Here is a 57,671-nt window from a genome sequence, read left to right as displayed (position 1 = left end):
GCGACGGGCTTTTACCGCATTCGCCAGCTGACGCAGGATGGCGTCGGTATCTTCCCAGCCGATGCAGGCATCCGTCACGCTCTTGCCATAGACCAGCGGCTCGCTGCCTTCGAGGTTCTGGTTACCCTCAACCAGATGGCTTTCGAGCATTACGCCAATCACCGCCTTCTCACCGCCGGCAATCTGCTGGCAGACGTCTGCCCCCACTTCCATCTGCTTTTTGAACTGCTTGCTCGAATTCGCGTGGCTGAAGTCGATCATCACCTGAGGTGGCAGCCCGGCTTTTTCCAGCCCGACCTTCACTTCTGCGACATGTTTTGCGCTGTAGTTAGGCTCTTTACCGCCGCGCAGAATGATATGGCAGTCACCGTTACCGCTGGTGTTAACAATGGCAGAGTGACCCCATTTGGTCACCGACAGGAAGCAGTGTGGTGCCCCTGCCGCATTGATGGCATCAATCGCGACTTTGATGGTGCCATCGGTACCGTTTTTAAACCCGACCGGGCAAGAGAGGCCGGACGCCAGTTCACGGTAAACCTGAGACTCAGTCGTACGTGCGCCAATGGCGCCCCAGCTCATCAGATCTGCCAGATATTGTGGCGTAATCATATCCAGGAACTCACCGGCGGCTGGAAGGCCACTGTCGTTAATCTCCAGCAGCAGCTTGCGCGCAATACGCAGGCCGTCGTTAATCTGGAAGCTGTTGTCCATATGTGGATCGTTAATCAGCCCTTTCCAGCCAACGGTGGTGCGCGGCTTTTCAAAGTACACGCGCATCACAATCTCCAGCTCATCTTTAAGCTCTTCGCGTAGCTGGAGCAGTCTTGCGGCATACTCTTTTGCCGCGGCAGGATCGTGGATAGAGCACGGGCCAATCACCACCAGAAGACGATCGTCATTACCTTTCAGGATCTTGTGGATCGCTTTACGAGCATGAGAAACCGTGTTTGCGGCATTTTCAGTGGCGGGGAATTTCTCAAGGAGTGCTACAGGAGGTAATAACTCATTGATCTCTTTAATGCGTAAATCGTCGTTCTGATAATTCATCTTCTTTCCAGCTCTGCCATATCTTTAGTAATGAAAGCAATCCTTTCAATCTATCTTGTCGACCAGGAAGTGTAAACACGGTTTTACACTTCACGCAGATAATTCCTGGAATTCGCCTAAAAATCGCCACAAAATAGCGAAAAACGAGATCTAACCTATGCTTTTTAACTGTAACAACCATTTTTACTTGCTTAAACGCGATTCCCTACTGACGTAAGTCCGTCTGGCGGGATCTTTCGCCTCTGAAAAAGATGCACTGTTGGAGAATGTTATCCAGCGTAACGACAAGAACAGGAGCACCATGATGAAAATGACGAAACTGGCAACCCTCTTCCTGACGGCAACCCTCACCCTGGCAAGCGGCAGCGTTCTTGCGGCCGAAACGGGCTCATCGGGTAACGGCGATGCTAACGCGGCTGCGTCAGCAGGCCAGGTGGCCCCTGATGCCAAGCAGAACGTCGCCCCGAACAATGTCGATAATAGTCAGATTAATAATGGAAACACCAATACCGGTGGCACGATGCTGCACCCTAATGGTACCGACTCCGGCACCATGAATCATGACAATATGAGCAAGGATGAGGTTCACAAAAACACGATGTGTAAAGACGGCCGTTGCCCGGACGCGAATGACAAAGTGGGCGATGATGCCAATACCAAAACGGATGGTACTACCCAGTAACCGGTTGGTGATTTAAGGATAAAAGGAGAGCCCAGGCTCTCCTTTCTTTTTGAGTAACCTATTAAAAACGCTACACTAAAAACGATAACGAATCAGGAAAGATAACATGGCACACACACATTCCCACGCTTCCGGCGACGACAACGCTAAACGACTGCTGTTGGCCTTCGGCGTCACCGCAACCTTCATGATTATTGAGGTCATCGGTGGTCTGGTCTCCGGCTCTCTGGCACTGCTGGCTGACGCCGGGCATATGCTTACGGATGCAGCGGCGCTGCTTTTCGCCTTGCTGGCCGTGCAGTTTGCCCGTCGCCCCCCCAATGCACGCCATACGTTCGGCTGGCTGAGGCTGACGACCCTTGCCGCGTTTGTTAACGCGATTGCGCTGGTGGTCATTACCATTCTTATCGTCTGGGAGGCGATTCAGCGCTTCAGACACCCTCAGCCAGTTGCCGGGACGACAATGATGGTGATTGCCGTGGCGGGACTGCTTGCCAATATCCTGGCATTCTGGATTTTGCATCGTGGCAGTGAGGAAAAAAACCTCAACGTGCGAGCGGCGGCCTTGCACGTGCTGGGGGATTTGCTGGGCTCCGTGGGGGCTATTGTGGCCGCACTGGTGATCCTCTACACCGGCTGGACGCCTGTCGACCCGATTCTTTCTGTACTGGTCTCGTGTCTGGTTTTACGCAGCGCCTGGCGGCTATTGAAGGAGAGCGTCAATGAGTTGCTGGAGGGGGCGCCCGCCTCTGTGGATATCGCCGAGTTGAAACGGAATCTGCACCGTTCAGTTCCTGAAGTACGTAACGTCCACCACGTACACGTCTGGCTGGTGGGCGAGAAACCGGTTATGACGTTACATGTGCAGGTTATTCCACCTCATGACCACGATGCGCTACTCGAACGCATCCAGCACATTCTTGAACATCACTATGAAATTGGTCACGCGACCATCCAGATGGAGTACCAGCCCTGTAACGGGCCGGATTGCCACCTGAATGAGGCGCAGTCCGGCCATTCACATCATCACCACCATTAACTGGACAGCGCGTGTGAGCCTCGCTCACGCGCGCTGTTAATCCACATCCGGCTTCCGTTCAGGGCAATGAAGGTCAGGAGCAGATATTCCAGCGACATCGCATAGACGCCCTGCAGGGCGAAAACCACCACGCTGATGACATTGATGATGACCCACAGCAGCCAGTTCTCAACGTATTTACGGGTCATCAGGATCATCGCCGCAATCGACAACACCATCATGCAGGAATCCCAGAACGGGAAAGCATCCGGCTGAAGCTCCGGCATCGTCACATGCAAACCGATGCCGGACATAACCGCCACAGCAATGCGGGTCAGGAAAGCAAATACCGGGTTAATGTAGACTGTCATTAAACCAATGGCGACCACACAGGCGACAAACCAGGCGATGGCTTTCGGCAAGGGTAACCAGCGGATCTGCAGCTCGGCTTCCTGCTGACTGTTCTGCCGCGACCATGCGTACCACCCATAGATATTGGCCGCAAAAAAGAACAGCTGCAAAAGCAGGCTGGCGTACAGCTGGATCTGGAAGAAGATAATCGCAAACAGTGTGACGTTAATTAACCCGAACGCGTAATTGCTGATCTTCTCCAGGCTTGCGAGCCAGATACAGAGCAATCCCGCCAGCGTGCCAACGGCCTCAATCCATGACAGGTCATAGCCACCTGCACCAATCGGTATATGAACCAGAATGTTTTGTGTGCTAAAAAAATCCATCTTTTCCCCGGGACGTAGTGAATTAAGTACGTAGTGTAGCTGCAAAATCCAGCATGCGGTTAAGTGGAACTAACGCGCCTTCACGCAGGGCGGCATCCACATGGATTTCATGCGCCGCACCGCCAGTTTCTAACCCTTCAGCAATCGCTTTCAGGCCGTTCATCGCCATCCACGGACAGTGCGCACAGCTGCGGCACGTGGCCCCCTCACCTGCGGTAGGCGCTTCGAGAAGCTCTTTCTCCGGCACGGCCTGTTGCATCTTGTAGAAGATTCCGCGATCGGTCGCCACGATAAGCTGCTTGTGAGGCAACGTTCTGGCAGCGTTAATAAGCTGGCTGGTGGAGCCCACGGCATCGGCCATGTCGACAATCGACTGCGGAGATTCAGGGTGAACAAGGATAGCGGCGTCAGGATAAAGGGCCTTCATGCGGGCCAGCGCCTGCGTCTTGAACTCGTCATGAACGATACAGGCCCCCTGCCAGCAGAGCACGTCTGCCCCGGTCTGCTTCTGGACATAATTGCCGAGATGGCGGTCAGGTGCCCAGATAATCTTCTCGCCCAGACTGTCCAGATGTTCAATCAGTTCAACGGCGATGCTCGATGTAACAACCCAGTCTGCGCGCGCTTTCACTGCTGCCGACGTATTGGCGTAAACCACCACGGTACGGTCAGGATGGGCGTCACAGAAGGCCGAGAACTCGTCAATCGGACAGCCGAGATCGAGTGAACACTCGGCGTTTAGGGTCGGCATCAGGATGGTTTTTTCAGGGCTGAGGATTTTTGCCGTTTCCCCCATAAAACGCACCCCCGCAACCAGTAGCGTGGAAGCAGGATGTTTTGCACCAAAGCGCGCCATCTCCAGAGAATCAGAAATACAGCCTCCGGTCTCTTCCGCCAGCTGCTGGATTTCCGGATCGGTGTAGTAATGTGCCACCATCACTGCATCTCGCTCTTTGAGAAGACGCTTGATTTTCTCACGGTAGAACTGCTTTTCATCCATGCTCAGCGGAACAGGCTTCGGCGGGAAGGGATAGATTGCGGCTTCAGGATCAAACATCACGCTCATTATGGCTTCTCGTTTTACTGGCTTAACAATATTGCCTTTCTTTTGCCTGACATAGCAAAACTTGCGGCAATTGTGTTTTGTATACTAAACAAGATAGCGAATCTGGAGTGAAAAGTCACCGGGAATAGATCTGAGGAGCATTTGTTGTTTCGCAGATAGCAAAAAAGCGCCTTTAGGGCGCTTTTTAACATTGGTGGGTCGTGCAGGATTCGAACCTGCGACCAATTGATTAAAAGTCAACTGCTCTACCAACTGAGCTAACGACCCCTTGCGGGATTTTTCTTCGAAGTGGTGGGTCGTGCAGGATTCGAACCTGCGACCAATTGATTAAAAGTCAACTGCTCTACCAACTGAGCTAACGACCCATTCGGGTGCTGACTTCGAAGATTTTACTCGGTTCCACGTTTGAAGTGGTGGGTCGTGCAGGATTCGAACCTGCGACCAATTGATTAAAAGTCAACTGCTCTACCAACTGAGCTAACGACCCGAGTGGTGGGTGATGACGGGCTCGAACCGCCGACCCCCTCCGTGTAAAGGAGATGCTCTACCAACTGAGCTAATCACCCACTCTGTACTGCCGGAACTGCTTTAAGTGGTGGGTCGTGCAGGATTCGAACCTGCGACCAATTGATTAAAAGTCAACTGCTCTACCAACTGAGCTAACGACCCACTTTTATGCTGCTTTCACGTTGTTTGATATCCCGTGGCAACGGCGGCATATATTACTGATTTAAGAATTCTGCGCAACAAAAATTTCGATGAAGATCACTTAACTGCTTAGTAATCATGCTGCACGACCAGAAATAACGCGATTTCTGGTCATGCGATAATCATCCCATCGAACTCAGACGTTTTTGCGCCTGTTTGGCCCCTTCCGTGCCCGGGAATTTTGCGACCACCTGCTGATAAACCGCTTTGGCTTTCGCAGTGTCACCTTTGTCCTGCATGATCACGCCGACCTTAAACATCGCATCAGGCGCTTTTGGCGATTTTGGGTAATTTTTCACCACTGAAGCGAAATAAAACGCCGCATCGTCCTTTTTACCCTTGTTGTAATTCAACTGACCCAGCCAGTAATTTGCGTTTGGCTGGTAAGTGGAATCCGGGTACTTCTTAACGAAGTTCTGAAACGCAACGATAGCGTCATCCTGGCGCGATTTATCCTGTACCAGTGCAATAGCCGCGTTGTAATCCGTATTCGCGTCACCGCTCTGCACAGGCGCACCTGTCGAGGCAGAAGCATCGGCTGCAGGTGCTGGCGCGTCTGTCGTCGCCCCACTTTGATCGCCCGCTGCTGGTTGCGCTGCTGCCCCACCGCTGCTCAGGCTATCAATCTGCAGCAAGATCTGCTTCTGCCGTTCCACAACCTGGTTAAGCTGATACTGGCTCTCCTGAATCTGACCACGAAGGGAGTCAATATCGTTTTGGTTATCGGAAAGTTGTTGCTGGAGTTGGGTTAAAAGCTGACTGTGAGCGTTAGAAATACGCTCGAGTTGAGTGACCCGGTCTTCTACCGAGCCTGAGCCGACACTACTGATTGGTGCCTGAGCAAAAGCGGCCCAGGGGGCCGCTATTCCAACCAGTAACGACAGACTCAACAGATGATGTCTGAAGTTACTGCTCATGCAATTCTCTTAGTAAACCAGTACGGCACGACGGTTTTTGGCGTAAGCCGCTTCGTCATGACCCAGTACTGCAGGTTTTTCTTTACCGTAAGAAACGATGGAGATCTGGTCAGCAGAAACGCCTTTACCCTGCAGGTACATTTTAACAGCGTTAGCACGACGTTCACCCAGGGAGATGTTGTACTCTGGAGTACCACGTTCGTCCGCGTGACCTTCTACGGTGACTTTGTAAGACGGGTTGCTACGCAGGAAGTTAGCGTGAGCATCCAGCATCGCAGCGAAGTCAGAACGGATGTCGTATTTATCCAGATCGAAGTAAACGATGTTGTTCTGCTGCAGCTGCTGCATCTGAAGACGCGCTTGCTCTTCAGAAGACATGTTGCCATTGCCGTTAGCGTCCATACCGGTGCCGGCACCCATCATGCCTTCGCCGCTCTGGTCATTGCTGGCGTTCTTGTTAGAAGAACACGCTGCGATTGCCATTACAGGCAGAGCGATCATCAGCCCCTTCAGCACTTTGTTCAGTTGCATTTCTATGATTCCTTTAGTAATCAATTAATTATTATTTACAGATACGGCGACCAGGCAGGTGATTTTACCTGACCATCAGTTGCCGGAATACGCGCTTTGAAACGCCCATCTGTAGAAACCAGATTCAGCACAGATCCCATCCCCTGAGAAGAGCTGTAGATTACCATAGTGCCGTTAGGTGCCAGACTTGGCGTTTCATCCAGGAACGTTGACGACAGAACTTGGACGCCACCCGCTACCAGATCTTGTTTGGCAATGTGCTGCTGCCCACCGTTGGAGCTGACCATTACCATAAATTTGCCGTCGCTGCTCACGTCTGCGTTCTGGTTCTGAGAGCCTTCCCAGGTGATACGCTGCGGAGCACCGCCGTTGATATTCACTTTATAGATTTGTGGACGGCCTGCCTGGTCAGAGGTAAACGCCAGGTTCTGGCTATCCGGGAACCATGATGGTTCGGTGTTATTGCTGCGACCATCCGTCACCTGACGGATCTGACCAGAACCAATGTCCATCACGTACAGGTTCAGGCTACCGGTTTTAGACAGCGCAAAGGCCAGCTTAGAGCCGTCCGGCGAGAACGAAGGTGCACCGTTGTGACGCGGGAACGACGCCACCTGACGAACAGCACCGTTAGCCAGCGTCTGGATAACCAGCGCAGAACGACCGCTTTCGAAGGTCACGTAGGCCAGTTTAGATCCGTCCGGAGACCAGGCTGGAGACATCAGCGGCTGAGAAGAGCGTTTCACCAGGAACTGGTTGTAGCCGTCGTAGTCAGATACGCGGAGCTCATACGGGAACTGGCCGCCGTTGGTCTGTACCACATAGGCGATACGGGTACGGAACGCGCCTTTAATACCGGTCAGTTTTTCGAATACCGCATCGCTGGCAGCGTGAGCCGCATAGCGCAGGTACTGTTTAGTGACCTTGTAAGAGTTCTGAGCCAGAACGGTACCCGGTGCACCGCCGGTATCCACCAGCTGCCAGGCCACGTTGTAAGAGCCGTCCGGGTTAGGGGTAACCTGACCGACAACCACGGCATCAATGCCCAGTGCAGACCACGCAGCAGGCTGAACTTCCTGCGCGCTACCCGGCTGCTGAGGCAGACGAGAACGATCTAACGGGTTGAATTTACCGCTGTTACGCAGGTCAGCTGCCACGATGCCGCCGGCATCTTCAGGCGCCGCGCCAGGGCCAGCCCACTGGAATGGAACTACACCGATTGGGCGTGCCGAGTCCACCCCCTGGGTGATCTCGATACGTACTTCTGCGTGCAGTACAGCTGCCCACAGCATTAAGAAACTAAATGCTACACGTAATGCCTGCTTCATCATATCTCCCTTATCTGGGTAACCTTACCCACGATAATTTAGCAGAATGTTAACAAACCCAAATAGACAAAACTACCGAACCCTGTGACTAAACATGGTCTATTTTTCCCCGTTTGCACGGGGAAAATGTAACTTAAGGTTTGAAGTCCAGCGGTGCATTTTTAAAGACTTCATAGACTGCCTGAGACGGTGGTTTAGGCATCTTCGCCTGACGTGCTGCAGCCAGTGCTGCAGTACATAAAGCGGGATCCCCACCTTCAGACTTAATATCAAGAAGCATGCCGTCCGGCGCCAGTTTTATACGCAGCGTACACGTTTTACCAGTATAGGAAGACGCATCATAGAATCGGCTTTCGATAGCGGATTTAATCTGCGCAGCATAGCCATTGATTTCAGCCCCTGTCGCACCGTTACTCTTAGTGTTACCACTTCCTGTCGGTGCTGCGTTGTTTCCTTTCGCCCCACCGCCTGTTTTCGGCGCATTCTTACCAGAACTGAGATCGCCCAGCAGATCGTCAACGCCCGCAGCGGCAGCGGCTTTCTCCGCAGCAGCGGCCTTTTTCGCAGCGGCTTTTTCAGCAGCCGCTTTCTTATCGGCAGCGGCCTTCTCAGCAGCCGCTTTCTTCTCCGCAGCCGCTTTTTCAGCAGCAGCGGCTTTTTCTGCGGCCGCTTTCTCGGCAGCAGCGGCTTTCTTCGCCGCCTCGGCAGCCGCTTTCTTCTCGGCTTCCTGAGCGGCTTTTTTCGCGGCTTCTGCTTCCGCTTTCTTCTGAGCATCAGCAGCGGCTTTCTTCGCGGCTTCCGCTTCCGCTTTCTTCTGAGCATCAGCGGCGGCTTTCTTCGCGGCTTCCGCTTCCGCTTTCTTCTGGGCGTCGGCAGCGGCTTTCTTCGCCGCTTCTGCCGCTAATTTCGCCTGGGCATCAGCCTGTGCTTTGGCATCCGCTGCGGCTTTTGCTGCCGCCTCTTCCGCCTGCTTTTGCTGTTCCTGGGCTTTCTTCGCGGCCTCTTCGGCTTGCTTCTGCTGTTGTGCCTGCTCTTTCGCGGCTTCCTGCGCCTGCAAACGTTCTTTCTCAAGCTGCTTCAGACGTTCCTGCTCGGCGGCCTGCTTTTCGCGCAGTTCTTCCGCTTGCTGTTGCGCCTGTTTTTCTCGCTGCTCTTCAGCCCGTTTTGCGCTCGCCTGCTGCTGTTGCTGACGATTATAGTTTTGCACGACCGCACCGGGATCCACCATTACGGCGTCAATGGAAGATCCTCCACCACCGCCCGCTGATGCATCAATATGCTCGTCGAACGAACTCCAGATCAGCCCTGCAAAAAGGATCACATGCAGCACTGCGGAGACGATTATCGCTCGCTTAAGCTTGTCGTTCTGTTCGGTTGCCTTTGACACTATCGGTTCCCAAAAACTACGCGGATGATCAAATAGGCTGAGTCATTAAGCCAACCGACTTAACACCCGCACTATGTAGCAAGTTCAGCGCTTTAATAATTTCATCGTAAGGCACGTCTTTCGCCCCACCGATTAAGAAGACCGTTTTCGGATTTGACTCCAGGCGTCGTTGCGCTTCAGCAATCACCTGCTCCGGCGGTAGCTGATCCATACGATCTTTCTCTACCACGACGCTGTATTGCCCTACGCCGGAAACCTCAATGATGACCGGAGGATCGTCATTGGTGCTTACCGCCTGTGATTCTGTCGCATCCGGCAGATCAACTTCCACGCTCTGGGTAATGATGGGCGCTGTTGCCATAAAGATCAGCAGCAACACCAGCAGTACGTCCAGCAGCGGAACGATATTGATTTCGGACTTGAGCTCGCGACGACCTCGTCCACGCGATCTGGCCATGGTTTACCCCTTGTTGCTCTCGGTGCTGGTAAACGCCTGACGGTGCAGAATCGCGGTGAACTCTTCCATGAAGTTGTCGTAGTTCAGTTCCAGTTTATTCACGCGCTGGTTCAGACGGTTGTAAGCCATCACCGCCGGGATTGCCGCAAACAGACCGATAGCGGTCGCAATCAGTGCTTCTGCAATACCCGGTGCAACCATCTGCAACGTCGCCTGCTTCACTGCGCCCAGCGCGATGAAGGCGTGCATAATCCCCCACACCGTACCAAACAGGCCGATATACGGGCTGATGGAACCCACCGTTCCCAGGAAAGGAATGTGCGTTTCGAGATTTTCCAGTTCGCGGTTCATGGAGATACGCATCGCACGTGACGCCCCTTCCACTACCGCTTCAGGCGCATGACTGTTCGCGCGGTGCAGACGGGCAAACTCTTTGAATCCGCTGTAGAAAATTTGTTCGGAGCCAGCGAGGCTATCGCGACGACCCTGACTTTCCTGATACAGACGGGACAGTTCGATACCCGACCAGAACTTGTCTTCAAACGCTTCCGCTTCACGGCCAGCCGCATTGAGAATACGCGTTCTCTGGATGATGATGGCCCAGGATGCGATTGAAAAACCAATCAAAATCAGCATGATAAGTTTAACCAGAAGGCTTGCCTTCAGGAACAAATCAAGGATATTCATGTCAGTCACTGCTTAAACTCCGCGACAATAGACTTAGGAAGCGCACGAGGCTTCATTATGGTTGGATCAACACAGACAATCAGTACTTCAGCTGAGTTCAGTACGGTGTTCTCTGCATTGACTATCCGCTGCGTGAAAACCAGTGAGGTTCCGCGCATTGATGTAATTTCAGTTTGGACTTCGAGCATATCGTCGAGTCTGGCAGGCGCAAAATACTCAAGCGTCATCTTGCGTACCACGAAGGCAACTCGCTCAGCCAACAGCACCTGTTGACTAAAGTGATGATGGCGCAGCATCTCTGTGCGTGCCCGTTCATAAAAAGCAACGTAGCTGGCGTGGTAAACCACACCACCGGCATCGGTATCTTCGTAATAGACACGAACCGGCCATCGAAACAGCGTTGTATTCACTTTACATCCCGGTAATGCAACAAAAGTTAGAGCTTTTAAACTTCGCTACTATACGCGCGGGAAAGATGGTTTGGAATGGGAGAAAGTAAACGGAGAGTAAATTTTTATGGGCTCGGGTAAGCCCATATGGTTAACGGACATTTCTTATTCAGAAGAAGAAGAAAATCAATCCAGCAAGCAGCACAAGATCGGCGATAAGCGGACAGAAAATACCCTGCCAGTGAATCGCTTTCGGACGAAAGCCCACGCCGTGAATCACGCCTGCGCACACCGCCCACATGATGAGAAAGCCGTGCCAGATCTCAAGCTCGCTGGTCTTCGCTGCAAAACGCGAAGGGTCCCAGAAGATACACCCTGCCAGCAGTAATGCCATCACTAAAGAAAGCGCCCGTAGCGGGCGCTTATCCATTACCGCATATAACGTTGCGATAATATTCATTAGTGTTTTTCTTCACCCGCTTTAGTCGCTTCAACGTGCTCAAGCGCCAGGGCAGTGATGACACCAAAAGCACAGGCAAGAAGCGTCCCTAAAATCCATGCGAAATACCACATATTCAGCTCCTTACTTAGTACATAGAGTGGGTGTTGCTTTCGATATGTTCTTTAGTGATACGACCGAACATTTTCCAGTAACACCAGATGGTGTAGGCCAGAACAATCGGAACGAACACGCAAGCAACATAAGTCATTAAGTTCAGCGTCATATGGCTGGAGGTTGCATCCCACATAGTCAGGCTAGCATTCAGCATGGTGCTGGATGGCATCACGAATGGGAACATAGCGATACCTGCAGTCAGGATGATGCACGCCAGCGTCAGTGAAGAGAAGACGAACGCCAGAGCACCTTTTTCCAGACGAGACGTCAGTACTGTCAGCAGCGGCAGCAACACACCCAGCGCCGGAATAGCCCACAGCACAGGCATCGTGTTGAAGTTCACCAGCCATGCACCGGCCTCACGCGCCACTTCTTTGGTCAGCGGGTTAGACGGTGCGACGTGGTTAATGGCAGAGGTCACCACGTAACCATCAATACCGTATACCACCCAGACACCTGCCAGCGCGAAGCAGATCAGCGTTATCAGCGCGGCAACCTGAGCCGTCGCACGAGAACGCAGGTGCAGCTCACCAACAGTACGCATCTGCAGGTAGGTTGCGCCCTGGGTGATGATCATCGCCACACTGACTACGCCTGCCAGCAGACCAAACGGATTCAGCAGCTGGAAGAAGTTACCGGTGTAGTACAGACGCATGTACTCGTCCATGTGGAACGGTACACCCTGCAGCAGGTTACCGAATGCCACACCAATCACCAGCGGTGGAACGAAGCTACCAATGAAGATGCCCAAGTCCCACATGTTACGCCAGCGGGTGTCTTCAATCTTGGAACGGTAGTCGAAACCTACCGGACGGAAGAATAAAGACGCCAGTACCAGAATCATCGCCACGTAGAAACCGGAGAACGCAGCCGCGTAGACCATCGGCCAGGCAGCAAACAGCGCGCCGCCTGCGGTGATCAGCCACACCTGGTTACCGTCCCAGTGCGGGGCGATGGAGTTGATCATGATTCGACGCTCGGTGTCATTACGACCGAGGAAACGGGTGAGCATCCCCACCCCCATGTCGAAACCATCCGTGACAGCAAAACCGATCAGCAGAACACCGATCAACAGCCACCAGATAAAACGCAATACTTCATAATCGATCATTTGATGACTCCTGTCTTAGCGTGCCGGCTGAGTAGTCACACCGGACTGCTCGTAGTGATAGCGACCGGTTTTCAGGCTGCTTGGGCCAAGGCGCGCGAACTTGAACATCAGGAACAGTTCAGCCACCAGGAACAGGGTGTACAGACCACAGATCAGCAGCATTGAGAAGATCAGATCGCCTGCTGTCAGCGAGGAGTTGGCCACCGCCGTTGGCAGCACCTCACCAATCGCCCATGGCTGACGGCCATATTCCGCAACAAACCAGCCGGACTCAATAGCGATCCACGGCAGCGGGATAGCATACAGCGCCGTACGCAGCAGCCATTTTTTCTCGCCGATGCGGTTACGAATCACAGACCAGAAGGACGCCGCAATGATCAGCAGCATGATGATGCCGCAGCCCACCATGATACGGAAGGCAAAGTAGAGTGGCGCTACGCGTGGAATAGAGTCTTTGGTTGCCATCTGGATCTGCGCTTCCGTCGCGTCGGAGACGTTCGGGGTATAGCGTTTCAGCAGCAGACCGTAGCCCAGATCTTTCTTCACGTCGTTGAACTGGTCACGAACGGCCTGGTCGGTAGAACCGGCACGCAGCTGTTCCAGCAGAGCGTAGGCTTTCATACCGTTACGGATACGGCCTTCGTGCTGCTCCATCAGTTCTTTCAGACCCGTCACCTGTTTATCAACAGAACGGGTAGCGATGATACCGAGCGCGTAAGGAATTTGAATGGCGAAGCGGTTTTCCTGCGCATCCTGGTCCGGAATACCGAACAGGGTAAAGGCAGCAGGAGCCGGTTGGGTTTCCCATTCAGCTTCGATTGCGGCAAGTTTGGTTTTCTGCACATCACCCATCTCGTAACCGGATTCATCACCCAGAACGATAACGGAGAGGATTGCAGCCATACCGAAGCTTGCAGCGATAGCAAAGGAACGCTTGGCAAAGGCGAAGTCACGACCACGCAGCATGTAGTAGGAACTGATGCCCAGGATGAACATCGCGCCGCACACATAGCCAGATGCCACGGTGTGTACGAATTTAACCTGTGCGACCGGGTTCAGCACCAGCTCGGCAAAGCTGACCATCTCCATACGCATGGTTTCGAAGTTGAAATCAGACGCAATCGGGTTCTGCATCCAGCCGTTTGCCACCAGGATCCACAGCGCGGACAGGTTAGACCCTAATGCCACCAGCCAGGTCACCGCCATATGCTGGACTTTGCCCAGACGGTCCCAGCCGAAGAAGAACAGACCTACAAAGGTGGATTCGAGGAAGAAGGCCATCAGACCTTCAATGGCCAGCGGCGCACCGAAGATATCCCCTACATAGTGGGAATAATATGACCAGTTAGTCCCGAACTGGAACTCCATGGTCAAACCGGTAGCCACGCCCAGTGCGAAGTTGATACCAAACAACTTGCCCCAGAACTTGGTCATATCTTTATAAATCTGTTTGCCGGAGAGAACGTATACCGTTTCCATGATGGCCAGCAGGAACGCCATACCGAGCGTCAGCGGCACAAACAGGAAGTGGTACATCGCGGTCAAGGCAAACTGTAAGCGCGACAGTTCGACTACGTCTAACATTATGACTCCTTGCTCATCGCATGAAGACTCCGAGAGTGAACCCCGTTAGCAACGGATCCACACGCATGCCCCAATACAAAGTTATCTGCTCCCCTTCTTCGTTGCCTATTCTCTACAACAGGAAAAAGCAGTGATGAAAGGTTACAAATACGTTAATAAAAAACTCAAATTGATCCCGCAAATATAATACGCTGCAAAACCCTTACAATAAACAGGTTTTTATTGAATCACATTTACGTTTTTCGACGGCGATCAATATATAGCAAAATTACCACTTTTCAGCCATTTTGATCGGGCACAATTTAGCGCTTTTTGATGCTTTTTTCCAAGCATTAAACATTGATTTAAATCAAAAATAATGAGGTATGTTAATTGTGTTTTGATGTGGTGAACATAGTAAAAACCATGTTAAAGATATGTATATGAAATGCAATTAAGGTTATCGAGTAGAAAGATTGATATAAACAGAAGTGATTTTTATTAACTCAGATGTGGAAGAATGAATGATTAATCCAGGACATAAATTTTAGTGCGTTTTTTGTTTTTTTCCACTCGTTCTCTTTGAAGCAAATAAACAACAATTATTTTACTTTTCCAGTCCTGCAAATTAACACCCATTCGTGACTATTTCATGTCGTCCCGTGCGCAATAAAAAAGGCCGCTTTACAGCGGCCAACCATGTCGAAACGGACATTTTTTTATTTCAACGCGCCCTTTTCAGGGCGCAGAGAGGACTTACTTAATGATGGATTTCAGTGCTTCGCCGATATCCGCCAGGCTGCGAACGGTCTTCACGCCTGCGGCTTCCAGCGCTGCGAATTTCTCATCAGCCGTACCTTTACCACCGGCGATAATCGCGCCTGCGTGACCCATACGCTTACCTTTCGGCGCCGTCACACCCGCGATATAACCGACGACTGGCTTGGTTACGTGTTCTTTGATGTAAGCAGCCGCTTCTTCTTCCGCGCTACCCCCGATCTCACCGATCATAACGATCGCTTCGGTCTGTGGATCTTCCTGGAACAGCTTCAGGATATCGATGAAGTTAGAGCCTGGGATTGGGTCACCGCCGATGCCCACACAGGTGGACTGGCCGAAGCCGTAGTCGGTGGTCTGCTTAACCGCTTCATAGGTCAGCGTACCGGAACGGGAGACGATGCCCACTTTGCCCGGCTTGTGAATGTGACCTGGCATGATGCCGATTTTGCATTCGCCTGGGGTGATCACGCCCGGGCAGTTCGGGCCGATCATACGCACGCCCGCTTCGTCCAGCTTCACTTTCACGGTCAGCATATCCAGTGTCGGGATACCTTCAGTGATGGTGATGATCAGTTTGATGCCTGCGTCGATCGCTTCCAGAATGGAGTCTTTGCAGAACGGTGCCGGTACGTAGATAACAGTCGCGGTTGCGCCCGTCGCTTCTACGGCTTCACGCACGGTGTTGAACACCGGCAGGCCCAGGTGTGTGGTGCCCCCTTTACCTGGGGTTACGCCGCCAACCATCTGCGTACCGTAGGCAATCGCCTGTTCGGAGTGGAAAGTCCCCTGGCTACCGGTGAAGCCCTGGCAGATAACCTTGGTATCTTTATTAATTAAAACTGACATTATTTCCCCTCCACTGCGGCAACAACCTGCTGAGCTGCATCCGTCAGACTTTTCGCTGCAATAATATTCAGGCCGCTGTCAGCCAGTTTTTTCGCGCCGAGTTCAGCGTTGTTACCTTCCAGACGCACAACAACCGGAACGTTAACGCCCACTTCTTCCACCGCGCCGATGATACCGTCTGCGATCAGGTCGCAACGTACGATACCGCCGAAGATGTTCACCAGAACAGCTTTCACGTTGTCGTCAGAGAGAATGATTTTGAACGCTTCGGTTACGCGCTCTTTGGTTGCGCCACCGCCCACGTCGAGGAAGTTCGCTGGCTCGCCGCCGTGCAGCTTAACGATGTCCATGGTACCCATTGCCAGGCCCGCACCGTTAACCATGCAGCCGATGTTGCCATCCAGTGCCACGTAGTTCAGTTCCCACTGTGCAGCCTGCGCTTCACGAGGGTCTTCCTGGGACTGGTCGCGCATTTCACGCAGATCCGGCTGGCGGAACAGAGCATTGCCGTCAGCACCCAGTTTGCCATCAAGGCAGATCAGATCGCCCTGAGTGGTGATCACCAGCGGGTTAATCTCGATCAGCGCCAGATCGCGCTCCAGGAAGATGGTCGCCAGCCCCATGAAGATCTTGGTGAACTGCTGAACCAGCTTGCCTTCCAGACCCAGTTTGAACGCCAGCTCACGGCCCTGGTAAGGCATTGGACCTGCCAGTGGATCGATAGCCACTTTGTGGATCAGGTGTGGCGTCTCTTCTGCCACTTTTTCGATTTCCACGCCGCCTTCGGTAGACGCCATGAACACCACGCGACGTGAGCTACGGTCAACCACCGCGCCCAGATACAGCTCTTTCGCGATGTCGGTTGCCGCTTCAACCAGGATCTGGTTGACTGGCTGGCCGTTCGCATCTGTCTGGTAAGTGACCAGACGCTTGCCGAGCCAATGTTCAGCAAATGCACGAATTTCTTCTTTGCTCTTAACAACCTTCACACCGCCCGCTTTACCACGGCCACCAGCGTGAACCTGACATTTAACTACCCACGGGCCGGAACCGATTTTAGATGCGGCTTCTTCTGCTTCACGCGGGGTAGTACAGGCATAACCCACCGGAGCCGGTAAGCCATACCGGGCAAACAGCTGTTTGGCCTGATATTCATGTAAGTTCATGTGTTCTATCCATCCTTCAGGGTAATCGTTATCTTCAAACCTGCAGGCCGGCGCAAGGCGTATCCGGCCTACAGGGCAGGTGATGCTAAAAGGGACTAGACGTCCAGCAGCAGACGCGTTGGATCTTCCAGCAGCTCTTTAATCGCTACCAGGAAGCCTACGGACTCGCGGCCGTCGATCAGGCGGTGATCGTAAGAGAGCGCCAGATACATCATTGGCAGGATCTCCACTTTACCGTCTACCGCCATCGGACGGTCTTTAATGGCATGCATACCCAGGATCGCGCTCTGCGGCGGGTTGATGATCGGGGTAGACATCAGCGAGCCAAATACGCCGCCGTTGGTAATGGTGAAGTTACCGCCGGTCAGGTCGTCTACGGTCAGCTTGCCGTCGCGGCCTTTCACGGCCAGCTCTTTAATATTTTTCTCGATGTCAGCCATACCCAGGGTATCCACATCACGCAGAACCGGGGTCACCAGGCCACGTGGGGTAGATACCGCCATGCTGACGTCGAAATAGTTGTGGTAAACCACGTCATCACCATCGATGGACGCGTTCACTTCCGGGTAGCGTTTCAGCGCTTCAACAACCGCTTTCACGTAGAAGGACATAAAGCCCAGACGGATACCGTGACGTTTTTCAAACGCGTCACCGTACTGCTTACGCAGGTCCATGATTGGCTTCATGTTCACTTCGTTGAAGGTGGTCAGCATCGCGGTGGAGTTTTTCGCTTCCAGCAGACGCTCTGCCACACGCTTACGCAGGCGAGTCATTGGTACACGTTTTTCACTGCGCGCACCCAGAGCAGGCTGTGCTGCTGGTGCTGCCACAGGGGCTTTCGCTTCTGCCTGAGCAGGCGCTTTCGCCAGGTGTTTGTCGATGTCTTCACGGGTCAGACGACCGCCTACACCGGTACCTTTGATGGCTGCCGGGTCAAGGCTGTGTTCAGCCAGCAGGCGACGGATCGCCGGGCTGAGCGCATCGTTGGTCTGTTCTTCCAGAGAAGCCTGCTGGCGCTGAGCCGGCGTAGAGGCTTTCTCTTCAGACTTCGCGCTGGACTCTTTGCCCGCACTGTTGCCTTCACGCAGGCGACCCAGGATCTGGCGAGAGGTTACGGTGGTGCCTTCGTCTTCCAGCACCGCGTCCAGAACGCCATCCGCCGAAGCCGGTACTTCCAGTACCACTTTGTCAGTTTCGATTTCTACCAGCACTTCATCGCGCTTAACGGCATCGCCTGGTTTTTTGTGCCAGGTAGCGACGGTCGCATCTGCTACAGATTCAGGCAGGTCGGGAACAAGAATATCTACGCTACTCATTATGTATCCTTTAATTAATCGACGTTCAGCGCGTCATTGACCAGATCTTGTTGCTGCTTCTGGTGAACGGACATATACCCTACCGCCGGAGAGGCGGAGGCCGGGCGACCTGCATAACGCAGGGCAGACCCAAATGGAATCACTTCACGGAAATGATGCTGACTGCAGTACCATGCGCCCTGGTTGAGCGGCTCTTCCTGGCACCAGACAAAATCATGCACGTGAGCATACGGTTTCAGCGCTTCCTGCACCGCCTGGTGCGGGAATGGATAAAGCTGTTCGATACGCACGATGGCGACATCTTTCTGATCGTTCTTACGGCGCTGTTCCAGCAGGTCGTAATAAACCTTACCAGAACACATCACCACACGCTTCACAGCCTGCGGATCCAGTTCGTCAATCTCACCGATGGCTGGCAGGAAGGTGCCGTTCGCCAGTTCTTCCAGGCTCGACACCGCCAGTGGGTGACGCAGCAGGGATTTTGGTGACATGACCACCAGCGGACGACGCATACCGCGCAGCGCCTGACGACGCAGCATGTGGTAAACCTGCGCCGGGGTAGAAGGTACGCAGACCTGCATGTTCTGCTCTGCGCAGAGCTGCAGATAACGTTCCAGACGCGCGGAGGAGTGCTCCGGACCCTGGCCTTCGTAACCGTGCGGCAGCAGCATTACCAGGCCACACATACGGCCCCATTTCTGCTCGCCGGAAGAGATGAACTGGTCGATAACCACCTGCGCACCGTTGGCGAAGTCACCGAACTGCGCTTCCCAGATGGTCAGAGTGCGTGGTTCCGCAGTGGCGTAACCGTATTCGAAGGCCAGCACCGCTTCTTCAGACAGCACGGAGTCCCAGACCTTGAACTGGCCCTGACCATTGTGCACGTGCTGCAGCGGGGTGTAGGTTGAACCGTTGGACTGGTTGTGAACTACCGCGTGACGGTGGAAGAAGGTGCCACGGCCCGCATCTTCACCGGACAGACGAACAGGAATACCTTCGTCAACCAGCGTCGCGTAAGCCAGCGTTTCCGCGCCGCCCCAGTCGAAGAGCTTCTCACCTGCCGCCATAGACTGACGGTCAGCATAAATTTTCGCTACGCGAGACTGCATCTCGATGGCGTCCGGCACGGTGCTAATGCGTTTAGCCAGCTCCTGCAGGCGCTTCATCTCGACCTTGTTCGGGTAACTCTCATCCCACTCGTGGTTGAGGTACGGCGACCAGGTAAAGGAGTGCATGTTCATCGGACGCAGCTCTTTCACCACGCACTCACCCGCATCCAGCGCGTCGCGGTAGAGGTTGACCATCTCGGTCGCATCTTCCAGCGTCGCCACTTTTTCGCCTTCCAGCTTATCAGCGTAGATTTTGCGCGGGGTTGGGTGTTTTTTGATTTTCTGGTACATCAGCGGCTGCGTTGCACTTGGCTCGTCGGCTTCGTTGTGGCCGTGACGGCGGTAGCAGAACAGGTCGATGAACACATCGCGTTTGAAGGTGTTACGGAAGTCCAGCGCCAGACGGGTCACGAAGGCGACCGCTTCCGGGTCATCCGCGTTAACGTGGAAGATTGGCGCCTGTACCATCTTGCCGATGTCGGTGCAGTAAGGGGTTGAACGCGCATCCAGTGGGTTAGAGGTCGTGAAGCCCACCTGGTTGTTGATGACGATACGAACGGTACCGCCCACTTCATAACCACGCGCTTTCGACATGTTCAGGGTTTCCTGAACCACGCCCTGCCCGGTGACCGCCGCATCACCGTGAATGGTGATTGGCAGCACTTTGTTGCTGCTTGGCTCGTCCAGACGATCCAGACGCGCACGCACGGAACCGATAACCACCGGGCTGACGATCTCCAGGTGCGACGGGTTAAACGCCAGCGCCAGGTGAACCAGTCCGCCTTCGGTTTCGATATCCGACGAGAAGCCCATGTGGTACTTCACGTCACCGGTGCCGAGATGTTCTTTATGTTTGCCCGCGAATTCGTCGAACAGGTCCTGCGGTTTTTTACCCAGCACGTTGACCAGCACATTCAGACGACCACGGTGCGCCATGCCCAGTACCACTTCACGGGTACCGCTCTTGCCTGCGTGACGAATCAGCTCTTTCAGCATTGGCACTAACGCATCGCCGCCTTCCAGCGAGAAGCGTTTTGCGCCAGGGAATTTCGCGCCCAGATAGCGCTCAAGACCTTCCGCTGCCGTCAGTTCGTTGAGGAAGCGTTTTTTCTCTTCAGCAGAGAACGTCGCATGGCCCGCCACGGACTCAATGCGCTGCTGGATCCAGCGTTTCTCTTCTGTCGAGGTGATATGCATGTATTCCGCGCCGATGGAGCCGCAGTAGGTTTGCTTGAGGGCGTCAATCAGATCGCCCAGCTTCATCGTGTCTTTACCGATGGCAAAAGAACCTACGTTAAAGCTTTCCTGGAAATCGGCCTCGGTCAGATCGTGATACGCCGGATCGAGATCCGCCACACGGTCTTGTTTCCACAGTCCCAGCGGATCGAGATTCGCATGCTGGTGACCACGGAAGCGATAAGCGTTAATAAGCTGCAGGACTTTAACCTGCTTCGCATTGGTGTCAGGGTCGGAAATCGCAGAAGAGTAACGTGAGGCATCCTTCGCCAGACGACGGAAATAATCACGTGTTTTGGAATGGAATTGATCCGGTTTGACTCCCGTGCCAGGCAACTGCTGGAACATGGAACGCCAGTTTGCGTCCACTGAGTCAGGATCGGTTAAGAAGTCTTCATAGAGCTGTTCTATCCAGCTCTGGTTGGCACCAGAGAGGTAAGAAGAGTCCAGCCAGGCTTTCATTGCGCCGTTCTGCATCGTGATCCCTTAAGCATTTTTATGCTTACTTTCGCCGTAGAAACTACCACGCACACCGCGTGTACGTGCCGGGGTTCACCTGCGAGCTCTTTTCATTTGGCCCGCGAAGGAACCTTTAGAAACTGTCTTAAGGGTTTCCCCTCACCCCGACCCTCTCCCAAAGGGAGAGGGGGAAGGTCGTCGGCAGTTTTTAAAGATTTCCTGCAATTATCCCCTCTCCCTTTGGGAGAGGGTTAGGGTGAGGGGAACAGCGCTCCCCTCTCACTACTTACGCACTGCGCTGCAGCAGCATCGACTTAATATGGCCGATGGCGCGCGTCGGGTTCAGCCCCTTCGGACACACACTGACGCAGTTCATGATGCTATGGCAGCGGAATACGCTGAAAGCGTCACTTAAACCTTCCAGACGGCTATCGGTTTCGGTGTCGCGGCTATCAATCAGGAAGCGATAGGCAGCCAGCAGACCGGCCGGACCGATAAACTTATCCGGGTTCCACCAGAACGACGGGCACGACGTTGAACAACATGCACAGAGAATACACTCGTACAACCCATCGAGTTTTTCACGCTGCTCAGGCGACTGTAAGTGCTCACGAGCGGGTGGATTTTGCCCATTATTCAATAAGTAAGGCTTAATCTTCTCATATTGTGCATAGAATTGCCCCATGTCTACCACCAAATCACGCACGACCGGCAGGCCTGGCAGAGGACGGATAACAATTTTCTGCCCCGGACGCTGCAGCGCGGAAATTGGCGTGATGCAGGCCAGACCATTTTTGCCGTTCATGTTCACACCGTCAGAGCCACACACCCCTTCACGGCAGGAGCGACGGAACGACAGTGTCGGATCTTTTTCTTTCAGCTGGATTAACGCATCCAGCAGCATCATGTCACGCCCTTCTTCCGCTTCCAGCGTGTAATCCTGCATGCGCGGAGCGTCATCTACATCCGGGTTATAACGATAAACTGAGAATTCGAGTTTCATTGTCCTGTCTCCGCATTAGTAAGTACGAATCTTCGGCGGGAACGCCGGACGCAGTTTCGGTTCCATGTTCACCTGACGGCGCGTCATGGTTTCCGACTCTGGCAGATACAGGGAATGGCACAGCCAGTTTTCATCGTCACGATCCGGGAAGTCGAAGCGGCTATGCGCGCCACGGCTTTCGGTACGGAAGTTGGCCGACATCGCGGTCGCGAACGCGGTTTCCATCAGGTTATCCAGCTCCAGACACTCAACGCGCTGGGTGTTGAACTCGCTGGAAGTGTCATCCAGACGGGCGTTTTTCAGGCGCTCGCGGATCGCTTTCAGCTGCTCAAGACCTTTGGCCATCGCATCACCTTCACGGAATACCGAGAAGTTGTGCTGCATGCATTCCTGCAGCGCTTTGCGGATTTCCACCGGATCTTCACCGTTACGGTTACCGTTCCAGCGGTTGAGGCGCTCAAGCGACGCATCAATTTCGTCGTCAGTGGCGTCACGCAGCGCGCCCTGTTCGGCAATGGATTCCTGCAGGTGCAGACCCACCGCACGACCAAACACCACCAGGTCCAGCAGAGAGTTACCACCCAGACGGTTGGCTCCGTGTACGGATACGCAGGCAATTTCGCCTACCGCGAACAGGCCTGGGATCACCACATCTTCACCCTGCTCGTTCACGGTCAATGCCTGACCGGTCACTTTGGTCGGAATACCGCCCATCATGTAGTGGCAGGTCGGGATAACCGGAATCGGCTCTTTCACCGGATCGACGTGGGCGAAGGTACGGGACAGCTCCAGAATGCCCGGCAGACGGGATTCCAGCACCTCTTTACCCAGGTGGTCGAGTTTCAGTTTGGCGTGTGGACCCCATGGACCATCACAGCCGCGACCTTCACGGATTTCGATCATGATGGAACGCGCCACCACGTCACGACCCGCCAGGTCTTTCGCATTCGGGGCATAACGTTCCATGAAACGTTCGCCGTGTTTGTTCAGCAGGTAACCGCCTTCACCACGGCAGCCTTCTGTCACCAGAACGCCCGCACCGGCGATACCGGTTGGGTGGAACTGCCACATCTCCATATCCTGCACCGGCACGCCAGCGCGGATAGCCATCCCAACACCGTCACCGGTATTGATGTGGGCGTTGGTGGTGGACTGATAAATACGCCCTGCACCGCCGGTCGCCAGCACGGTGGCGCGCGCTTTGAAGTAGACCACTTCACCGGTTTCAATGCACAGCGCAGTACAACCGACAATCGCGCCGTCGGCGTTTTTCACCAGATCCAGCGCATACCACTCGGAGAAGATGGTGGTGTGGTTTTTCAGGTTCTGCTGATACAGAGTATGCAGCAGCGCGTGACCGGTACGGTCAGCCGCTGCTGCGGTACGTGCCGCCTGCTCGCCGCCGAAGTTTTTCGACTGGCCGCCAAACGGACGCTGATAGATGGTGCCATTTTCCAGACGGGAGAACGGCAGACCCATATGATCCAGCTCCAGAATCGCTTCCGGGCCAGTCTTACACATATATTCGATGGCATCCTGGTCGCCGATATAGTCGGAACCTTTTACCGTGTCGTACATGTGCCATTCCCAGTTATCTTCATGGGAGTTACCCAGCGCAACGGTAATACCGCCCTGCGCAGATACCGTGTGGGAACGGGTCGGGAATACTTTAGAGAGCAGCGCACAGGTCTGGCCGCTCTGGGAAATTTGCAGCGCGGCGCGCATACCTGCGCCACCCGCACCAATCACAACAGCATCAAATTCTCTGACTGGCAGTTTCATTACACACCCCACACCACAACGAATCCATAAATAACGTAAACCACCAGTGCAACGACAATGGCCAGCTGCAGAGGAAGGCGAATCGCCAGCGGTTTAACGTAATCGGTCAACACCTGCCACATGCCAATCCAGGCATGAATAAGAATGGAGAACAGCGCCAGCAGGGTGAACACTTTGGTGAAGGCCGATCCGAAGAACCCACTCCAGATTTCCCACGTCAGCGTGCCGCTGGTCGCGAAGAAACCGATCATATAGATGATGTAAAGGGTGAGAACGATGGCGGTAGCACGGACCAGAATGAAGTCATGTACGCCGTTGCGTCCTAATGCGGAGGCGTTGCTTACCATACGAGAACTCCTGCGAGAAGTGAAAGCACGACAGTAATCACAAATGAAATGTTAGCGGAGCGTTTCCCGGCTTCGAAAGTCTCTTCCAGGTAACCAAAGTCCATCAGCATATGGCGAACACCCACCACAACGTGGTACGCCAGTGCGGTCAGAATGCCCCACATGATGAATTTCACGAAGAAGCTGTTCATGATGGCCGAGGCCTGGAGGAATCCTTCAGGAGAAGAGAGGCTGGTGCCCAGTAACCACAGCAGAATGCCTACCGCCACAAACGTAATCACACCCGATACACGGTGCAGAATGGACGCTATTGCTGTTACGGGGAACCGGATCGTTTTGAGATCCAGATTGACAGGTCTTTGTTTTTTCACATTTCTTATCATGAATAACGCCCACATGCTGTTCTTATTGTTTCCTTCCTCCGGACTGCGATGCGGGTCAGACAGCGTTCCTTTTCTATAACTGCGCGTCATGCAAAACATTGCTTCCAAATGCTAAAACGACACGTTACAACGCTGGGTGGCTCGGGATTGCAGGGTGTTCCGGAGACCTGGCGGCAGTATAGGCCGTTCACAAAATCATTACAATTAACCTACATACAGTTTGTCGGGTTTTCTCTGGAACAGTGATCAGGGTCACGATAACAACATCTTTTTAAATTTTAATCATCTGATTTGACAAATGTTAAACAATATTGTTACAAACGTCATCAGAAAAGGCATATAATGCGCAAAAGTTATGAGGTCTCACTTTCACCTGAGAATTAGTTATGTAACAGTGTGATGGTATTGACCGAAGTTATCAGGACAGTTATTAGTGGTATACAGGTTTGAATAATTCGGACTGCAAAAACGCTGATTTGCTGTTGTTTCACTGATATTTCATTCGTTTACCTGCAAGGCGCCATAGCTCTGTACCCTGGTTTCTCCTCGCGAGCTGAGCGGTAAGCCAAATAACAATCTGGTAACGGTGATTAACAGCTGAATGCAAATCCGGTGAACCGCAGTCTTAAGCATAAGGCGCTAAGGAGACCGTAAATGGCTGATACAAAGGCAAAGCTCACCCTAAATGGTGACACTGCTATTGAACTGGATGTGCTAAAAGGCACGCTCGGTCAGGATGTTATTGATATCCGTACGCTGGGTTCCAAAGGGGTGTTCACCTTTGACCCTGGATTTACCTCTACCGCATCTTGCGAATCCAAAATCACCTTCATTGACGGTGACGAAGGTATCCTGCTCCATCGCGGCTTCCCCATCGATCAGTTAGCCACCGAATCCAACTATCTGGAAGTGTGCTACATCCTGCTGAACGGCGAAAAACCGACGCAGGCACAATACGATGAATTCAAAACCACCGTGACCCGTCACACCATGATCCATGAACAGATTACCCGTCTGTTCCATGCGTTCCGTCGTGACTCTCACCCGATGGCGGTGATGTGCGGGATCACCGGTGCGCTGGCGGCGTTCTACCATGATTCACTGGACGTGAATAACCCACGTCACCGTGATATCGCGGCGTTCCGCCTGCTGTCCAAAATGCCAACCATGGCGGCAATGTGTTACAAATACTCTATCGGCCAGCCGTTTGTGTATCCACGTAACGACCTCTCCTATGCCGGTAACTTCCTGCGCATGATGTTCTCCACACCGTGCGAAGAGTACGAAGTAAACCCGGTGCTGGAACGCGCGATGGACCGTATTCTGATCCTGCACGCTGACCACGAACAGAACGCTTCGACGTCCACCGTCCGTACCGCAGGCTCTTCAGGCGCGAACCCGTTCGCCTGTATCGCTGCGGGCATCGCCTCCCTGTGGGGACCGGCGCACGGCGGCGCGAACGAAGCCGCACTGAAGATGCTGGAAGAGATCAGCACCGTTGAGCACATTCCTGAATTCGTGCGCCGCGCGAAAGACAAGAATGACTCCTTCCGTCTGATGGGCTTCGGTCACCGTGTGTACAAAAACTATGACCCACGTGCAACCGTGATGCGTGAAACCTGCCACGAAGTGCTGAAAGAGCTGGGCACCAAAGACGATCTGCTGGAAGTGGCGATGGAGCTGGAACATATCGCGCTGAACGACCCGTACTTCATCGAGAAGAAACTCTACCCGAACGTAGACTTCTACTCTGGCATTATTCTGAAAGCGATGGGCATTCCGTCTTCCATGTTCACCGTAATCTTCGCCATGGCACGTACCGTGGGCTGGATTGCGCACTGGAACGAAATGCACAGCGAAGGCATGAAAATCGCCCGTCCTCGTCAGCTGTACACCGGCTACGAGCAGCGTGATTTTAAGTCTGACCTGAAGCGCTAAAAGACGTGGGGGCGGCCTGATGCCCTCACCCCGGCCCTCTCCCACCGGGAGAAGGTGAAAACATTAAAAACGGTAACCTGAGGGTTACCGTTTTACTTTTTACCTCTGGCACCCCGGGCACCAGTAAAACGGTCGTGAAGAGAGCGTTGTCTTCTCAATCACCCCACCGCATCGCTCGCACTTTTTCCCCGCCCGATGAAACACCTTAAAGCGGAACAGCGCCCCGTGATGCTTATTCTCATCCACCACGCCGCGCGTATTATACGAAAGACGCGGAATCTCCAGCAGCGCGTGAGAGAGCGCTTCCAGCTGGTCATCGCTCAACTGCGACGCTTTGTGCTGCGGTGCCAGCCCTACTTCCCAGAGAATTTCGACGCGAAGGTAATTGCCTAATCCGGCCAGGAAGGCCTGATCGAGCAGTAGCCCGGAAAATTGCCGGTTGCGGAATTTAGGGGATAACAAGCGGGCTTTAACGTCGTTCGCCGTCAAACGCATATCCAGCACGTCCGGCCCGACCCGCTGTAAGAACGGGTGCGTAAGCAGTTGTTCCGGCGTTAACATTTCGATATCAGACGCGCTATACAGCAGAATCGCTTTATCCGCGGTTTGCAGCCTGACGCGCAGCACCCTTGTCGTTTGCGGCTGCTCGTTGGCGTTCACCACCCGCCAGACGCCGTAAAGCTGGTTGTGGCTGTATAACGTCAGGTTATGGGAAAAATGCGTCAGTAACGCCTTTCCCCGCGTTTCGATGTGGGTCACCGTTTGTCCCACCAGCGGTGCTTCAAACGGCTTCAGGTGAGGAAAAGCAAACCAGACGTCCGTCAGGGGTTTGCCTTTTATCGCCGCCTCGAGGCTATCCGCAGCGCGGCGGATCTCCGGGCCTTCTGGCATCTCTTTATCCTTATGATTTTCAGGCGCTGACGAGGATCCCCTGCTCTGCAAACGCCGCCCGTAAGCGGCGGGCAAACTGCAGCGCATGCTCGCCATCACCGTGTAAGCATACTGTGTCAGCCTGAACGCTGGCGGTTGCACCATCAACCGCTCTCACTGTTCCCTCGCGCACCATCTGAAGCGTCTGCGCCAGCGCCAGAGACTCATCGGTGATCAGCGCGTTGGGCTGTGAACGGGGAACCAGGGTTCCGTCGGGCTGATACCCTCTGTCGGCAAACACTTCCTGCCGGGTGGTTAACCCCAGACGCTGGCCGGCGCGGATAAGCTCGCTCCCCGCCAGGCCAACCAGGATCAGTTGCGGGTTGCAATCGAACACCGCCCGGGCGATAGCATCCGCCAGAACGGGATCGTTTGCCGCCTGGTTGTAAAGCATACCGTGGGGCTTCACGTGGCGCAGCAGGCCCTGCTGGGAACGCACAATCGCCTCGAGCGCGCCAATCTGGTAAAGCGTCTGGGCGTAGACCGTTTCGGACGGGAGATCCATCGCCGTGCGGCCAAAATTCTCCCGGTCAGGGAAGCTCGGATGCGCCCCTATCGCAACACCATTTTTGATGGCATTGCGCACGCTCGCCAGCATCGTTTGTGCATCACCCGCGTGAAAGCCGCAGGCGACATTCACCGAGGTGACCAGGGTCATCAGTTCAGCGTCGGCGCTGCCGCCCTCGCCCAGATCGGCATTTAAATCAATCTTTACCATCAAGCCTCCACGCCAGTTGTTCCAGATAACGCTGCTGGTCCTGCCGCGCCTTCAGCGCCTCCTCCAGGGAGCATTGCACGAAGTGAATCGGCTGTCCGAGAGGAATTTGCGCCAGATGGTAGCGATCGGCCTCAATGATGCAGGCAATACGCGGGTAACCGCCCGTGGTTTGCGCATCGTTCATTAACACAATCGGTTGACCGTTACCCGGCACCTGAATGACGCCGGGCAATAAACCGTGAGAAAGCAGCTCGCGGTCTGTGGTACGGGTCAGCGGCTGCCCCTGAAGACGATACCCCATGCGGTTACTCTGCGGGCTAATCTTCCATGGCGAGCGCCAGAAAGACTCCTGAGACACCTCATCAAATTCCTGATACTCCGGCCCCGGCAGGGCGCGGATCTGGTTTCCCCAGAGGAGTTGCTTCACGCCCTGTGCGGTGGAAAAGTGTCGCGTTGACGGTTTTATCGCCAGGCGATCGCCATCGCGCAACAAACGTCCTTCGTGACCACCAATACCGGCTTTCTGATCGGTACTGGATGAACCCAGCACCTCCGGCACGTCAATCCCACCGGCAACGGCAAGATAACTGCGAACCCCGTGCAGCGGACGCTTTAGCGTTAAACGCTGTCCGGCTTTCGCCCGCAGCCGCCAGCCGGTCCAGACCGCTTTGCCATCAAGCGTGGCATCACACCCGGCGCCGGTTAAGGCAAACCAGGTCTCCTGACTGAATTCAATGACACACTGCCCCAGCGTAATTTCGAGCGCAGCTGTATTGCCGGGGTTACCCACCAGCACGTTGGCAATCTCCAGCGCCGGCCTGTCCAGCGCGCCACAGTAGCTCACGCCAGACTGGCGCATACCAAAGCGACCCGCATCCTGAACGGAGGTGTAAAGCCCGGCGCGAATAAGCGTTAACATACCCCCTCCTTCTGCGGAATAAAGCGAAGGGTGTCGCCAGGACGCAGGAGGACCGGCGATTCCAGCCCCGGTTCAAATAACGGCATGGATGTGTGTCCGATGAGCTGCCAGCCCCCCGGCGATGTGAGCGGATAAATGCCCGTCTGTTCGCCACCAATCGCGACGGTACCCGCCGGCACGCTCAGGCGCGGTTCAGCGCGGCGTGGCGTGTGTAACGCCGGGGAGAGTCCACCCAGATACGGGAAGCCCGGCTGGAATCCCAAAAACCAGACCACATAATCAACAGAGGCGTGCAGCTCAACGACCTGTTTTTCGGTTAGCCCGCAGTGTTCAGCCACCACGCCAAGATCGGGTCCCCCTGTGCCACCATACACTACCGGGATCTCAATCGTGCGGGATTCCGGCTCCAGCGCTTCGCTCTCCTCCCACCAGCGCTGTAAACGCTCAATGGCATCCAGTGCCAGCGTATGCGGATTACGCAGCACCACGGTGATATTATTCATCCCCGGGATCGCCTCAACCACCTCAGGCACCTCCACCAGACGCTGCGTTAGCCGCCAGATACGCTTTTGGGTCGCAAGGGTAACGGGCGGCTCCAGCTCCAGCACCACCGCCGTTTCACCCAGAAGATAACAACGCGCTCGCTGCACTCAGGTACCTCTCATCAGGCCGGGTTAGGGATATCAATAAACGTAACATCCAGATCGGTATTTTCGGTCAGCCATTCGCTCAGGGCGCGAATGCCGCCGCGTTCGGTGGCATGGTGACCTGCCGCGTAAAAATGCAGCCCCTGTTCACGGGCTGAATGAATAGTCTGCTCGGAGACTTCACCGGTGATAAACGCATCAACACCAAAACGCGCGGCGCTATCAATGAAGCCCTGACCGCCACCCGTGCACCAGGCGACACGCTTCACCGTATCCGGACCGGTATCACCGCTCCACAGCGGACGACGTCCCAGACGCGCTTCAATCCATGAGGCCAGCTCAAGACCCGGCACCGGCATCGACAGCTCGCCCCACGGCACCAGCGGCTCAATTTCACCCATCACGGTGATCCCTAACAGCTGCGCGAGCTGAACGTTGTTGCCAAGCTCGGGGTGCGCATCCAGCGGCAGATGATAGCCATACAGGTTGATATCATTTGCCAGCAACGTTTTCAGACGGTTGCGCTTCATGCCGCGAATGATCGGCGATTCGTTTTTCCAGAAATAGCCGTGATGGACGATGACAGCATCGGCCTCCTGACGCACGGCTTCATCCAGCAACGCCTGACTGGCGGTCACGCCGGTGATAATTTTTTGCACCGTGTCGCGCCCTTCGACCTGTAACCCGTTCGGGCCGTAGTCGCTGAAGGCGCTGCTGTTCAGTTTTTCGTTGATCAGACTTTCCAGTTCGGTGTTTTTCATCATGACTCTCTTAAGCTTTACGGGCCGCTTCGTACGCCGCCAGCGTGGCGACGCGCGCCTGTTTATGTTCAACAATCGGGCGAGGATAATCGAGCGTTACGCCCTGTTTGTCCGCCCATGCCCACGGGTCGTGGATCGCCTTAGCGGGGACCGCTTTCAGCGCAGGCAACCAGTGGCGGATAAACGTCCCGTCCGCATCAAATTTTTGTCCCTGCGTGGTGGGATTAAAAATCCGGAAGTAAGGTGCCGCATCGGTTCCGGTCGAGGCCGCCCATTGCCAGCCGCCATTATTCGCCGCCAGATCGCCATCGATCAGCTGAGAAATAAAATACCGCTCCCCGACACGCCAGTCGATAAGCAGATCTTTCACCAGGAAGCTGGCGGTAATCATCCGCAGGCGGTTATGCATCCATCCAGTTTCATTCAGCTGGCGCATCGCGGCGTCCACAATCGGGTAGCCGGTTTCACCCTTTTGCCAGGCCTGCAGCAGCGTCTCGTTTTGCTGCCACTGCACATTATCGGTCCAGCGAATGAAAGGTCGATGTTTACATAATTCAGGGTGATACGTCATCAGATGACGATAGAATTCGCGCCAGATAAGCTCGTTAAGCCATACCGAACCAGCGCCCCCCTCCAGCGCGTGGGGCTGCTCTGCCAGAAGACGGTGTAAACACTGGCGCGGAGAAAGCACGCCCAGCGCTAAACAGGCCGACAACCGGCTGGTACCTTCAATGGCGGGGAAATCCCGGCGTGCGTCGTAAGCGGCCGCCCCCGTTTTGCAGAACTGGCGCAACTGCGCGATTGCCGCTTTTTCATCAGCCGGGAATAAAGCGTGGTCATACGCCTGTTGCGGATAGTCAAACGTCAGTTCAGGCAGGTTGTTTACACTCTCCCCTCGCGCGGACGGCGCGGCAACACACTCCGGCAGCGCCTCTTTCAGCCGTTTGATAAATGCATTTTTAAATGGCGTAAAGACTTTATACATCTCGCGATTGCCGGTCATCACGCTGCCCGGCGCCAGCATCACGCTGTCATCAAATCCCTGACACTCTACGTCCCCGAGGATCCGCTCCAGCTGACGATCGCGCTGCTGTTCATTGAATTCGTACTGGTAGTTGTAAAAAAGATGCGTGACGTCGTTCTGCTGACAGACCTCCTGTACCGCGCTGAGCTGAGCGGCAAAATCACTGACCTCTTTGTAAATCAACGGAATGCCTTTTTCCGCCAGCGAACGTTGCAGGGCATTCAGATGCGAACAGAGATAAGCGGCTTGACGGGGGGCCATATCATGCTGCTGCCACTGTCCGGGGGTAGCGATAAACAGCGCCAGCACGCGGGCGTGTTCAGAGCGACAGGCTGCCGCCAGGGCGATGTTGTCATGCAGACGCAGATCCGCGCGAAACCAAACCAGATGGGTGGGCATAAAACTCCAGGCAATTGTCCATTATATCCGTAAGGGCATGCCGTAAAAGGAAAAAGGCACGTATTGAACTACTTTGCCATGAAGTGTAGACGGGATGAAATAAGGGAGTGGCAGTTTGATTACTCAGAAAAAGAAGATATGCCTGAAAACCACCCAACGGACCGCGAATCCGGAGGGACAAAAAAACCGCCACATTGCTGTAGGCGGTTTTTTTATTGCTGTGTGTAGTCTTAGTATCAGTAAAAATCACAGGTCGCTTTTTCGGCCTGATCCATCCACACCGGCTTCTCGCTGGTTTTCGCCCAGACGCGGTGCAGATAGCTGTAAAAACGTGCGCGATCTTTCCAGAACAACATCACCGGCAGGGCCAGCACGCCAGCCACTACGGCGAAAGCGCGACGCATGAACACGATATGAGCCGGATACTCTTTATAAAGATCCATATTTTTCTCCCCTGTAGTTGGCCGGAAACTGACTCCGGAAAATTCAAAAACTGTGACCTGGCTAAAATAATATCGCTTTGTTTGTAATTTTACTACTCATCCGACCACTTATTTTCACCTGTTTAGCCAAAATTTACATTCACGCCGTAATTAAGTTACAAAAAAGTTAAAGATTTACTTACCAATAGTTAAATTGTGGGCTTTGCCATTTTTATACTTTTTTTACACCCCCCGTCCTGATTTTTGCGAAATCTTTGCGCCATAAATCCTACCGTTAGCACAAATACAAATGTCACCCGGAGGTGGATTGTGAGTGCAGGTCTTATTGCCGGCATCGTGCTGGTGTTCCTGTTATTGGGTTATCTGGTTTATGCCTTGATTAATGCGGAGGCATTCTGATGGCTGCTCAGGCGTTTTTGCTTATTGCCAGTTTTTTAGGGGTGCTGTTCCTTCTGGCAAGACCGCTGGGAACAGTGCTGGCAAGGATGATCAACAACGTGCCGCTGCCGGTGGCAGGTCGCGTTGAAAAAGGGATCTGGCGCGTCCTGGGAATCCAGGATGGGGAAATGAACTGGCGTCAGTATCTGCTGGCGATCCTGCTACTGAATATTGTCGGCCTTGTCGCCCTCTTCGCCATGCTGATGCTGCAGGGTAGCTTACCGCTCAACCCGCAGCAGTTGCCGGGTCTGTCCTGGCATCTGGCGCTGAACACGGCAGTCAGCTTTGTCACTAACACCAACTGGCAGTCCTATGCCGGGGAAACCACGCTGAGCTACTTTAGCCAGATGGCCGGGTTAACCGTGCAAAACTTCCTCTCTGCTGCCACCGGCATTGCGGTGATCTTCGCGCTCACGCGTGCCTTTGCGCGTCAAAATATCAGCACGCTGGGCAACGCATGGGTCGATCTGACACGCATCACCCTGTGGATATTACTCCCTGTGGCCCTGATCATCGCGCTGTTCTTTATTCAGCAAGGCACCCTGCAAAACCTGCTGCCTTACACGCCTTACACCTCCCTTGAAGGGGCAAAACAGCTTTTGCCTATGGGGCCGGTGGCATCGCAGGAAGCCATTAAAATGCTCGGTACCAACGGCGGTGGCTTCTTCAACGCCAACTCGTCGCATCCGTTTGAAAACCCAACCGCGCTGACCAACGTTGTACAGATGCTGGCGATCTTCCTGATCCCCGCCGCGCTCTGCTTTGCCTTTGGCGATGTGGTAAACGACCGCCGTCAGGGACGGACCCTGCTGTGGACCATGTCTCTTATCTTCGTGGTCTGCGTCGCGCTGGTGATGTGGGCGGAATGGAACGGTAACCCTCACTTCCTGACGCTGGGCGCAGACAGCGCGATCAATATGGAAGGGAAAGAGAGTCGCTTTGGCATTCTCGCCAGCAGCCTGTACGCGGTGGTCACCACGGCAGCCTCGTGCGGGGCGGTTAACGCCATGCATGACTCCTTTACGGCGCTGGGCGGCATGATCCCAATGTGGCTGATGCAGATTGGCGAAGTGGTATTTGGCGGCGTGGGCTCAGGTCTTTACGGCATGCTGCTGTTTGTACTGCTGGCGGTGTTTATCGCCGGACTGATGATTGGCCGTACCCCGGAATACCTCGGTAAAAAAATCGACGTACGGGAAATGAAATTAACCGCGCTGGCGATTCTGGTCACGCCTGCCCTCGTGCTGCTCGGCACCGCCCTGGCCCTGATGACCGACGCCGGGCGCAGCGGCATCTTTAATACGGGTATCCATGGGTTTAGTGAAGTGCTCTACGCCGTCTCGTCTGCGGCTAACAACAACGGCAGCGCCTTTGCAGGCTTAAGCGCCAACTCACCTTTCTGGAACTGTCTGCTGGCATTCTGCATGTTTGTCGGCCGCTTCGGGGTGATTGTGCCGGTGATGGCCATCGCCGGATCGCTGGTGAATAAAAAAATTCAACCGACCACCACCGGCACATTACCGACCCACGGTGCGCTGTTTGTTGGCCTGCTGACCGGCACCGTGTTGCTGGTAGGTGCCCTGACCTTTATCCCCGCCCTCGCGTTAGGCCCGGTCGCGGAAACCCTCTCTTTACGCTGATTTTGCGGAGAATTTGTCATGAGTCGTAAACAACTGGCCCTGTTCGAACCGTCGTTAGTTCGTCAGGCGCTCATGGATGCGGTGAAAAAGTTAAGCCCGCGCGTGCAGTGGCACAACCCGGTGATGTTTATCGTCTGGGCAGGCAGCGTGCTGACTACCGCCCTGGCGATTGCCATGGGAACGGGTCACCTTCCAGGCAACGTGATGTTCACCGGAGCGATCAGCCTGTGGCTGTGGTTTACCGTGCTGTTTGCCAACTTTGCCGAAGCGCTGGCGGAAGGCCGCAGTAAAGCGCAGGCCAACAGCCTGAAAGGGGTAAAAAAGACCGCCTTCGCACGCAAATTACGTGAGCCAAAATACGGCGCGCAGATGGACCACGTGCCGGCAGATGAACTGCGTAAAGGCGATGTGGTCCTGGTGGAAGCCGGTGACATTATTCCCTGTGATGGCGAAGTGATTGAAGGGGGAGCCTCCGTTGACGAAAGCGCCATCACCGGGGAATCCGCACCGGTCATTCGTGAATCTGGCGGTGATTTCGCCTCGATCACGGGCGGGACGCGTATTCTCTCCGACTGGCTGGTGATCCAGTGCAGTGTCAACCCGGGCGAAACCTTCCTTGACCGGATGATCGCCATGGTAGAAGGCGCGCAGCGTCGTAAGACCCCCAACGAAATTGCCCTGACCATTTTGCTGGTGGCCCTTACCATCGTCTTCCTGCTGGCCACCGCCACGCTGTGGCCCTTCTCCAGCTACGGTGGCACCGCAGTCAGCATCACCGTGCTGGTGGCGCTGCTGGTCTGTCTGATCCCAACCACCATTGGCGGCCTGCTCTCTGCCATCGGTGTGGCGGGGATGAGCCGCATGCTGGGCGCGAACGTTATCGCCACCAGCGGACGTGCCGTAGAAGCTGCAGGTGATGTGGATGTTCTGCTGCTGGATAAAACCGGGACCATCACCCTCGGCAACCGCCAGGCCTCCGAGTTTTTACCTGCCCCGGGCGTGGATGAAAAAACGCTGGCAGATGCCGCCCAGCTCTCGTCTCTTGCCGACGAAACGCCGGAAGGCCGCAGCATCGTGATTCTGGCGAAACAGCGCTTTAATCTGCGCCAGCGTGATGTGCAGAGCCTGCATGCCACGTTTGTGCCCTTCACGGCGCAAACCCGAATGAGCGGTATCAACATCCAGGACCGCATGATCCGTAAAGGTTCCGTTGACGCCATTCGTCGCCACATTGAAGCCAACAACGGTCATTTCCCACCGGAAGTGGACAATCTGGTTGAGAGCGTTGCCCGTCAGGGGGCCACACCACTGGTCGTGGCTGAAGGAGCCCATGTACTGGGGGTGATTGCGCTGAAGGACATCGTCAAAGGCGGTATCAAAGAGCGTTTCGCCCAGCTGCGTAAAATGGGGATCAAAACGGTGATGATCACCGGGGATAACCGGCTGACTGCCGCCGCCATTGCCGCAGAAGCGGGCGTGGACGACTTCCTCTCGGAAGCCACACCGGAAGCCAAGCTGGCCTTGATCCGTCAGTACCAGGCGGAAGGCCGCCTGGTGGCGATGACGGGTGACGGCACCAACGATGCCCCTGCCCTCGCACAGGCCGACGTGGCGGTGGCGATGAACTCCGGTACGCAGGCGGCAAAAGAGGCGGGCAACATGGTCGATCTTGACTCTAACCCGACCAAGTTGATTGAAGTGGTGCACATCGGTAAACAGATGCTGATGACGCGCGGTTCCTTGACCACGTTCAGTATCGCCAATGACGTGGCAAAATATTTCGCCATCATTCCCGCGGCGTTCGCGGCCACCTATCCGCAGCTGAATGCGCTGAACGTGATGCACCTCCACTCCCCGTCTTCGGCCATTCTCAGTGCGGTGATCTTCAACGCCCTGATTATTGTCTTCCTGATCCCGCTGGCGCTGAAAGGGGTGAGCTATAAGCCGCTGACGGCCGCAGCCATGCTGCGCCGTAACCTGTGGATTTACGGGCTGGGCGGGCTGCTGGTGCCCTTTATCGGTATTAAGGTTATCGACCTGCTGTTAACGCTGTTCGGGCTGGTTTAAAAGGTGAATCAAATGACGATGTTACGTCCCGCTATACTTCTGTTTATTTTGCTGTCGCTTATTACCGGTGGGCTTTACCCGCTGGTGACCACCGCGCTGGGCCAGTGGTGGTTCAAGGATCAGGCCAATGGCTCGCTGATTATACAGCAGGGTGAAAACCGCGGCTCTCGCCTGATTGGTCAGAACTTTACGGATGCCCGTTACTTCCAGGGACGCCCTTCCGCCACCGCCGAAAGCCCGTATAATCCGATGGCATCCGGCGGGAGTAACCTGGCGGGCAGTAACCCTGAGCTGGACAAAGCCATCGCTGAGCGCGTGGCGGCCCTGCGTAGCGCCAATCCGCAGGCCAGCCGGGAGGTGCCTGTGGAACTGGTGACCGCCTCCGCCAGCGGACTGGATTACAGCCTGACGCCTGAAGCGGTGGCCTGGCAGATCCCGCGCGTTGCCGCTGCCCGTCATCTGACCGTCGAACAGGTCAGTCAACTGGTGGCAGAGCACACGCAAAAACCGCTGGTCAGTTTCATTGGTATGCCGGTAGTGAATATTGTTGAGCTGAATCTGGCGCTGGACGCGCTAAGGAAAAACTAAATGACCGACGAGCCCTTGCGCCCGGATCCTGACAGGCTGCTCGAACAAACAGCTGAAGCCCATCGTGGCAAACTGAAAGTCTTCTTCGGCGCCTGCGCGGGCGTCGGGAAAACCTTCGCCATGCTGACAGAAGCTCAACGACTGCGGGCTCAGGGGCTCGATATTCTCATCGGCGTGGTGGAAACCCACGGCCGTAAAGAGACCGCGGCGCTGTTGAAGGGGCTTGCCACGCAGCCCCCTCGCCGTATCAGCCATCGTGGCAGGCTGGTGACGGAGTTCGATCTCGACGCCGCCCTCGCCCGCCGCCCCGCCCTTATTCTGATGGACGAACTGGCGCACAGTAATGCGCCAGGCTCACGTCACCCCAAACGCTGGCAGGATGTTGAAGAGTTACTTGAAGCCGGGATTGACGTCTTCACCACGGTGAATGTTCAGCATCTGGAAAGCCTGAACGACGTGGTCAGCGGCGTGACCGGCATCTAGGTGCGCGAAACGGTACCCGATCCGTTCTTTGATTCCGCGGATGAAGTGGTGCTGGTCGACCTGCCGCCCGATGACCTGCGCCAGCGCCTGCATGAAGGAAAAGTCTATATTGCAGGCCAGGCCGAGCGCGCCATCGAACACTTCTTCCGTAAAGGCAACCTGATCGCCCTGCGCGAACTGGCCCTGCGCCGCACCGCCGATCGTGTGGATGACCAGATGCGCGCCTGGCGCGATCTGCAAGGACAGGAACGCGTCTGGCATACGCGGGATGCCATCCTGCTGTGCATAGGTCACGGCAGCGGCAATGAAAAGCTTGTCCGTACCGCCGCCCGGCTGGCCGCGAAATTTGGCAGCGTCTGGCATGCGGTATATGTCGAAACGCCACAGCTTCACGCCCTGCCTGAAAACCAGCGTCGCGCGATCCTCAGTTCGCTGCGTCTGGCCCAGGAGCTGGGGGCGGAAACCGCTACCCTCTCCGATCCGCAGGAAGATAAAGCCATTCTGCGCTACGCGCGTGAGCACAACCTGGGCAAGATTGTCATTGGCCGTCGCCAGCACCGGCGCTGGTTTAGCCGCGAATCGTTTGCCGACAAACTGGCCCGGCGCGCGCCCGACCTGGATCTGGTGGTCGTGGCACTGGATGACAAACCCACACCGCTCCCCAACCGCGCGCCCGACAGCCGTACCTTTGGTGATAAATGGCGAATTCAGATCCGCGGCTGTCTGATCGCCGTCGTGCTCTGCGCCCTGATAACCCTTATTGCCAGCAAATGGCTGATTGCCTTTGACGCGGCCAACCTGGTGATGATCTACCTGCTTGGCGTGGTCGTGGTTGCTCTCTTTTACGGGCGCTGGCCGTCAGTACTGGCAACGGTGATCAACGTCATCAGCTTTGATCTGTTCTTTATTGATCCGCGCGGGACGCTCGCCGTCTCGGATGTACAGTATGTCCTCACGTTTGCCGTGATGCTCACCGTCGGACTGGTGATCGGGAATCTGACGGCGGGCGTTCGCTATCAGGCGCGTATCGCCCGCTATCGTGAACAGCGCACCCGACATTTATACGAGATGTCCAAATCGCTGGCGGTAGGCCGCACGCCGCTGGATATCGTGCAGACCAGCGAGCAGTTTATCCGCTCGACCTTTAATGCCAGCAACCTGATTTTACTCCCGGACGAGCACGGGAAATTACGCCCGCTGACGTCGGCCTCGGGCATGACGCCCTGGGATGAAGCCATTGCGCGCTGGAGCTTCGATAAAGGTTTACCGGCCGGTGCAGGGACAGACACCCTGCCCGGCGTGCCGTATCAGATCCTGCCGCTGCGCAGTGCCGATAAAAATCAGGGGCTGGTCATCGTCGAGCCGTCTAATCTGCGCCAGCTGATGATCCCCGAGCAGCAAAGGCTGCTGGAGACCTTTACGCTGCTGGTTGCCAGTGCGCTCGAAAGACTGGCGCTGACGGCGAGCGAAGAGCAGGCGCGTCTGGCAAGCGAGCGTGAAAGCATTCGTAACTCGTTGCTGGCGGCCCTCTCCCACGATCTTCGCACGCCTCTCACCGTGTTGTTTGGCCAGTCGGAAATTCTGACCCTGGATCTGGCGGCTGAAGGTTCAAAACATGCCCTGCAGGCCAGCGAGATCCGCCAGCATGTGCTGAACACCACGCGGCTGGTGAATAACCTGCTTGATATGGCACGGATACAGTCTGGCGGGTTCAACCTCAAAAAAGAGTGGCTGACACTTGAGGAAGTGGTGGGAAGCGCGCTGAAAATGCTGGAGCCCGGTCTCGGTGGGCGGCATATCGCGCTGAACATGCCTGAGCCCCTGACGCTAATTCACGTGGATGGTCCGTTGTTTGAACGTGTGTTAATCAATTTGCTGGAAAATGCGGGCAAATATGCCGGAGCAAAAGCGCAAATCGGGGTGAACGCCACGGTGGAAGATAATACGCTTCGCCTTGAAGTCTGGGATACCGGGCCCGGTATTCCTGCCGGTCAGGAAAAAGCGATTTTCGAAAAATTCTCGCGCGGCAATAAAGAGTCTGCCATTCCGGGTGTCGGGCTGGGTCTGGCGATCTGCCAGGCCATTATTGACGTCCATGGCGGCACCATTTCGGCGGAGAATCGCCCGGAAGGAGGCGCACGTTTTTGTGTTACACTTCCTCTGGAAACCCCGCCAGAACTTGATGAATTACCAGAGGATTTGTGATCAACGTCCTGATTGTTGAAGATGAACTCGCCATTAGCCGGTTTCTGCGTGCTGCGCTGGAAGGTGACGGCCTGCGCGTTCATGATGCCGGTACGCTCCAGCGCGGGTTGATTGAAGCCGCCACCCGCAAGCCGGACCTGGTGATCCTCGATCTCGGTCTGCCGGATGGCGACGGCATCGATTTTATTCGTGAGGTGCGCCAGTGGAGCCAGATGCCGATTCTGGTGCTCTCCGCACGCACCGAAGAGACGGATAAAATCGCCGCGCTGGATGCTGGCGCGGACGACTATCTCATTAAGCCTTTTGGAATTGGCGAGTTACAGGCTCGCCTTCGTGTTGCGCTACGTCGCCACAGTGCCACCGTCCCTGCCGACCCGACGTACACTTTCGGTGATGTGCAGGTCGATCTCGCTGCACGACGTATTGTTCGCGGTGAAGAGGAGATCCACCTCACCCCGATAGAGTTTCGCCTGCTCGCAGTTTTGCTCAACAACCACGGTAAGGTCCTGACCCAACGTCAGCTTCTGAGTCAGGTGTGGGGACCCAACGCTGTGGAACATAGTCACTATTTACGCATATATATGGGACACCTGCGTCAAAAACTTGAAGTTGACCCCGCTCGCCCTCGCCATCTATTAACCGAAACCGGTATCGGTTATCGGTTTATGCTTTGAATAACTATTCAAATTTATTTCTGTCAAAATTAAAGCCACTCCACAAATAGTGCCAAAATAAGCCATACGGGATATTTTTGGCTTATTTTCGCTCATTCAGAACACAACCAATACAATCTGTTAACTCATCATCAACAAACCAGTGTTTTGATCTGGGATATTCATCGAAAACGAATAATTATTTCTGATTTGATCGGTTAAGGGTGATCTGATTCACAGTTAATCGCTTTTTCCTGGATAAAATGACCATGCTTTCAATTACTGAAAGGAAAATGAAACATGGAAAACAATAATCGCTTGATGCCCCATATAAGGCGGACAACACATATCATGATGTTTGCCCACCGAAACTGCTTTGACTTCCATCTCTTTAATGCCCGGTAGTCCTTCGACTTCTGGCGCACCCGCTTGCAGGTTAACCTGAAAAAACCTTATGTTACAGGCCGTTGCCTGTGAAGGCGTGCGTTCATTCAATTTAATTCAGACTTATCCGCAGCCGGACGGACTGAATCTCATTCATTAAAAAGCAACTTACTGATTTTTTATCAGCGGCCACACCTTGCTTTTTTTTCCGGACATTATCGATTTCTTTCTTGTGAGAAATCGAGGGACAAATATTGCCTGAAATAAAGAGAGAAAGATGAAAAGTTTAAAAATCGCTACCAGCCGTGCATGTCCTGATTGCTTTACCACTCACCGTGAACTGGTGGATGTCAGCACCTCTGATTATATTGACGTCGCTGCTATTGTTCTGGCCGTGAGCGATATTTCCAGTGGTACCCTGGAAGAAATAGAAGCAACCGGGTTTGGTATTCCCGTATTTATTGCGACACATAAAGAAGAGTTCATTCCGGCTGAATATTTATCGCGCATCCACGGTGTGTTTGAGTGTTCAGAGACCAGTAACGACTTTTACGGACGTCAACTGGAAGCGGCCGCGCAGAAGTACGAAACTCAGCTGCGCCCCCCGTTTTTCCGTGCGCTGGTCGACTACGTGAAACAGGGCAACAGCGCGTTTGACTGTCCGGGGCACCAGGGTGGGCAGTTTTTCCGCCGTCATCCTGCCGGTAATCAGTTTGTCGATTTCTTCGGCGAAACGCTTTTCCGCTCCGATCTGTGCAACGCCGACGTGGCCATGGGGGATCTGCTGATTCATGAAGGCGCGCCGTGCCTTGCGCAGCAACACGCGGCGAAAGTGTTTAATGCGGATAAAACCTATTTTGTGCTGAACGGCACCTCATCATCCAACAAAGTGGTGCTAAACGCCCTGCTCACCCCCGGCGACCTGGTGCTGTTCGATCGTAATAACCATAAATCCAACCACCACGGAGCCCTGCTTCAGGCGGGTGCCACGCCGGTCTATCTGGAAACTGCGCGCAACCCGTACGGCTTTATTGGCGGCATTGATGCCCACTGCTTTGAGGAGAGCTACCTGCGCGAGCTGGTATCGGAAGTGGCGCCGGGTCGCGCGCGTGACGAACGTCCGTTCCGTCTGGCGGTGATCCAACTGGGCACCTACGATGGCACCATTTATAACGCCCGCCAGGTCGTCGATAAAATTGGTCACCTGTGCGACTACATCCTGTTTGATTCTGCCTGGGTGGGCTACGAGCAATTTATTCCGATGATGGCGGACTGCTCACCACTGCTGCTGGAGCTGAACGAAAACGATCCCGGGATTCTGGTTACCCAGTCAGTGCATAAACAACAGGCCGGTTTTTCGCAGACCTCACAAATCCACAAGAAAGACCGTCATATTAAAGGCCAACCGCGCTATGTCCCGCACAAGCGCCTGAATAACGCCTTTATGATGCACGCCTCCACCAGCCCGTTCTATCCCCTGTTTGCCGCGCTGGATATCAACGCCCGCATGCACGAGGGGCAGAGTGGCCGAAATATGTGGATGGACTGCGTGGTGACCGGCATTGAAGCACGCAAGCTGATCCTGGAGAACTGCCAGTTTATTCGCCCGTTCGTGCCGGAGCTGGTAGATGGCCGTCCGTGGGAAAGCTGGGACACGGCTGAAATTGCCACCGACCTGCGCTTCTTCCACTTTGTGCCGGGTGAAAACTGGCACGCCTTCGAAGGGTATGCCGAGCATCAATACTTTATCGATCCGTGCAAACTGCTGCTGACCACGCCGGGCATCAACGCCCGTACCGGTGAGTATGATGACTTCGGCGTGCCCGCTACCATCCTGGCTAACTTCCTGCGTGAAAACGGCATCGTGCCGGAGAAATGCGATCTCAACTCGATCCTGTTCCTGCTGACCCCTGCAGAAGACATGGGCAAACTGCAGCAGCTGGTGGCGCAGCTGGTGCGTTTCGAAAAACTGCTTCAGACCGATGCGCCATTAAAAGAGGTGCTTCCGTCTATCTGTAAGCAATACCCGGAACGCTACGCCGGTTATACCCTGCGCCAGATATGCCAGGAGATGCATGAACTGTACGCCCGCCATAACGTGAAACAGCTGCAAAAAGAGATGTTCCGCAAGTCTCACTTCCCTCGCGTGATGATGAATCCGCAGGACGCAAACTATGCGTATCTGCGTGGTGAGGTTGAACTGGTTTCCCTGCGTGATGCGGAAGGCCGCATTGCCGCCGAAGGCGCCCTGCCTTACCCACCAGGGGTGCTGTGCGTGGTTCCGGGTGAAGTCTGGGGAGGCTCCGTCCTGCGCTACTTTGCCGCGCTGGAAGAGGGGATCAACCTTTTACCGGGCTTCGCGCCGGAACTGCAGGGCGTGTACGTCGAGGAGTGCGACGGACGCAAACAGGTTCGCTGTAACGTCATCAAACAACCCGCCGCTCAGCCCGCGCTGCTGAAAGGAGAAAAATTATGAGTAAGTCCAATAAGATGGGCGTGGTGCAGCTGACTATCCTCACCATGGTCAACATGATGGGGTCAGGGATTATTATGCTGCCCACCAAACTTGCCGAGGTGGGTACCATTTCGATTATCTCCTGGCTGGTAACCGCGGTCGGCTCCATGGCGCTGGCATGGGCGTTTGCCAAATGCGGAATGTTCAGCCGCAAGTCAGGCGGGATGGGCGGCTACGCCGAATACGCCTTCGGCAAATCGGGCAACTTTATGGCTAACTACACCTACGGCGTGTCTCTGCTGATCGCCAACGTGGCGATTGCCATCTCCGCCGTGGGTTACGGTACGGAACTGTTTGGTGCCACGCTCAGCCCGGTACAAATTGGTTTAGCCACCATCGGCGTGCTGTGGATCTGCACCGTGGCCAACTTTGGCGGGGCGCGCATTACCGGCCAGCTGAGTAGCATCACCGTCTGGGGCGTGATTATCCCGGTTGTGGGTCTGTGCATTATCGGTTGGTTCTGGTTCAGTCCGACCTTGTACGCGAACTCCTGGAACCCTCACCACGTACCGTTCTTCACGGCTGTAGGCTCCTCCATCGCCATGACGCTGTGGGCCTTCCTCGGTCTGGAATCCGCCTGCGCAAACGCGGAAGTGGTGGAAAACCCGGAGAAGAACGTGCCGATTGCAGTACTCGGCGGAACGCTGGGCGCGGCGGTGATCTATATCGTTTCGACCAACGTGATTGCGGGTATCGTACCGAACATGGATTTGGCTAACTCCACCGCGCCGTTCGGGCTGGCCTTCGCGCAGATGTTCACCCCGGAAGTCGGGAAAGTGATCATGGGGCTGATGGTCATGTCCTGCTGCGGTTCACTCCTCGGCTGGCAGTTCACCATTGCGCAGGTCTTTAAATCCTCAGCCGACGAAGGCTACTTCCCGAAAATCTTCTCCCGCGTGACCAAAGCCGATGCGCCGGTGCAGGGTATGCTGGCGATTGTCATCTTCCAGAGCGGGTTATCGCTGATGACCATTAGCCCATCCCTGAACAGCCAGTTCAACGTGCTGGTCAACCTGGCGGTGGTGACGAATATCATTCCATATATTCTGTCGATGGCGGCGCTGGTGATCATTCAGAAGGTGGCGAAAGTCGATCCACGTAAAGCACGCGCGGCCAATATTGTGGCGCTGATTGGGGCGATTTACAGCTTCTATGCGCTCTACTCGTCAGGCCAGGAGGCGATGCTCTATGGTGCGATGGTGACCTTTATGGGCTGGACGCTGTACGGACTGGTCTCACCACGGTTTGAATTGAAGAATAAACATAGTTAGGTAAAAGCAAAACGGCAACCCAGGGGTTGCCGTTTTGAGTGTTTTCACCCTCTCCCTGTGGGAGAGGGCCGGGGTGAGGGCATCAGCCCGCACCAAACACCACTTACGCGTTCTTCAGCACTTCGCTGACAATCTCTACCGCTTCTTTCTCAATCTGCTGGCGATGCTCAGCGCCGAGGAAGCTTTCACAATAGATTTTGTACGCATCTTCCGTACCGGATGGACGCGCGGCAAACCAGCCATTTTCGGTCATCACTTTCAGACCACCGATAGAGGCACCGTTACCCGGGGCAGCCGTCAGACGTGCCGTAATCGGATCACCGGCCAGCGTGCTGGCACTGACCATCTCCGGAGAGAGTTTAGACAGAGCTGCTTTCTGCGCCGAGGTGGCGCTCGCCTGGATACGGTTATAGCTCGGTGCACCAAAGCGCGCCGCCAGCTCGTCGTAGTGTTCCTGTGGGTTCTTACCGGTGACAGCGGTAATTTCCGCCGCCAGCAGACACATGATGATGCCATCTTTATCGGTTGACCATGGCGTGCCGTCGAAACGCAGGAAGGATGCCCCCGCGCTCTCTTCACCACCAAAGCCGAAGCTGCCGTCATGCAGACCGTCAACAAACCATTTAAAACCCACCGGCACTTCCACAAGCTTACGGCCCAGCGCGTCAACCACGCGGTCGATCATCGCAGAGGAGACCAGCGTTTTACCCACAGCCACCTCTTTGCCCCACTGTGGACGATGCTGGAACAGGTAGTTGATTGCCACAGCCAGGTAGTGGTTTGGGTTCATCAGCCCGGCCGGGGTAACGATACCGTGGCGGTCATAATCCGGGTCGTTGGCGAAGGCCAGATCGAATTTGTCACGCAGTGCCAGCAGGCCCGCCATCGCGCACTCAGAGGAGCAGTCCATACGGATCGCGCCGTCTTTATCAAGGTGCATAAAGCGGAAGGTCTGATCGACGTGATCGTTAACGATGGTCAGATCCAGCTTGTAGTGTTCTGCAATGCGTTTCCAGTATTCAATCCCGGAGCCGCCCAGCGGATCCACACCCAGCTTCAGGCCGGCTTTCTGGATAGCCGCCATATCGACGATATCCGCCAGCCCTTCTACGAACGGCTGCACCAGATCCTGCTCTTTCACGTGGCCGGACGCCATGGCCGCATCCAGAGAGATACGCTTAACGCCTTTCAGACCATCGGCTAACAGGGCGTTGGCGCGGTCTTCCACCACTTTCGTGACGTTGGTATCTGCCGGGCCACCGTTAGGTGGGTTGTATTTAATGCCACCGTCTTCCGGGGGGTTGTGAGAAGGCGTGATAACGATGCCGTCAGCCTGTGGGCCACCTTTTTTGTTGTGCACAAGGATAGCGTTAGAGACGGCAGGCGTTGGGGTGAAACCGTTATTTTCCTGAACAATCACATCAACGCCGTTCGCCGCCAGAACTTCCAGCACGGAAATGAACGCCGGTTCAGACAGGGCGTGAGTATCTTTCCCCACGTAGCACGGACCGGTAACACCGTTTTTGGCGCGCTCTTCCGCGATGGCCTGAGCAATGGCCAGAATGTGCGGTTCGTTAAAGCTATGGCGTGCCGCGCTACCGCGATGGCCTGATGTACCAAACTTCACTGCGTGTTCTGCGTTGCCCACGACCGGTTTCAGCACATAATACTGCGCGGTCAGCTGAGCGACGTTAATCAAATCGCTTTGTTGTGCAGGTTGGCCTGCACGGCTGTGATTTGCCATTACCGGGTCCTTCTGATGCAAGGGTTAAATTGTACCGCAAACCTTTTCAATCAATTCCGCCGGGAACTGCATGGACTGCATGATGTGTTCAACCATGCTGCACTTGCGGCCCGTATTGGTATTGGTGATGACCCAGTACGGTGTGCCAGGGACATGTTTAGGTTTGGTTTGGTTGCCATTTTGCAGCAGCGTCTGCTCGTCGCCCGCGAAATAGACGCGAGTACGACCGTGCAGCGACTCGGTCGCTTCAGCAAACGCCTTGTTATCCAGTGAATAAAGTGTAGACAGCACCAGCATGAAGCGGTTGACCGCTTTTTTCTGCTCTGCATATTCATCAGACAGCAGCAGCTCGCGCATCGCACGTACTTTGTCTTTCACCTGCGCGACGGCAGGCTTTGCTTGTGCAACAACACTCGGCTGAGACACGACATCTTTAGTGGCTGGGGTAGCAGACGGTGAGGCGGCGGAAATTTTAAGCATGCGCCGTAAAATGTCGGACGCGCTCTCCCCGATATGCCGCGTTTGGCTGGCAATAAACTGATAGAGTTCGTCATCAACTTCGATTGTTTTCATCTTAATCCAGTGCGATATCTTATCTGAATACAAGTCGTTGGGATTATAAGGTCAAATCCCAACAGCGGATAGCGTCAAACCAGGTTGGCGGCAAAAGTCAGATTAAACTGGAACCTTGCAGCCGGGCGGCAGAATGGTCAACATAATACCCTAACCTGACATCCGTAAAAAAAGAACTTTGCCATGAAATTGAATAGCCGAGCGCAATCTGCACAATCACCGAACACGAATCCCCCCATCGTACTGGTCCACGGGCTGTTCGGCAGTCTGGATAACCTGGGCGTGCTGGCACGCGATCTGGTTACCGATCACGATATTTTGCAGGTCGATATGCGAAATCATGGCCTGTCCGGGCGTTCAGAGGAGATGACCTATGCGGCCATGGCGCAGGATCTGCTCGATACGCTGGATGCCAGCAATCTTGAGAAAGTGACCTTGATCGGGCACTCAATGGGCGGCAAAGCGGTCATGGCCCTGACGGCGCTGGCACCGGAGAGAATAAGTGGCCTGGTGGTCATTGATGTCGCCCCGGTAGATTACGACGTCCGTCGTCATGACGAGATTTTTGCCGCCATCAACGCGGTGACGGAAGCTGGCGTCTCCAGCCGTCAACAGGCAGCCGCTGTCATGCGTGAGCATCTTGATGAAGAAGGTGTGATCCAGTTCCTGCTGAAATCGTTCGTTGATGGCCAGTGGCGTTTCAACGTGCCGGTGCTGTGGGAGCAGTACGATAACATCGTCGGCTGGAAAACCGTTCCGGCATGGCCGCACCCTACCCTCTTTATTCGTGGCGGCAATTCGCCGTACGTCACCGACGCTTACCGCGATACCCTGCTGGCGCAATTCCCCCTGGCCCGTGCCCACGTCATCGCTGGCGCCGGACATTGGGTTCACGCGGAAAAACCAGACGCCGTCTTACGCGCCATTCGCCGCTATCTCACTGACACGGCAAATTGATTAAAAAGAGAGCGACTGGAAGGCTGCGGGCTTCCAGTCGTTGGCGTGCCGTTTTTGGTGATGTATGATGGCGCGCTTATCGCCCGGGCATTAGCAGGGCGGCGTGTTTCCCCCGAAGTCTCAGAATCATGGCCAAAGAACAAACGGACCGTACGACACTAGATCTGTTCGCGAATGAGCGTCGACCGGGACGACCGAAAACGAATCCGCTTTCGCGCGACGAACAGCTGCGTATTAATAAACGCAACCAGCTTAAACGCGATAAAAATCGTGGGCTTAAGCGTGTCGAACTGAAGCTCAACGCCGACGCCGTCGATGCGCTAAACGAACTGGCTGACGCGCGTAATATCAGCCGCAGCGAGCTGATTGAAGAGATGTTAATCACCCAACTCGAGACCATGCGCAGCAAGGCATAAGTCCGAAAAATCCCTTTATTACCCTTTTCATGTAGCACAGAGTGCAGTCCTGCGCGATAGCTGTTTCCGCAGGGTTGCCTGTTCTGCTATTATTGCCTTTATCCGTGGACAAATTGCGCCACCATACCATTAAGTATCAAGAGGTTATTTTACTCATGGCAATTATCGGCATTTTCTTCGGCAGTGATACCGGCAATACCGAAAATATCGCAAAAAACATTCAAAAACAGCTCGGTAAAGACGTTGCCGATGTGCACGACATCGCCAAGAGCAGCAAAGAAGATCTCGAAGGCTATGACATCCTGCTGCTGGGTATCCCTACCTGGTATTACGGTGAAGCCCAGTGTGACTGGGATGATTTCTTCCCGACACTGGAAGAAGTGGATTTCAACGGCAAGCTGGTTGCCCTGTTTGGCTGCGGCGACCAGGAAGACTATGCCGAGTACTTCTGTGATGCGCTGGGTACCATCCGCGACATCATTGAACCAAACGGCGCCGTTATCGTAGGTCACTGGCCTACCGCCGGCTACCACTTTGAAGCGTCTAAAGGTCTGGCTGATGACGATCACTTCGTGGGTCTGGCGATTGACGAAGACCGTCAGCCAGAACTGACAGCAGAGCGCGTTGAAAAATGGGTTAAGCAGATCCGTGAAGAGCTGCACCTGGACGATATCCTCAACGCCTGATTTTTATTGCGGCGCAACGAGGGTTGCGCCAGCAAACCAGGTCAAACCGATTAAATTAATTGCTACAATCTTTTAACTTTTTCGCCCAGACCTGTACAATGTCCCCCTGATAAAACGTGGCTCCCATTGAGCAAGTTTGTTGGTGATACCACGTTTTTATAAGCATACTTTACCTGAGACTTGCAGTTTTCATTTAGCCATGGCAGTTCTATAATGAGACGCATTATCCCAGGTGCATTTTCTGTCACTTCCTACAGAAGTGAATCGTTTAGCAACAGGACAGATTCCGCATGACTGACAACAATACCGCATTAAAGAAGGCTGGCCTGAAAGTTACGCTTCCTCGGTTAAAAATCCTTGAAGTGCTTCAGGGTCCAGACAATCACCATGTCAGTGCGGAAGACCTTTATAAGCGTCTTATCGACATGGGCGAAGAGATTGGGCTGGCAACCGTTTATCGTGTGCTGAACCAGTTTGATGACGCGGGCATTGTCACCCGTCATAATTTCGAAGGCGGTAAATCTGTATTCGAACTGACTCAACAGCATCACCACGATCACCTGATCTGCCTGGATTGCGGCAAGGTCATTGAATTCAGCGATGATTCCATTGAATCACGCCAGCGTGAAATCGCTGCCCGTCATGGCATCCGCCTGACAAACCACAGCCTGTACCTGTATGGTCACTGCGCTGAAGGCGATTGCCGCGAAGACGATCACGCGCACGACGCGAAATAAGCACGCTTTCATACTCTGAGCCAGCCGTAAGGTTGGCTTTTTTTTGCCTGTTGTCTGGCAAAAAAAAGCCCGGCAGCGCAGCGCCACCGGGCATGATAATAACGAGTTAGTGACTGTTGTTGCTGCGAATCTCTTCCCAGATCCGATCGCAACGCTTCGCGACTTCCTGATCGTTACCGGTTTTGCGCGCCTGGATACAGGCCTGGTAATCCATCACGCGAATATTCTCCTGGGTTGCGAACTGCTCATGCGCTTTCTCTTTTTTCAGCACATTCAGCACGCTCTGGCAGGCTTCGATCTTCTCCGGCGAACCCTCCGCCGTATTGATACAGGCGCTGTAGGCATCTTTCAGACGGGAGTCCTCTTTCGGGGCCTGATTCTGCGCACAAGCCACCAGTCCCGATGCCAGCAACGCGACGATTACAATTTTTTTCATATGTAGTCTCCGGCCCGGCGGGAATTACCCCGCCGGACGAGTCATCAGAAGATGGTGAACGGTGCGATAACCATGAATTTCACGTCGCGTTCATCCTGGAAGATGTTGCCGTAACCGCCCGCATAGCTCGGGATATCGGAGTGGTTGTCGTATTGTGTAAAGTGCAGTTTGAACATGGTTCCTTTGGCGCGACCATCCTGCAGGGTGTAGATCGCATCCAGGCTGTAAGAGGACTCTTTGAGGCGATAGTTTGGATCGTAGTATGCGTCCGGTGTTGCCATATCAGCAGGCTTCGCGTCCCATGCGTAGGCGTAAGATGCCCCCACCGCCCAGCCTGGCAGGTTCCAGTTTTTCAGATCATACATTGCGCCGAAGAAGACCGCTTTTTCGCCATCGGCGTTGAAGTCGGAACGGTTATCCCACCAGATATCCAGACGACCGTTTGAAGATGCATAGGTTGGGGTCATACGCTGCAGGAAGTAGCCCTGCTGCCCTTCCGCTTTCACCCACGTTCCTTCAAGACGCAAATCCACCTGGCCGACTTTGTAGCCGAAGGTTAGCGCCTGCAACCACGCCGTGCCGTCATAAATATCATTCACGCTGCCATCACTGACTTTGTCCCGCGTACCGTAGAACTGGTAACTGGTACTCAGCGGGCTACCAGCAATATCAAATTTGTAACTAGCTTTAGCAAAATACTGGTCGATATAGCCTTCCGCCTGACCAAATGCCGCTTCAAGCACTAAATCATTTTTAAAGTCGTACTTCGCACCCAGTGAGTGGAGATAATCCACTTTGGTCTTTTTATCGTTCTGGTAGAACTTGTCCATTTCGATATGCCACGGCGCTTTATACTCGTTGGTCCACATATACGAGAAGCTCAGCGCACCCGCGTCACCGTAATCAAAATTGGCGCCCGCTTCTGCCCCCTGATAGGTACCTGGCATAAAGCTCCAGTGCGGTGCTAACAGGGTTTGACCGGTTGGCTGAATATAACCACCGCGCGCCCATACCGGGCCGTATTTAAATTTCGCGGCAGCTTTATACAGGCTGATACCGCTTTTATCTCCGGACCAGTCTTCTTTATACGCTTTATTACTGGAGGAGAAGGCAATTTCGTTCGGGTGGCCGCTGTCACCATTTTCCGCCATTTCAATTGCCGTGAAGGCGGCAATATCCAGACCGAACATATCGGCAGCGTAACCAGACTGGAAATCCAGGTTGGCGTTCCAGGTAGAGTGAGAAAGGTTCGTTTTATATTTATCTTCCGTGACATCCTTACGGTCACGTTCACGCTGCCAGTAATAAATACCGCCCGTGAGGGTTGAATCATCGATAAAGCCTGCAGCTTTAGCGTCTGGCGTCACCACCAGGCCTGACATTGCTGTCACACCGGCAATAGCCAGCGCCAGCGCACTACGTTTGCCACTGAACGTACGCATAGATTATTCCTCTTTGACGAATTAAAACGCCTAAAACGGCGAAAAATATAAAAGACCTGATGGTCAGGGGTAGTCGGAAATACCCTCGAATAACTACCGTCTTTAGGTTATTTTTCGCGACGCGAATTATCAATGCTTTTCGGCGGGCAAAACTCAGGATTATGACGAAGTGCACATAATTGGTAGTGCTTTGTAACATTTAACGCAAGGCGAGAGCTGGCGGGGGAAAGAGCGAATTTTCAATGAGTAACATTTTATTTTAGTGTCGATTTTACAGACTTAAGACTTTTTAAAAGCAGATTAACTTTTTTAAAAAAAATAAGTAGCACCTCATTGACCTGTTATTTTCACATACCCTATTTCGCTAGTGCTTTAAAGGCATGATCACGCTATAAAAAAACGCCGCATTACGCGGCGTTTGTTTCTCATTGACCAGCGCGGCGTTATTATTCGCCGATCTTCGTCCAGGTATCACGCAGACCGACCGTACGGTTAAATACCGGTTTTTCAGCGGTGCTGTGACGGCTGTCCAGGCAGAAGTAACCTTCACGTTCAAACTGGAACGCTTTACCCGCCTCAGCCGCTTTCAGGGATGGCTCAGCATAACCCTGTTTGATCACCAGCGATTCCGGGTTGATGGTCGCCAGGAAGTCTTCTGCTGCGCCCGGGTTAGGCACGCTGAACAGACGATCGTACAGACGAATCTCTACCGGCAGCGCGTGTGATGCACTGACCCAGTGGATCACGCCTTTCACCTTACGACCGTCCGCCGGATCTTTGCTCAGGGTCTCGGCATCGTAAGAGCAGAAGATGGTCGTGATGTTACCTTCTGCATCTTTCTCCACGCGCTCAGCTTTGATCACGTAGGCGTTACGCAGACGCACCTCTTTACCCAGCACCAGTCGCTTGTACTGCTTGTTCGCTTCTTCGCGGAAGTCAGCACGATCGATCCAGATTTCACCGCTGAACGGCACCTCACGGTTGCCCATCTCCGGTTTATTCGGATGGTTAGGCATGGAGACCATTTCGCTCGCACCCTGCGGGTAATTTTCGATAACCAGTTTCACCGGGTCGATAACCGCCATCGCGCGCGGCGCGTTTTCGTTCAGATCTTCACGGATGCAGGACTCCAGAGAGGCCATTTCGATGGTGTTGTCCTGCTTGGTCACGCCGATACGTTTGCAGAACTCACGGATTGACGCCGCGGTGTAGCCACGACGGCGCAGACCGGAGATGGTCGGCATACGTGGATCGTCCCAGCCTTCAACATGCTTATCAGTCACCAGCAGGTTCAGCTTACGCTTGGACATCACGGTGTATTCCAGATTCAGACGAGAGAACTCGTACTGACGCGGATGCACCGGAATCGTGATGTTATCCAGCACCCAGTCATAGAGACGACGGTTGTCCTGGAACTCCAGCGTACACAGCGAGTGGGTGATGCCTTCCAGCGCATCGCTGATGCAGTGAGTGAAGTCGTACATCGGGTAGATGCACCACTTGTTACCGGTCTGGTGGTGTTCAGCGAATTTGATGCGGTACAGCACCGGATCGCGCATCACGATAAACGGAGACGCCATATCGATTTTGGCGCGCAGACACGCTTTGCCTTCCTCGAAGCCACCAGCACGCATTTTTTCAAACAGCGCAAGGTTCTCTTCCACGCTGCGATCGCGGAACGGGCTGTTTTTACCCGGTGCCGTCAGTGTACCGCGGTATTCACGGATTTCATCCGCAGAGAGCTCGTCAACGTAGGCCAGACCTTTATTGATCAGCTCAACGGCATAGGCATACAGCTGATCGAAATAGTCAGAGGAGTAGCAGATATCGCCAGACCAGTTGAAGCCCAGCCATTGCACGTCGTTTTTGATGGACTCAACGTATTCGATGTCTTCTTTTACTGGGTTGGTGTCATCGAAACGCAGGTTGCACTGCCCCTGATAGTCTTGCGCAATGCCAAAGTTCAGGCAGATAGATTTCGCATGCCCAATGTGCAGGTAGCCGTTTGGCTCCGGCGGAAAACGGGTATGAATTGTGGTGTGCTTACCACTGGCCAGATCTTCATCGATGATCTGACGAATAAAGTTACTCGGGCGGGCTTCTGCCTCACTCATCGTGGATTCCTCAAAGCGTAAACAACGTATAACGGCATATGATCTTATAAGCCGGACGTAGTGACAACCCTTAGTTACGGAAAATACGTATCAGATGAAAATAATGGGGGCGTTTGCTGCAAAAAAAAGCGGCGGAGGAATTCCCCCGCCGCTTAAGGCATGACTCTACTCAGGAGCGATTATTTGCCTTTAATCTCATACAGTGGCGTTTGCCCTGCAACAACCTGACCTTTCGCCTGCAGCACCAGGCCGCTGAAGTCGTCGATGTTGCTGCACACCACCGGGCTTATCATCGAGCGGGCATTGGCGTTCAGGAAATCCAGATCCATTTCCAGAATTGGCTGGCCTGCAACCACTTCTGCCCCCTCTTCCACCAGGCGAGTAAAGCCCTGGCCGTTCAGCGCAACGGTATCAATACCCATATGAACCACGATCTCCGCGCCTTTTTCGGTTTCGAGGCAGAACGCGTGGTTGGTGTTGAAGATTTTCACGATGGTGCCCGCCGCAGGAGACACAACGGTCTTCTCCGTTGGTTTCACCGCAACACCGTCACCGACCGCTTTGCTGGCAAACGCTTCGTCAGGAACCTGCTCAAGCGCGACCACTTCACCCGTAACCGGGGAAACCAGTGCGGCGATGGTGGTGGCGTTGGGTACCGCCTGCGGTTTTGCCGCAGCAGTTGCGGCGGCAGGCGCCTCTGACGCTTGCGCAGCAGCGACAGGGCCAGTCGTTTTCATGGCGTTAGCAATTTTTTCCGCCACAAAGCCCACGATAATCTGCACGCTGGTTTTGTTCAGGCGAATAACACCGGAAGCACCCAGACGTTTAGCCAGCGCTTCGTTTACCAGTGAAGAGTCTTTGACGTTCAGACGCAGACGAGTGATACAGGCATCAATACCGGTCAGGTTGTCAGAACCACCGACAGCGGCAATGTACTGACGGGCCAGACCAGACACGTCCTGATCCTGCGCGCCGCTCACGTTCACGTCCTGGCCATCGGCTTCGCTGCCGGCAACAGCCAGTTCGCGACCCGGGGTCATCAGGTTGAATTTGGTGATGGTGAAACGGAACACCACGTAGTAGATAACGAAGAACACCAGACCTTGTGGGATCAGCATCCACCAGTGGGTCGCCAGCGGGTTACGGGAAGAAAGCACCATATCCACCAGACCGGCACTGAAGCCGAAACCAGCAATCCACTGCATGCTTGCAGCGATGAACACGGAGATACCGGTCAGCACGGCGTGAATAACATACAGAACCGGAGCAACGAACATGAAGGAGAATTCCAGCGGCTCGGTGATACCGGTGAAGAAGGCAGCAAACGCACCCGCCATCATGATACCCAGCACTTTCGCTTTGTTCTCTGGACGTGCGCAGTGGTAGATAGCCAGCGCAGCACCCGGCAGACCGAACATCATGATCGGGAAGAAGCCCGCCTGGTAACGACCGGTGATACCCACAACCGCTTTACCCGCTTCAATGGACTGTGCGCCACCGAGGAAGTTAGGAATATCGTTAATGCCCGCAACGTCGAACCAGAACACGGAGTTCAGCGCGTGGTGCAGACCGACCGGGATCAGCAGACGGTTGAAGAACGCATACACGCCAGCACCGACAGAACCCAGTTTCTGAATGTGTTCACCAAAGTTAACCAGACCGTCAAAGATCACCGGCCAGATGTACATCAGGATGAACGCAACGAAGATCATCACGAAAGAAGTCAGGATAGGCACCAGACGACGACCGCTGAAGAACGACAGCGCTTTTGGCAGTTCAACACCGCTGAAGCGGTTGTACAGTTCCGCAGAGATAATACCGACGAGGATACCCACGAACTGGTTACTGATTTTACCGAACGCAGCAGGAACCTGGTCCGCCGGGATCTTCTGGATCATGGCAACCGCAGCCGGAGAACAGAGTGTGGTCAGCACCAGGAAGCCCACGAAACCCGTCAGCGCGGCAGCACCGTCTTTATCTTTGGACATGCCATAAGCCACACCAATGGCAAACAGCACGGACATGTTATCGATAATGGCGGAACCAGACTTAATGAAGAACGCCGCTAATGCGTTGTCTCCACCCCAGCCGACCGGGTCAATCCAGTAACCGACACCCATTAATATCGCTGCCGCTGGCAACGTGGCGACCGGCACCATAAGCGCACGGCCAACCTTTTGTAAATAACCTAGAATACTCACTTTCTTCCCCCTATGAGACCCCGTTTAAGGCATGTTCTCAGCTCTGTTTTTTATTGTGTCACGAACTATAAATACAGTTGATGATTCACTGGCATTGTGAGTGTGTGAAAAATTAATTCGTATCGCAAATTAAAAGCGTACTTTTTGTGATTTTTGTCACCAAATATCGTTTACCACCCTCCCTTTCACTGGCTAACATCGAAAACTTATTTTATCATTCGAAAAATCAAGACGGATTGATCCGGCCTGAAAGGTTCCAGGTTACGCTTAAATATCAGGTTCCGATCACTATCCGCCCACTCTTCTACTTTAACTCTTGAGGTGAACAATGAGACTGATTCCCCTGGCAACTGCTGAACAAGTCGGTAAATGGGCCGCTCGCCATATCGTTAACCGTATTAACGCGTTCAAGCCGACCGCCGATCGTCCTTTCGTACTGGGTCTTCCAACAGGCGGCACGCCGCTGACCGCGTATAAGGCTCTGGTTGAGATGCACAAAGCAGGCCAGGTTAGCTTCAAGCATGTTGTCACCTTCAATATGGACGAATATGTCGGCTTACCGAAGGACCATCCAGAAAGCTACCATAGCTTTATGCACCGCAATTTCTTTGATCACGTTGATATTCCAGCTGAAAATATTAACCTGCTGAATGGAAACGCGCCTGATATTGACGCAGAATGCCGTCAGTATGAAGAAAAAATCCGTTCTTACGGTAAAATCCACCTGTTTATGGGCGGCGTGGGTAACGATGGTCATATCGCGTTTAACGAACCGGCGTCCTCTCTGGCGTCCCGCACCCGTATTAAAACGCTGACCCATGACACGCGCGTGGCAAACTCCCGCTTCTTTGATGGCGATGTGAACCAGGTTCCAAAATACGCCCTGACTGTAGGCGTCGGCACGCTATTGGATGCCGAAGAAGTGATGATTCTGGTTCTGGGTGGCGTGAAGGCGCAGGCGCTCCAGGCCGCCGTTGAAGGCAACGTAAACCACATGTGGACCATCAGCTGCCTGCAGCTGCATCCAAAATCAGTCATCGTCTGTGACGAACCGTCCACGATGGAACTGAAAGTGAAAACGCTGAAATACTTCAACGAGTTAGAAGCTGAGAACATCAAAGGTCTGTAATTGAATAACCGCCTCTTCATGAAGAGGCGGCCGCTTTTTTTAACCGGGGGTCGTTATGTACGCTTTAACCCACGGTCGGATTTATACCGGCCATGAAATTCTGGATGACCATGCGATTGTTATCGCCAATGGCCTGATTGAACGTGTTTGCCCGCTGGCAGAACTGCCGCCGGAGATTGAACAGCGCTCACTCAATGGAGCAGTGATCTCCCCCGGTTTTATCGACGTTCAGTTGAACGGCTGCGGCGGCGTGCAGTTTAACGACACCGCAGACGCCGTCACCGTCGACACGCTGGAAATCATGCAGAAAGCGAACGAGAAATCGGGCTGCACCAGCTATCTGCCAACCCTCATCACCAGCAGCGATGAGCTGATGAAACAGGGTATCCGCGTCATGCGTGACTACCTGGCAAAACACCCAAATCAGGCTCTGGGTCTGCACCTTGAAGGGCCATGGCTGAATATGGTCAAGAAAGGGACGCATAATCCGGATTATGTGCGAAAACCAGATGCTGAACTGGTCGACTATATGTGTGCCAATG

General features: G+C 54.3%; 52 protein-coding genes, 5 tRNA genes and 1 pseudogene (2 of these 58 only partly in view). 18 read left to right on the top strand and 40 right to left on the bottom strand.

Features of this window, described 5'->3' with window-relative positions; genetic code table 11:
* A protein-coding gene (aroG, locus tag EKN38_RS05200; RefSeq protein ID WP_126521781.1) for a 3-deoxy-7-phosphoheptulonate synthase AroG crosses the window boundary here: on the bottom strand, window positions 1-1,047 show its 5' portion. Its footprint begins 6 nt before the window's first position; 1,047 of the gene's 1,053 nt are visible here — the first part of the coding sequence; its start codon is at window positions 1,045-1,047; its stop codon lies off the left edge, out of view.
* A gap of 304 nt (window positions 1,048-1,351) precedes the next feature.
* Here aroG and EKN38_RS05195 point away from each other — a divergent pair, with 304 nt between their 5' ends.
* Window positions 1,352-1,729, top strand: coding sequence for a YbgS-like family protein (locus EKN38_RS05195; protein ID WP_014831122.1), 378 nt, complete (start codon window positions 1,352-1,354; stop codon window positions 1,727-1,729).
* A 106-nt stretch (window positions 1,730-1,835) separates the two neighbouring features.
* Window positions 1,836-2,768: a CDF family zinc transporter ZitB gene (gene zitB, locus EKN38_RS05190; protein WP_014831121.1), complete on the top strand. Its 933-nt coding sequence runs from the start codon at window positions 1,836-1,838 to the stop codon at window positions 2,766-2,768.
* Here the strand turns inward: zitB and pnuC are convergent.
* The 26 genes from pnuC to sdhC form a co-directional block, all read right to left on the bottom strand.
* The gene (gene pnuC / locus EKN38_RS05185; RefSeq protein WP_014831120.1) at window positions 2,765-3,484 is read right to left on the bottom strand and encodes a nicotinamide riboside transporter PnuC; all 720 of its coding nucleotides are present in this window, start codon (window positions 3,482-3,484) and stop codon (window positions 2,765-2,767) included. The genes zitB and pnuC overlap by 4 nt on opposite strands.
* A 22-nt stretch (window positions 3,485-3,506) precedes the next feature.
* Entirely contained in the window at window positions 3,507-4,550 is a 1,044-nt protein-coding gene (nadA, locus tag EKN38_RS05180; protein ID WP_014831119.1) for a quinolinate synthase NadA, read from the bottom strand.
* A 191-nt stretch (window positions 4,551-4,741) separates the two neighbouring features.
* A tRNA-Lys gene (locus tag EKN38_RS05175) sits at window positions 4,742-4,817 on the bottom strand.
* 22 nt (window positions 4,818-4,839) lie between these two features.
* Window positions 4,840-4,915 (bottom strand) — tRNA-Lys (locus EKN38_RS05170).
* Window positions 4,916-4,961: 46 nt separating this feature from the next.
* Window positions 4,962-5,037 (bottom strand) — tRNA-Lys (locus EKN38_RS05165).
* A gap of 3 nt (window positions 5,038-5,040) precedes the next feature.
* Window positions 5,041-5,116: transfer RNA gene (locus tag EKN38_RS05160), tRNA-Val, on the bottom strand.
* A gap of 27 nt (window positions 5,117-5,143) precedes the next feature.
* Window positions 5,144-5,219: transfer RNA gene (locus tag EKN38_RS05155), tRNA-Lys, on the bottom strand.
* A 161-nt stretch (window positions 5,220-5,380) separates the two neighbouring features.
* A complete protein-coding gene (cpoB, locus tag EKN38_RS05150; RefSeq protein WP_014831118.1) occupies window positions 5,381-6,175 on the bottom strand; it encodes a cell division protein CpoB in 795 nt (264 codons plus the stop codon).
* Between the two features lie 9 nt (window positions 6,176-6,184).
* Window positions 6,185-6,706 (bottom strand): peptidoglycan-associated lipoprotein Pal, encoded by a 522-nt coding sequence (pal, locus tag EKN38_RS05145; RefSeq protein ID WP_006177214.1) that lies wholly within the window; start codon window positions 6,704-6,706, stop codon window positions 6,185-6,187.
* A gap of 35 nt (window positions 6,707-6,741) precedes the next feature.
* Window positions 6,742-8,034 carry a Tol-Pal system beta propeller repeat protein TolB gene (gene tolB / locus EKN38_RS05140; RefSeq protein WP_013097529.1) on the bottom strand — a complete coding sequence of 431 codons (1,293 nt, stop codon included), beginning with the start codon at window positions 8,032-8,034 and terminating at the stop codon, window positions 6,742-6,744.
* A 133-nt stretch (window positions 8,035-8,167) separates the two neighbouring features.
* Window positions 8,168-9,421 (bottom strand): cell envelope integrity protein TolA, encoded by a 1,254-nt coding sequence (tolA, locus tag EKN38_RS05135; RefSeq protein WP_014831117.1) that lies wholly within the window; start codon window positions 9,419-9,421, stop codon window positions 8,168-8,170.
* Window positions 9,422-9,449: 28 nt separating this feature from the next.
* Window positions 9,450-9,878 carry a colicin uptake protein TolR gene (gene tolR, locus EKN38_RS05130; RefSeq protein WP_003858589.1) on the bottom strand — a complete coding sequence of 143 codons (429 nt, stop codon included), beginning with the start codon at window positions 9,876-9,878 and terminating at the stop codon, window positions 9,450-9,452.
* Between the two features lie 3 nt (window positions 9,879-9,881).
* A complete protein-coding gene (tolQ, locus tag EKN38_RS05125) occupies window positions 9,882-10,574 on the bottom strand; it encodes a Tol-Pal system protein TolQ (RefSeq protein WP_013097532.1) in 693 nt (230 codons plus the stop codon).
* A complete protein-coding gene (gene ybgC / locus EKN38_RS05120) occupies window positions 10,571-10,975 on the bottom strand; it encodes a tol-pal system-associated acyl-CoA thioesterase (protein WP_003858593.1) in 405 nt (134 codons plus the stop codon). Before ybgC ends, tolQ begins: the two co-directional genes overlap by 4 nt.
* A gap of 148 nt (window positions 10,976-11,123) precedes the next feature.
* Complete coding sequence (gene ybgE / locus EKN38_RS05115; RefSeq protein ID WP_014831116.1) at window positions 11,124-11,414, bottom strand: cyd operon protein YbgE; 291 nt, start codon at window positions 11,412-11,414, stop codon at window positions 11,124-11,126.
* On the bottom strand, window positions 11,414-11,527 hold the full coding sequence (gene cydX / locus EKN38_RS05110) for a cytochrome bd-I oxidase subunit CydX (protein ID WP_003858598.1): 114 nt from the start codon (window positions 11,525-11,527) through the stop codon (window positions 11,414-11,416). The genes ybgE and cydX overlap by 1 nt, the downstream gene beginning before the upstream one ends.
* A gap of 14 nt (window positions 11,528-11,541) precedes the next feature.
* Window positions 11,542-12,681 (bottom strand): cytochrome d ubiquinol oxidase subunit II, encoded by a 1,140-nt coding sequence (gene cydB / locus EKN38_RS05105; protein ID WP_126521779.1) that lies wholly within the window; start codon window positions 12,679-12,681, stop codon window positions 11,542-11,544.
* 15 nt (window positions 12,682-12,696) lie between these two features.
* Complete coding sequence (gene cydA, locus EKN38_RS05100; RefSeq protein ID WP_013097536.1) at window positions 12,697-14,265, bottom strand: cytochrome ubiquinol oxidase subunit I; 1,569 nt, start codon at window positions 14,263-14,265, stop codon at window positions 12,697-12,699.
* A 735-nt stretch (window positions 14,266-15,000) separates the two neighbouring features.
* On the bottom strand, window positions 15,001-15,870 hold the full coding sequence (gene sucD, locus EKN38_RS05095; protein ID WP_008501094.1) for a succinate--CoA ligase subunit alpha: 870 nt from the start codon (window positions 15,868-15,870) through the stop codon (window positions 15,001-15,003).
* Window positions 15,870-17,036 carry an ADP-forming succinate--CoA ligase subunit beta gene (sucC, locus tag EKN38_RS05090; protein WP_006809579.1) on the bottom strand — a complete coding sequence of 389 codons (1,167 nt, stop codon included), beginning with the start codon at window positions 17,034-17,036 and terminating at the stop codon, window positions 15,870-15,872. Before sucC ends, sucD begins: the two co-directional genes overlap by 1 nt.
* 95 nt (window positions 17,037-17,131) lie before the next feature.
* A complete protein-coding gene (gene odhB / locus EKN38_RS05085; RefSeq protein WP_013097540.1) occupies window positions 17,132-18,352 on the bottom strand; it encodes a 2-oxoglutarate dehydrogenase complex dihydrolipoyllysine-residue succinyltransferase in 1,221 nt (406 codons plus the stop codon).
* 14 nt (window positions 18,353-18,366) lie between these two features.
* Entirely contained in the window at window positions 18,367-21,174 is a 2,808-nt protein-coding gene (gene sucA, locus EKN38_RS05080) for a 2-oxoglutarate dehydrogenase E1 component (RefSeq protein WP_014831114.1), read from the bottom strand.
* Window positions 21,175-21,442: 268 nt separating this feature from the next.
* The gene (sdhB, locus tag EKN38_RS05075) at window positions 21,443-22,159 is read right to left on the bottom strand and encodes a succinate dehydrogenase iron-sulfur subunit SdhB (RefSeq protein ID WP_008501090.1); all 717 of its coding nucleotides are present in this window, start codon (window positions 22,157-22,159) and stop codon (window positions 21,443-21,445) included.
* Between the two features lie 15 nt (window positions 22,160-22,174).
* Window positions 22,175-23,941: a succinate dehydrogenase flavoprotein subunit gene (sdhA, locus tag EKN38_RS05070; protein ID WP_014831113.1), complete on the bottom strand. Its 1,767-nt coding sequence runs from the start codon at window positions 23,939-23,941 to the stop codon at window positions 22,175-22,177.
* Window positions 23,941-24,288 (bottom strand): succinate dehydrogenase membrane anchor subunit, encoded by a 348-nt coding sequence (gene sdhD, locus EKN38_RS05065; RefSeq protein WP_008501088.1) that lies wholly within the window; start codon window positions 24,286-24,288, stop codon window positions 23,941-23,943. The genes sdhA and sdhD overlap by 1 nt, the downstream gene beginning before the upstream one ends.
* Window positions 24,282-24,686 (bottom strand): succinate dehydrogenase cytochrome b556 subunit, encoded by a 405-nt coding sequence (sdhC, locus tag EKN38_RS05060; protein ID WP_020684965.1) that lies wholly within the window; start codon window positions 24,684-24,686, stop codon window positions 24,282-24,284. Before sdhC ends, sdhD begins: the two co-directional genes overlap by 7 nt.
* A gap of 639 nt (window positions 24,687-25,325) precedes the next feature.
* On the opposite strand from sdhC, the gene EKN38_RS05055 reads away from it, so the two are divergent.
* Window positions 25,326-26,609: a citrate synthase gene (locus EKN38_RS05055; RefSeq protein WP_014831112.1), complete on the top strand. Its 1,284-nt coding sequence runs from the start codon at window positions 25,326-25,328 to the stop codon at window positions 26,607-26,609.
* A 99-nt stretch (window positions 26,610-26,708) separates the two neighbouring features.
* Here the strand turns inward: EKN38_RS05055 and nei are convergent, their stop codons facing one another.
* From nei to EKN38_RS05020, 7 genes are all read right to left on the bottom strand, one after another.
* Complete coding sequence (nei, locus tag EKN38_RS05050; protein WP_014831111.1) at window positions 26,709-27,500, bottom strand: endonuclease VIII; 792 nt, start codon at window positions 27,498-27,500, stop codon at window positions 26,709-26,711.
* A 19-nt stretch (window positions 27,501-27,519) separates the two neighbouring features.
* Entirely contained in the window at window positions 27,520-28,257 is a 738-nt protein-coding gene (gene pxpA, locus EKN38_RS05045; protein ID WP_014831110.1) for a 5-oxoprolinase subunit PxpA, read from the bottom strand.
* Window positions 28,244-29,176: a 5-oxoprolinase subunit PxpC gene (gene pxpC / locus EKN38_RS05040; RefSeq protein ID WP_014831109.1), complete on the bottom strand. Its 933-nt coding sequence runs from the start codon at window positions 29,174-29,176 to the stop codon at window positions 28,244-28,246. Before pxpC ends, pxpA begins: the two co-directional genes overlap by 14 nt.
* A complete protein-coding gene (gene pxpB, locus EKN38_RS05035) occupies window positions 29,170-29,826 on the bottom strand; it encodes a 5-oxoprolinase subunit PxpB (RefSeq protein ID WP_014831108.1) in 657 nt (218 codons plus the stop codon). The genes pxpC and pxpB overlap by 7 nt, the downstream gene beginning before the upstream one ends.
* A 14-nt stretch (window positions 29,827-29,840) precedes the next feature.
* Window positions 29,841-30,584 (bottom strand): type 2 GTP cyclohydrolase I, encoded by a 744-nt coding sequence (locus EKN38_RS05030; RefSeq protein ID WP_014831107.1) that lies wholly within the window; start codon window positions 30,582-30,584, stop codon window positions 29,841-29,843.
* A 10-nt stretch (window positions 30,585-30,594) separates the two neighbouring features.
* Window positions 30,595-32,007: a deoxyribodipyrimidine photo-lyase gene (gene phrB / locus EKN38_RS05025; RefSeq protein WP_014831106.1), complete on the bottom strand. Its 1,413-nt coding sequence runs from the start codon at window positions 32,005-32,007 to the stop codon at window positions 30,595-30,597.
* Between the two features lie 236 nt (window positions 32,008-32,243).
* On the bottom strand, window positions 32,244-32,450 hold the full coding sequence (locus EKN38_RS05020; RefSeq protein ID WP_013097552.1) for a YbfA family protein: 207 nt from the start codon (window positions 32,448-32,450) through the stop codon (window positions 32,244-32,246).
* A gap of 309 nt (window positions 32,451-32,759) precedes the next feature.
* Between EKN38_RS05020 and kdpF the strand changes: the two genes are divergently transcribed.
* From kdpF to potE, 9 genes and pseudogenes are all read left to right on the top strand, one after another.
* The gene (gene kdpF, locus EKN38_RS05015; protein WP_014069365.1) at window positions 32,760-32,849 is read left to right on the top strand and encodes a K(+)-transporting ATPase subunit F; all 90 of its coding nucleotides are present in this window, start codon (window positions 32,760-32,762) and stop codon (window positions 32,847-32,849) included.
* Window positions 32,849-34,528 carry a potassium-transporting ATPase subunit KdpA gene (gene kdpA, locus EKN38_RS05010; RefSeq protein ID WP_014831105.1) on the top strand — a complete coding sequence of 560 codons (1,680 nt, stop codon included), beginning with the start codon at window positions 32,849-32,851 and terminating at the stop codon, window positions 34,526-34,528. Before kdpF ends, kdpA begins: the two co-directional genes overlap by 1 nt.
* Before the next feature lie 18 nt (window positions 34,529-34,546).
* Window positions 34,547-36,595 (top strand): potassium-transporting ATPase subunit KdpB, encoded by a 2,049-nt coding sequence (gene kdpB / locus EKN38_RS05005; RefSeq protein WP_014831104.1) that lies wholly within the window; start codon window positions 34,547-34,549, stop codon window positions 36,593-36,595.
* 12 nt (window positions 36,596-36,607) lie between these two features.
* Window positions 36,608-37,183 carry a potassium-transporting ATPase subunit KdpC gene (gene kdpC, locus EKN38_RS05000; RefSeq protein WP_014831103.1) on the top strand — a complete coding sequence of 192 codons (576 nt, stop codon included), beginning with the start codon at window positions 36,608-36,610 and terminating at the stop codon, window positions 37,181-37,183.
* Window positions 37,184-39,871 (top strand): annotated as a pseudogene (gene kdpD / locus EKN38_RS04995) (two-component system sensor histidine kinase KdpD).
* Entirely contained in the window at window positions 39,868-40,545 is a 678-nt protein-coding gene (kdpE, locus tag EKN38_RS04990) for a two-component system response regulator KdpE (RefSeq protein WP_014831101.1), read from the top strand. The pseudogene kdpD and the gene kdpE overlap by 4 nt, the downstream one beginning before the upstream one ends.
* A 279-nt stretch (window positions 40,546-40,824) precedes the next feature.
* On the top strand, window positions 40,825-40,929 hold the full coding sequence (gene speFL / locus EKN38_RS04985) for a leader peptide SpeFL (protein ID WP_003858645.1): 105 nt from the start codon (window positions 40,825-40,827) through the stop codon (window positions 40,927-40,929).
* A 256-nt stretch (window positions 40,930-41,185) separates the two neighbouring features.
* Window positions 41,186-43,384: an ornithine decarboxylase SpeF gene (gene speF, locus EKN38_RS04980; protein WP_014831100.1), complete on the top strand. Its 2,199-nt coding sequence runs from the start codon at window positions 41,186-41,188 to the stop codon at window positions 43,382-43,384.
* Entirely contained in the window at window positions 43,381-44,694 is a 1,314-nt protein-coding gene (potE, locus tag EKN38_RS04975) for a putrescine-ornithine antiporter (protein ID WP_014831099.1), read from the top strand. The genes speF and potE overlap by 4 nt, the downstream gene beginning before the upstream one ends.
* Before the next feature lie 103 nt (window positions 44,695-44,797).
* Here the strand turns inward: potE and pgm are convergent, their stop codons facing one another.
* Both pgm and seqA read right to left on the bottom strand, forming a co-directional pair.
* On the bottom strand, window positions 44,798-46,438 hold the full coding sequence (gene pgm / locus EKN38_RS04970) for a phosphoglucomutase (alpha-D-glucose-1,6-bisphosphate-dependent) (protein ID WP_013097560.1): 1,641 nt from the start codon (window positions 46,436-46,438) through the stop codon (window positions 44,798-44,800).
* Window positions 46,439-46,462: 24 nt separating this feature from the next.
* Window positions 46,463-47,011: a replication initiation negative regulator SeqA gene (seqA, locus tag EKN38_RS04965; protein ID WP_014831098.1), complete on the bottom strand. Its 549-nt coding sequence runs from the start codon at window positions 47,009-47,011 to the stop codon at window positions 46,463-46,465.
* Window positions 47,012-47,194: 183 nt separating this feature from the next.
* On the opposite strand from seqA, the gene ybfF reads away from it, so the two are divergent.
* The 4 genes from ybfF (at window position 47,195) to fur (ending at window position 49,807) form a co-directional block, all read left to right on the top strand.
* Window positions 47,195-47,968, top strand: coding sequence for an esterase (gene ybfF / locus EKN38_RS04960; RefSeq protein ID WP_014831097.1), 774 nt, complete (start codon window positions 47,195-47,197; stop codon window positions 47,966-47,968).
* A 128-nt stretch (window positions 47,969-48,096) separates the two neighbouring features.
* Window positions 48,097-48,384: a LexA regulated protein gene (gene ybfE, locus EKN38_RS04955; RefSeq protein ID WP_014831096.1), complete on the top strand. Its 288-nt coding sequence runs from the start codon at window positions 48,097-48,099 to the stop codon at window positions 48,382-48,384.
* Window positions 48,385-48,539: 155 nt separating this feature from the next.
* Window positions 48,540-49,070 carry a flavodoxin FldA gene (gene fldA, locus EKN38_RS04950; RefSeq protein ID WP_008501067.1) on the top strand — a complete coding sequence of 177 codons (531 nt, stop codon included), beginning with the start codon at window positions 48,540-48,542 and terminating at the stop codon, window positions 49,068-49,070.
* 290 nt (window positions 49,071-49,360) lie between these two features.
* On the top strand, window positions 49,361-49,807 hold the full coding sequence (gene fur / locus EKN38_RS04945; RefSeq protein WP_010428651.1) for a ferric iron uptake transcriptional regulator: 447 nt from the start codon (window positions 49,361-49,363) through the stop codon (window positions 49,805-49,807).
* A 106-nt stretch (window positions 49,808-49,913) separates the two neighbouring features.
* Here the strand turns inward: fur and chiQ are convergent, their stop codons facing one another.
* From chiQ to nagE, 4 genes are all read right to left on the bottom strand, one after another.
* Window positions 49,914-50,243 carry a ChiQ/YbfN family lipoprotein gene (gene chiQ / locus EKN38_RS04940; RefSeq protein ID WP_014831095.1) on the bottom strand — a complete coding sequence of 110 codons (330 nt, stop codon included), beginning with the start codon at window positions 50,241-50,243 and terminating at the stop codon, window positions 49,914-49,916.
* Between the two features lie 44 nt (window positions 50,244-50,287).
* Window positions 50,288-51,685 carry a chitoporin ChiP gene (chiP, locus tag EKN38_RS04935; protein WP_014831094.1) on the bottom strand — a complete coding sequence of 466 codons (1,398 nt, stop codon included), beginning with the start codon at window positions 51,683-51,685 and terminating at the stop codon, window positions 50,288-50,290.
* A gap of 446 nt (window positions 51,686-52,131) precedes the next feature.
* Window positions 52,132-53,799, bottom strand: a complete 1,668-nt coding sequence (glnS, locus tag EKN38_RS04930; protein ID WP_014831093.1) for a glutamine--tRNA ligase — start codon at window positions 53,797-53,799, stop codon at window positions 52,132-52,134.
* 179 nt (window positions 53,800-53,978) lie between these two features.
* On the bottom strand, window positions 53,979-56,000 hold the full coding sequence (gene nagE, locus EKN38_RS04925; protein WP_014831092.1) for an N-acetylglucosamine-specific PTS transporter subunit IIBC: 2,022 nt from the start codon (window positions 55,998-56,000) through the stop codon (window positions 53,979-53,981).
* Between the two features lie 328 nt (window positions 56,001-56,328).
* Between nagE and nagB the strand changes: the two genes are divergently transcribed.
* Window positions 56,329-57,129 (top strand): glucosamine-6-phosphate deaminase, encoded by an 801-nt coding sequence (gene nagB / locus EKN38_RS04920; protein WP_008501061.1) that lies wholly within the window; start codon window positions 56,329-56,331, stop codon window positions 57,127-57,129.
* Between the two features lie 55 nt (window positions 57,130-57,184).
* A protein-coding gene (nagA, locus tag EKN38_RS04915; RefSeq protein ID WP_014831091.1) for an N-acetylglucosamine-6-phosphate deacetylase crosses the window boundary here: on the top strand, window positions 57,185-57,671 show its 5' portion. It continues 662 nt past the right edge of the window; 487 of the gene's 1,149 nt are visible here — the first part of the coding sequence; the start codon lies at window positions 57,185-57,187; its stop codon lies beyond the right edge, outside the window.

The sequence above is a fragment of the Enterobacter sp. WCHEn045836 genome (assembly GCF_003965585.1).
Taxonomy (GTDB): Bacteria; Pseudomonadota; Gammaproteobacteria; order Enterobacterales; family Enterobacteriaceae; genus Enterobacter; species Enterobacter dissolvens.
This window is presented reverse-complemented; position numbering and strand designations above follow the sequence as displayed.

Bases quoted from the DNA above. Each gene is read 5' to 3' on its own strand.
- EKN38_RS05195 (WP_014831122.1), top strand. From the start codon at position 1,352: ATGAAAATGACGAAACTGGCAACCCTCTTCCTGACGGCAACCCTCACC.
- zitB (WP_014831121.1), top strand. From the start codon at position 1,836: ATGGCACACACACATTCCCACGCTTCCGGCGACGACAACGCTAAACGA.
- pnuC (WP_014831120.1), bottom strand. From the start codon at position 3,484: ATGGATTTTTTTAGCACACAAAACATTCTGGTTCATATACCGATTGGT.
- nadA (WP_014831119.1), bottom strand. From the start codon at position 4,550: ATGAGCGTGATGTTTGATCCTGAAGCCGCAATCTATCCCTTCCCGCCG.
- cpoB (WP_014831118.1), bottom strand. From the start codon at position 6,175: ATGAGCAGTAACTTCAGACATCATCTGTTGAGTCTGTCGTTACTGGTT.
- pal (WP_006177214.1), bottom strand. From the start codon at position 6,706: ATGCAACTGAACAAAGTGCTGAAGGGGCTGATGATCGCTCTGCCTGTA.
- tolB (WP_013097529.1), bottom strand. From the start codon at position 8,034: ATGAAGCAGGCATTACGTGTAGCATTTAGTTTCTTAATGCTGTGGGCA.
- tolR (WP_003858589.1), bottom strand. From the start codon at position 9,878: ATGGCCAGATCGCGTGGACGAGGTCGTCGCGAGCTCAAGTCCGAAATC.
- ybgE (WP_014831116.1), bottom strand. From the start codon at position 11,414: ATGAATATTATCGCAACGTTATATGCGGTAATGGATAAGCGCCCGCTA.
- cydX (WP_003858598.1), bottom strand. From the start codon at position 11,527: ATGTGGTATTTCGCATGGATTTTAGGGACGCTTCTTGCCTGTGCTTTT.
- cydB (WP_126521779.1), bottom strand. From the start codon at position 12,681: ATGATCGATTATGAAGTATTGCGTTTTATCTGGTGGCTGTTGATCGGT.
- cydA (WP_013097536.1), bottom strand. From the start codon at position 14,265: ATGTTAGACGTAGTCGAACTGTCGCGCTTACAGTTTGCCTTGACCGCG.
- sucD (WP_008501094.1), bottom strand. From the start codon at position 15,870: ATGTCAGTTTTAATTAATAAAGATACCAAGGTTATCTGCCAGGGCTTC.
- sucC (WP_006809579.1), bottom strand. From the start codon at position 17,036: ATGAACTTACATGAATATCAGGCCAAACAGCTGTTTGCCCGGTATGGC.
- odhB (WP_013097540.1), bottom strand. From the start codon at position 18,352: ATGAGTAGCGTAGATATTCTTGTTCCCGACCTGCCTGAATCTGTAGCA.
- sucA (WP_014831114.1), bottom strand. From the start codon at position 21,174: ATGCAGAACGGCGCAATGAAAGCCTGGCTGGACTCTTCTTACCTCTCT.
- sdhB (WP_008501090.1), bottom strand. From the start codon at position 22,159: ATGAAACTCGAATTCTCAGTTTATCGTTATAACCCGGATGTAGATGAC.
- sdhA (WP_014831113.1), bottom strand. From the start codon at position 23,941: ATGAAACTGCCAGTCAGAGAATTTGATGCTGTTGTGATTGGTGCGGGT.
- sdhD (WP_008501088.1), bottom strand. From the start codon at position 24,288: ATGGTAAGCAACGCCTCCGCATTAGGACGCAACGGCGTACATGACTTC.
- sdhC (WP_020684965.1), bottom strand. From the start codon at position 24,686: ATGTGGGCGTTATTCATGATAAGAAATGTGAAAAAACAAAGACCTGTC.
- EKN38_RS05055 (WP_014831112.1), top strand. From the start codon at position 25,326: ATGGCTGATACAAAGGCAAAGCTCACCCTAAATGGTGACACTGCTATT.
- nei (WP_014831111.1), bottom strand. From the start codon at position 27,500: ATGCCAGAAGGCCCGGAGATCCGCCGCGCTGCGGATAGCCTCGAGGCG.
- pxpA (WP_014831110.1), bottom strand. From the start codon at position 28,257: ATGGTAAAGATTGATTTAAATGCCGATCTGGGCGAGGGCGGCAGCGCC.
- pxpC (WP_014831109.1), bottom strand. From the start codon at position 29,176: ATGTTAACGCTTATTCGCGCCGGGCTTTACACCTCCGTTCAGGATGCG.
- EKN38_RS05030 (WP_014831107.1), bottom strand. From the start codon at position 30,584: ATGAAAAACACCGAACTGGAAAGTCTGATCAACGAAAAACTGAACAGC.
- phrB (WP_014831106.1), bottom strand. From the start codon at position 32,007: ATGCCCACCCATCTGGTTTGGTTTCGCGCGGATCTGCGTCTGCATGAC.
- EKN38_RS05020 (WP_013097552.1), bottom strand. From the start codon at position 32,450: ATGGATCTTTATAAAGAGTATCCGGCTCATATCGTGTTCATGCGTCGC.
- kdpA (WP_014831105.1), top strand. From the start codon at position 32,849: ATGGCTGCTCAGGCGTTTTTGCTTATTGCCAGTTTTTTAGGGGTGCTG.
- kdpB (WP_014831104.1), top strand. From the start codon at position 34,547: ATGAGTCGTAAACAACTGGCCCTGTTCGAACCGTCGTTAGTTCGTCAG.
- kdpC (WP_014831103.1), top strand. From the start codon at position 36,608: ATGACGATGTTACGTCCCGCTATACTTCTGTTTATTTTGCTGTCGCTT.
- speFL (WP_003858645.1), top strand. From the start codon at position 40,825: ATGGAAAACAATAATCGCTTGATGCCCCATATAAGGCGGACAACACAT.
- speF (WP_014831100.1), top strand. From the start codon at position 41,186: ATGAAAAGTTTAAAAATCGCTACCAGCCGTGCATGTCCTGATTGCTTT.
- potE (WP_014831099.1), top strand. From the start codon at position 43,381: ATGAGTAAGTCCAATAAGATGGGCGTGGTGCAGCTGACTATCCTCACC.
- pgm (WP_013097560.1), bottom strand. From the start codon at position 46,438: ATGGCAAATCACAGCCGTGCAGGCCAACCTGCACAACAAAGCGATTTG.
- seqA (WP_014831098.1), bottom strand. From the start codon at position 47,011: ATGAAAACAATCGAAGTTGATGACGAACTCTATCAGTTTATTGCCAGC.
- ybfF (WP_014831097.1), top strand. From the start codon at position 47,195: ATGAAATTGAATAGCCGAGCGCAATCTGCACAATCACCGAACACGAAT.
- ybfE (WP_014831096.1), top strand. From the start codon at position 48,097: ATGGCCAAAGAACAAACGGACCGTACGACACTAGATCTGTTCGCGAAT.
- fldA (WP_008501067.1), top strand. From the start codon at position 48,540: ATGGCAATTATCGGCATTTTCTTCGGCAGTGATACCGGCAATACCGAA.
- fur (WP_010428651.1), top strand. From the start codon at position 49,361: ATGACTGACAACAATACCGCATTAAAGAAGGCTGGCCTGAAAGTTACG.
- chiQ (WP_014831095.1), bottom strand. From the start codon at position 50,243: ATGAAAAAAATTGTAATCGTCGCGTTGCTGGCATCGGGACTGGTGGCT.
- chiP (WP_014831094.1), bottom strand. From the start codon at position 51,685: ATGCGTACGTTCAGTGGCAAACGTAGTGCGCTGGCGCTGGCTATTGCC.
- glnS (WP_014831093.1), bottom strand. From the start codon at position 53,799: ATGAGTGAGGCAGAAGCCCGCCCGAGTAACTTTATTCGTCAGATCATC.
- nagB (WP_008501061.1), top strand. From the start codon at position 56,329: ATGAGACTGATTCCCCTGGCAACTGCTGAACAAGTCGGTAAATGGGCC.